Here is a 56,313-nt window from a genome sequence, read left to right as displayed (position 1 = left end):
TGATGGATGAAGCAGCGCGGCGGCTGTCCAAAAGCCGGAGCAATTACGCCACGGCGCAGGGGGCGACCACGGGCTTTGGCGGTGTGTTTACCTTGGCGGCGGATATTCCCGCCATCCTTGGCCTGTCGCTGAAGGTGATTCAAGAGATCGGCCTGTGCTATGGGTATAATCCGCTCGAGAAGGAGGAGCGTATCTTCGCCGTAAAGGTGATGCAGCTCGCTTCTTCCGAAACGATCGGCAAACGGGCGATTCTGGAAGAGCTGAACCTTGAGCTCGGCAGGGACGGCGGGAATTTCGGCGGCGAAGGCGCAGCCGTATCGAAAATCCAGGGCTGGCGCGAAGTAATCGCCGCTTACCGGGACAACTGGAGCTCGAAGAAGCTGCTGCAGATGATTCCCGTCGCCGGAATGTTATTTGGAGCGTATACTAACCGCGAGATGCTGAAGGGGGTGTCGGAAGCGGCCCGGATGCTGTACCGCAAACGGCGAATTCTCGCCAGACTGGCGGAGACCGGCGAAACACCGCTCTAACACCATAAGCCAGGTTCCTAACTGCTGACATAGGAACCTGGCTTATTTGTTTAGGCCTATGAACCGCATTATGGGCACTCGCATACCTTGTAGCATCAGTTGGCTATGAGGGGGGCGCTGTTGCGCTATGGGAATCCAGTTAACGGCAATCCATTATGTATATCTGGCGTTCATCGTGTTCATTATGGCGCTGCTCATCAAGCGGCGCGATACGACAATGATTTGTGTAACCGGCATTTTTGTTCTTGGGCTCCTGGCGACAGAGACGCTTGGCGGTTCGGTATCGGGAGTGTTTAACTCTTTTGTCTACGCCACAAAGGAGCTAATGGGAACGATTATGATCATTTCGATTATCGTGGCGATGAGCCAGGTCTTAAGATTTACTGGCATCAACGAGACGATGGTCTCCCCGCTGACCCGGTTTCTCCGCACGCCGGCAATGGCGTATTGGGGAATCGGCATCATAATGCTGCTTTCCTCCCTCTTTTTCTGGCCTTCGCCCGCGGTGGCTCTGGTGGGCGCCGTTCTGCTGCCGGCGGCGCTCCGGGTCGGCCTGCCCGCGCTCGGAGCCGCGATGGCCATGAATTTGTTCGGCCACGGCATCGCCCTCTCCGGCGATTACGTTATTCAGGGAGCGCCCAAGCTGACGGCGGACGCCGCGGGCCTTCCGGTCGCCAGCGTCATGGAAGCGAGCGTTCCGCTCGTTATCGTCATGGGAATCGTGACGACAACGGCAGCCTTCTGGATGATGCGCAGGGATCAGAAGAACGGAACCTGGCAAGACGGCCTGGTAAATACAGAGGGAACGGCAGATGTATTTGAGGATTCCTTAAGTCATCCCCTTCAGCCGGCTGCTCTTGCTCCGAAGGTGAAAAAGAGCCTTGCCATTGTCATCCCGCTGCTGTTTCTTGCTGATGTGGCGGCGATGTTCCTTCTGAACCTTCAAGGCGGCGACGCCACAGCCCTGATTGGCGGGACGGCGGTGCTCATCCTGATTGCCGTCACCTTGCTCGCCCACCGCAATCAGGGGCTTGAGCAAATGACCTCCTACCTCATCGAAGGCTTCGTCTTCGGCTTCAAGGTGTTCGGTCCCGTCATCCCGATTGCGGCTTTCTTCTACCTCGGCGACTCAGCTTTCACCGAGCTGTTCGGCAAGGTCCTCCCCGAAGCCTCGCATGGCATCGTCAACGACCTGGGTGTTGCGCTGGCCAACGCCGTGCCGCTTAACGGGATCTTCGGCGCCATTACACTGACCCTTGCCGGCGCCATTACCGGACTTGACGGCTCCGGCTTCTCCGGCATTTCGCTGGCTGGCTCCATTGCGCATTTGTTCGCTACAGCTATCGGCTCCGGGGCCGCCACGCTGACGGCGCTTGGCCAGGTAGCCGCTATTTGGGTGGGCGGCGGAACACTCATCCCCTGGGCGCTTATTCCGGCTGCAGCCATCTGCGGCGTTAGTCCGTTCGAGCTGGCGCGCCGCAATTTGAAGCCCGTGCTGATCGGCCTTGCGGTCACCACTATTGTCGCCATGTTTCTCGTGTGACTCCCCCATTTTTCGTCGTCAGACGACAGCGGCGTTCTTCCCGATGCGACGCATGGCGACGTGATTCTACAATTGATAGTTCTGTACAGAACCACTATGCTCCTCGTACCCTCATGTCTCGGATAGCCGCCTACAAGACGGGATAGCCGGACGAACCGCATAGCCGCTTCGCTCGGTCATTTTTTATCCGATATATCTACAAACGCACTCACAGAAGCTGGGCGGGGCAGGGCAGGGCCCAATCCCTATCTGGCATTGGCCGCCAAGCCTGTGCTATGATGATCTCCTGAATACGATAGCATCGGATAAAAGATGAAGAAGGAGTGGGGATCAATGCTTGCGATTTTGGGCTACACCGTTGAACAGATCCGGGACCCGTTCGGCATTATTGCAGGGACCCGTTACGAGTTTGTGATTAACCTTGAGATTGCGGAAGAGGACGAGCTTTATTCGGAGAACGGGGTCAGTGTCCGGGCAGTAGTCAAAGAGGCTGACGGAGAGGTGAGCGTCGTTACATATGATGTCATGGAAACGACGACGCATCGGATTCTTGAATTCGACCTTGAGGATGATGAGGAAGAAGAGCTGGCCGCTTTTTGCAAGGAGCATTTGCCCGAGGAATAACTCAAGGATTCATTAGCTCCATTTAAGTATGAGGCTCTGAGCTGGCGCCCGGAGCCTATTTGCATATCATAACTGCCAGAGCAGGTGTCTTGGGCAAATAAAGTCCTAGACGCCCATGCTGCTGTTTTTTTCATCTTCTTTAGTCCACAATAAATAATTTTGCTCCAGTGTACGTATATGATCTATGTGGATTTGCATCGTCAGCTACCTGATAGCTGACTCCAGGCGTAAGTTTAAATTTTCTTCCATCTGAAAGTTCAGTATACAATTCTCCTTCAAGTACTAACAAAACGTGGCCTCTGTTACACCAATGGTCTGCAATATAACCAGGAGTATATTCTACCATTCGCACTCTTATGTTCCCCATCTCAAATGTCCGCCAATACGCATAACCTTCAATTCCAGGATGTTGAGTAGCGCTTATCTCACTCCAGTCAATTGTACAAAATGGAACATCCGTTATCTTCATATGTATGGTCCCCCTTAACGATTTTTAATATCTTCCTGAATTATAATATATCCTTTTGGAATATAATATCCCCCTGTTACGCCCATGCTGCCCGTTAGCTCAACAATGGACTGCAATAAGTCCGGTTGCCAATATAGGCGGTGTCTATCAATGATATTGTTTACAAGTCTTAGACGGGTAGTGAACAGCGGGGTATAGTAAGAGATAATAATCCGCATAACGAGGTGCCTGCCGTGATTCAAACCGTACTCTCCACTCTGATCGAAGTCGTTGTCCCTTTATCGGTTCCAATTATTGGCGGTGCGCTAATAGAACGCTTTCAGCGCCTGGATACGAAGCCGCTGCTTACGTTGTACCTGTATTTTTTAAGCCCTGCCATCATTCTGGACACCCTGGCCCATGCGAAGATTTCGTTTGACGACATCTATTTGACGGCGGCGTTCACCCTGCTGAACGTGCTGCTTCTGTGGGGGACCGCAAGCGGCATCAGTAAAGTTATGAAATTCTCCGCGCCCGACCAGGCGGGATTGACGCTTGTTTCCGTCTTGACCAACAGCGCAAACTATGGGATTCCGCTGGTTCTGCTCGCCTTTGGACAGGCGGGTCTTGATAAAGCTTCTGTCTATATCATTGGGCAGATGCTTATCATCAATACGCTTGGCGTTTATTTTGCAGCACGATCCCATTTTTCCGTGAAAAACGCCGTCAAATCGGTACTCTCCCTTCCCGCGATCTATGCCGCCATACTGGCGATGCTGCTCAGGGGATTTGATCTGCATTTGCCTGCCGAAGTGGCTAAAGGAATCAACATGGCGGCAGGAGCCTACTCCCCGGTTGTGCTGGCAATTCTGGGCGCACAGATGATGAAGGTGGGGACGATGCCAAGCCCAAAGGGAGAACGGACGGCGTTCTGGATAGGCATAGCGGTGCGGATGCTGATCGGTCCCCTGCTGGCGCTGTTGGTTCTAAATCTGCTGGGAATTTCCGGGAAGCTCCATTCCGTTCTCTTTATTCTTGCCTCCATGCCGGTGGCGGTTAACGCGGTCATTCTGGCAGAACGCTTCAACGCTTCTCCGCTGTTTGTGTCCCGCTGTATTCTATGGACGACGCTCGCTTCCTTTCTGGTGCTGCCATTGCTCATCGCATTGGTGAGCGGATAAGGTAAATTCATCCGGGGTTTGACATGAAACCAAAAGGTTTTGTATAATCTGAAACGAAACCAAAAGGTGTTATTTCAAAAAGCAGCGAAAGAGGGATATCTCATGGAAGATAAACATCAGGGCGCCATGCCGGATATCGTGCAAACGGTCATTATTGATGCGCCGATTGAGCAGGTTTGGAATAAAGTAGCGACATTCGAAGGAATTGCCGCGTGGTTTATGCCAAATGACTTTCAGCCGGAAATCGGGCATGAATTTCATCTGCAATCTCCTTTTGGACCATCGCCGTGCAAGGTAACAGAGCTTGATCCGCCTCATAGATTGGCTTTCACCTGGGATACCGAGGGGTGGAAGGTTTCTTTTCAACTGAAAGAACTGGATGGAAAGACGGAATTTACGCTTATTCATGGCGGCTGGAAGCAGCCTGACGAGATCATCGGAAAAGCGGGCGAGAAAAGCTCAGTCATTCATGGCCGAATGGCGGGCGGCTGGGTATCGATCGTGCAGGAGCGGCTGACAAAGGCGGTTGAAGCCTAAATGGCGGCAGCGGAGAAGCATGATGTATTCCAGGCGATTGCCGATCGGACCCGCAGGCAGGTGCTTCGGCTGCTTTCCGAGAAAGAAAGGCCCATCTCTGAAATTACCGCTCATTTCTCGGTAAGCCGCACAGCCATTGCCAAGCATCTGCATATCCTGTCGGAAGCGAAGCTGGTCAGCGGCCGGAAGGTCGGAAGAGAGAAGCTGTACCGGCTGCAGCCCGAGCCACTGGGGGAACTTCAGGAATGGCTGTCCTACTATGAGCGGTTCTGGAGCAACAAGCTGTCCATCCTGAAGCATACCCTAGAAAAGGAGAACTAAACAAAACCGGTCAAACACATGATTTTGTGCATTGACCGGTTTTTTTGGCGGACAAACGGCTGTGGAGCTTTCTCATTCAAAAGGATAGACAACGCCCCACTGTCCTCTGACATTGCTCATGATTTCCATAACGTCCAGGGACAGCTGAAGCGTGCCGCTGCGGCCTGCCGCAATGAACTGCTCCATACCCTTGATTTCATACTGGAGGGCCTCGTCCGTATTCCCGGTTTCAATCGTTTCCGAAGTTCCGTCAAGATACTGGATAACGGCCTTGGAAGCGCGAGGGAAGTTGTCCACGGTGATAAATCCGTTCTCTCCTGCGACAACGCCTCTTTTCGGCATTTTGGCCCGCATCGTCAGGGAGACAACCGCCATCTCGTCGGCATCATTTTTCAGAATAATGCCCGATTGCTCATCAACGCCGGTCTCGAACGGCTTGAAGGTCGTAAGAACCTCTTGCGGCTGGGCTGACAGGAAGAACCGGGCAAATGACAGGGCGTAGGTGCCGATATCGAGCAGCGCTCCCCCTGCCAGATCCTTGCTGAAGAACCGGTTATTCACGTCGTATTCCTTATGGCTGCCGAAGGAGACCTGGATCATTTTGAGCGGGCCAATCTTGCCGGAGTCTACGATCTGCCGCAGCTTGTCATACAAAGGCATATGATAAATCGTCATCGCTTCCGCCACGACAAGGCCTTTTTCTTCAGCCAGAGCCGCGATTTCCCGAAGCTGGGCGATGCTGACGGTAATCGCTTTTTCCGCGAGTACATGCTTGCCATGCTTCAGACTCTCGATAATATATTCATAGTGATTGCTATGGGGTGTGGATACGTAGACCGTATCGATTTCGGGGTCCTGCAGCATTTCAGCATAATCCCCATAAGCTTTGGCTGCTCCGTATTGCTCGGCAAAGAGCTGTGCTTTATCCAGACTGCGCGATCCCACTGCGTACAGCGTGCCGCCGCATTTCTTAAGAGCCTCGGAGAATTCCTGGGCAATGCCGCCCGGTCCGATAATGGCCCACTTGATTTTACTCATGAAAATCCCTCCGTTTCGCATGGCTGGACTGGTTCAAAGCACATATGTGCGTTTTACTAAAAAAAGTGCTAAACATCCGCCTAGAGTATATAACCAGGCGATTAATCTGTCAAATCATGCGGATCAATCATCAGAACCTCATCTTGTAAGGATACGGCATAGCGTGTAGTTGTAATGCCGCTGTGGACCTTTTGCCTGTTTATTGTCGTGATGAATACGACGATGTTCAACGTATCGCTACCCAGCATTATCGGGGATCTTCATATTTCAGCCGACCTTGGGTCATGGGTTATCTCCAGCTATTCTATCGGATACGCGCTGTCGACGGTCATTTACAGCAGGCTCTCCGATCTCGTGCCGATCCGCAGGCTGCTCATCATTGGGCTCACGACGCTGGGCCTGTCTTCTGTGCTTGGCATTTTCGCGCATGATTTCCGCCTGCTGCTTACCCGGATTCTGCAATCGGCAGGAGCAGGCGTCATGGCGGGCCTTGGCCTTGTGCTGGCCAGCCGGTATATTCCGGCCTCACGCCGCGGCGCGGCGATTGCGATGATCTCGGCGGGCAGCGCCATGGCCTTCGGCCTTGGGCCGATCGTCGGCGGTCTCATTAGTGAGTATTTCGGCTGGAACGGCCTGTTCGCCGTTACTTGTCTGGTGCTGCTTGTAATGCCGGTTCTCCTCATTCTGCTTCCAAGAGAGCAGCCGCGCAAGGCGGCCTTCGACCTAACCGGAGCGATCCTTGTCGTCGTTAATGCGGCCACGCTGCTTGCCGCCATCACCGGGCGATCGGCGGTTTGGCTGGCGGTCAGCCTGGCCTCTTTCGGCGCGCACGCCTTGCATCTAAAGAGAACGAAGCAGCCCTTTATCAGCCCCAAATTGTTTGCCAATCCGGGTTACGGAAAGCTGGTCGTTATCGGCTTCTGTGCTCTCGTGCTGAATTTAGGGAATCTGTTCCTGATGCCGCTGGCGCTGGCCAATGTATTCGATCAATCGGCGCTGACCATCGGCCTTATAATTGCACCCGGAGCCATTCTGTCCGCGTTCCTGACCCGCTTCGTCGGGCATTGGATCGACAAATATGGCAACCTTCGCTTTTTGCTGCTGGGCCATGTCCTGCTCGCAGCCGTATTAACCCTGTTCAGCTCTTCGCTTGCATCGTCGCCGTTTGTTATCCTGTTCGGTTATGTAGTTTTCTCGCCTTCTTTTTCTGCGACGCTGGCGTCCCTCAACAATGAAGCCAGCATGCTGCTTCCCCGCGAAATGATGGGGTCGGGCATGGGGTTACTACAGCTGAGTGAACTCTCCCCCACTTAGCTTACGCCTGAAGTGGGGGCTTCTGTTGGCATCGATACAGGGTTGCACACGCTGCGAGCTTCATGATCTAAAGACTCAGTGCCTGTTGCACCCGAATGAGGGAAGCCAACGTCCAATACGTTCGTTTTGCCAATGAAGGGTCTTTTGCCTCCAAGGACAACCACATCTTTTCAGATGTGGCTTTTTGTATATTACGTAGCACGTATCGTGCGCCGATGTTATATGAGGCATTAAGGTCCGCGTGATACGTTTTGCCTGTTGCGAATACAGCAACATCACGCTTCGTGTTGCGTTGTACAAACCCACTGCCATCAAAGGCAAGCGCACTTGTATTCGCAGGGTTGACCATAGAAACTCGCATCCCCAAGAAATGCGCCATTTCGGTCACTTTTGTCTGGATGCGACGTTTGGCCCAAAACTGGAGTTTGGCACGAAACCGTTTGGCTCCCCACGTTCCTTTAGGCAGACGCATCTTGCCTAAATACTCCATGACAATGACCTCTGCGCGGTGCTTTTGGGCAAAGGCGATGATTTGATGCGCGGTATCGTGGACGATGTGCGTCTGTAAGCCGTTCATCCGCCGCCAGAAATTCGGTTTTACGCCTATACCAGATTGTCGCTGGGCTTGTTTCAGTTTGCCTGTGATTTGACGCATCCGGTCTTTTTCTTTGGCTTGGTTGATAAAGGTCCTCGCCAAGACAGTGCCGCCTGCGTCCATCACGGAACAGACTGCGGAATTCGTTAGCCCTAAATTCAACGGCACACACCCGCTGCTTGGAAAATTCCGTCTGAGTCAACTTCACATCCCCCTCATAGGCGATATGAAGGGCATAGCGTTTTCCTTTCCGAACCAATGTGGGGCTGCATTCTTTCATGCTCCATACGTTACGTTTGAATAGGTCTTGCCCCTTAAAGGTAATGGGGAGCCAGACCCAATCGCCTTGATGAAATACCTTGATGTTGGCTGCCCTTTCGGAGGTTCGAATGAACATATTGCCTTTGTACAAGCAAGGGAACGCCTGAGGCTGAGCTTGGAGTGTCGGCGGTTTCGTAAAGCGTTTCCCTTCTTGCTGGGCGTGTTGCCGCTTGGCTTGCCAAAACTCAAAACGGGAATGATGACTTTTCACCATGCCAAACGCCTCCGCAATGGCACTTCTGCGGAAGTACGAAGGAAACTTATAAAAGCGTTGATCAAACTCAGCATAGAACGGATTCGGATTATGCTTAGTACGGTGAATCAGCCGTTCTACCGCCGTCACCACCGCTTGGGTGGAAAACGATTCCAAGTCCATAAACTGCTCATGAATGACCGTAATCAAGAACGACAGCGCCTCTTGATACACATGGAGAGTCGCATCCAGCATGCGGTGGTGAGACGTAATCGGATGTTTGAGTGTTTTGATCACCTTCATGAGATACACCTCCATCGCATGTTTGATGGATCAAGCATAACACAGGAACGTATGTTTGGTAAAGCGGACGTGTCTAACCCCCACCTTCGCTGTTGGCTTAGAGGCGGGGGACTGCGACACTAAATCTGTTCAATTCTTCGGCGGTTCCGTCTCGGTTGCGGTGTGCGGGCTGCTTCTGCATGTTCAGCGGAATGCCGGGCCGGCGAGCGCATACCAGCATGTGTATTGGCTGCTGCTTACAGTCAGCTTGGTTTCGCTCGGGCTTGTACAGTGGTACCGGCGCGGGAGAGCACGCGCAGCCTCGGATGATGAACGATGGAATGTTACGTCAGTTTGAAATACATGGAGTTTTCCTTACATACTTCATATCGTCAATCTGGTCAATGAGGAATTTTGCTATATCTTCATTCGTCATCGTTCTACCCGGTACATCCGTTAAATTTTCCTTGATGATCCCCGTTTCCGAGCCCTCGACTACAAAGGGTAAACGCACAAGCGTCCATTCAATATCACTTTTCATCAGAAGAGTTAGTTCCTTCTTCTTATCCATGATCATCTTTCGGAGCAGAATTTCAAACAATTTTGCCGCCACCCGGTTGATCAATGACTTGCGGTCGCCATCTACGTTAATAGATCCGCCGGTAACGCCAATATACCTGCGGATGCCGTACTCGTTCATTACCGTAAGGACATTACTCGTTATTTCGCTGTACAGCGGCAGAGCTTTTACAGGTTGTCCGAATGCATTAATGACAACATTGCAGCCATCCAGAAGCGAGCGAATGGAGCTTACGTCACGGGCATCTCCGGCGATAATCTGTATTCTGTCATCATGGTAAGTCAATTTTTCCGGATTCCTGACAAGCATGCGAACGCTGTGGCCGCTTTCCAGCGCTTTTTTCGCGAGGTAACGGCCTGCTCTGCCAGTCCCCCCAATAATTGCAATCTGATAAGTTGTCTTCAAAGCAGTCTCCCCCATATATGTGAACAGTAAAAGCTCCTGAGATCAATCCGAACTTTTCGGCACAGCCCGTTCTAAGCTCATCGGTTCATTGAAACCGCTGTGAAAGATATTTCGCGGACCAGCCCCGGTATAAAAAACAACGGATAAAGGAGAAGGTACAGATTGGGGAATCCACCAAGCCAGGTCAAAGTCCTGTTTGATGACCCAGAACGCTATGGCCTGCAGCCCTGAGCAAGAGGTGAGGATGAGCGAAATCAGGACCAGCGGTCTCCATACCGGACTGGTTTTGCGATAATAATAGAGGCTGAGCAGGCCGGTCGCCGAGATCAATAGGTCAAGCGGCAAAAAAGATCAATTCCAGACTACCAGCAGATGATTGTTGTAGTCCTGATACGCATACTCGGGAGGAATCCAATGAAAGGCCGTGGCCAACCAATAGACAAGAAACGAGAGATCCGTAGTTAAAAATAGTCCCTTCAGCGTACCGCTCATCTTCATTTCTCCTTTTGCACCGTTATGTCTGTTGCAACCTCTTGACCCCTTGGAATATCCGTCTTCCCATGGCTTCCCTCTCTCAAATTCAAACCGACTACACCCGCAATAATCAGCACAATGCATACGGCCTTGAACGCCGTTATTTGTTCGCCGAACAGCGCCCAGCCGATCCCCACCACAAAAGCGGTCCCCACACCCGACCAAATGGCATAGGCCACACTCACGGGGATGCCTTTCAGCGCAAGATTCAGCATGGATAGGCTAACCAGATAACAGACAACGAGCAGGATGGAGGGAACTAACTTCGTAAATCCCGCAGAGAGCTTCATGAACGTAGTGCCCGCGACTTCCGCGGCTATTGCCATGAACAGCAAGAACCAATGCATGATTTTACCTCCTTTTGATTCCGTTTAACAAAATGTCCACCAGCTCGTCCAGCGCTTCCCTAAGGGTTAGCCCGCCCGGATTTGCGGAGGCTTGCTCCATCAACCGGTACAGTCCGCCGATGTACATCTGTATAAATAAAGAGGTATTGAACTTCTCTAGGAGCCCTTCAGCCTGACCTTCCTCGATCATTTGCATCACCCCGTCCCACTGCTCCTCCAAAAAGGGGTTCAAAATATCCCAGACCTCAGGGTAGTACCGCTGCAGCTCGTACAGGCGAGTGATATCAAAAAATTGAAAGTCCTGCGGCAGCAGCACAAGCAAGGCTTGTAATTTATCCATCGTGCCCAGCTTCCGGTCATTCAGAATAGCCTGTTCACGCTTTTTGACTTCATCAATGGCCTGCTCGACCAGTTCACGGATTAATTCTTCCTTGGAGGCATGACATTCGTATATCGTTTTCGTGCTGATCCCGCACTGCTTGGCCATTTCTGCCATCGTAAACCGAAAGCCTCTTTTAAAAATTTGCTGTTTGGCCTGAGCAAGTATTCTTTGCTTCATCATAACGAGACAATAAGCTCCCTTCTCACAGATAAAGAAAATGAGGAAAATATTTTTGTTTCTATATTTTATTTCTGGGCAGATCCTTTTGTCAACGCAAAGAAAAGGATTGCCTACGGAGGACAAGACGCTTATTCTGTTATGGGAAGGATTTACATTGCCCGGCTGCTCCAAAATGAAACATTAGGCCGACGTTCCACGTATTAAAGGTACAAATGAATCATGAGGGGAATGATATTCTCTTGGAAAATGGAATGAGTGTTATTTTATATGAAAAAATGCCGGATGGCTCGCTGAATGCGATCGAGGAGCGCGTGTGGAGCGCTATTATGGTCGCCTCGCTGGAGCATGTTAACTATTTGGTAGTCGGAGGCCGCGAATTTGAAACGGTGGAAGGCAGGCTGAATGTGGACGAAGGCAAGCTTGAGCTGCTGCTCGTTCCGATGCGTACCGAATGAAGAACAGACCATAATCAAGGGAGGCACCCGCTTTGGGTAGAGAAGAGAAAACTGGAAATGAATCGCTGGGGGAAAAAGGGGTTGACCTGAGCGGCAAGCCGGTCCGCGTGCTGTCGACCTCGCTGGGCATCGCCCTGCTGGCCAATGCGCTGTTTGTTCCGGGCGCCTCAGTGGCAAGCGGCAGCTCATCGGCTGACGAGCCGACGCTCGTGTCCTGGTCTACGGAAGAGGTTAAAGCCTATTTCGACAAAAATGTAGACTGGAACATCCCGTATCCCGAAGAGACGGAGGAAGCGGCTCAGACGACCGCTGCGCCGGGCGTCGCCACATCGAACGGGACAACGGTTATTAATAATTACGGCGGGTATAACTCCGGCTTCGGCTGGGACGATCTGCTGCTGTACCACATGTTGTTTAACAGCGGCTCCAGCTATTCGCCAAGCAGATGGTATGATCATCGCAGGGCCTATTATGGAGGCACACGGAACGTCTATAAACCGCGCACTTATGACAGCACCAAGTTTCAGAACAAGCCGGTGACCGGCTCGGTGGTCAAGCCGAGGACCTCGACCTCCACGACGGGCACCATTACGAGACGATCCACGTCTTCCAAGGCGGGCGGCATCGGCGGAACATCAAGCGGCCTGAGCTCGTCCAGCTCAAGCTCGAAATCGAGCCTCGGCGGGGGCTCCCGGTCCAGCTCGGGCAAGAGCAGCGGGTTCGGCGGATGACGGAGCCCGTATTTCAGTGGCTGGAGCATTCCGTGGAAGACCGGGCCTCCAAGGTGGAGGAACTGGGCCGCCTGGGCTTTACGTGGGCCGATCTGGAGGACGAGGAGTATTGGCTGGACGGAGTCGCCGTCATGCGGGAGAGCATATACCGGGAGCTTGAGGAGGCTTCCGCCCGGCTGTGGGCGATTCTCGATAAAGCGGCGCGCTATATCTACGGGAGACATGACCTGTACGCCCTGCTGGGCATCCCGGAGGTGCTGTGGGAGATGCTGGATACCTCGCCGCTTCCGCCGCCTGGGCTGATCAGCCGATACGCGAGATTCGACTTCGCTGTGGACGAGGGCGGCAGCATCAAGCTGCTGGAGCTGAACGCCGATACACCGACCGGCTATGTGGAGGCGTCGATCGCGACGCCGTGGGTATGCCGGCAGACGGACATTCCGACGGTGAATGGCAGGATGCCGGAGCTTGTAGCTGCGGCCTGGGGCGAGGAACGGCCGGATACCGCCGCCTGTGTGGACTACGGAACCCATCTGGAGGATTCCGGCACAATTGAAGCGCTGGTAAGGCACAGCGGCCTTGATATAGAGTACGCCGACTGCCTGGAGTTAACAATTGACGAAGGAACGGTCAAAGACGGGAAGGGGCGCGTTATTAACCGGATGTTCGCTCTCTATCCGAAGGAGTGGATGGCGGTGGATGAGGGCGGCGATGCCCTGGCCTATGCGGTGGAGACCGGACGCTTGACGCTGTTCAATCCGCCCCCCAGCATTTTGCTCCAGTCCAAAGGATTAATCGCCGTAGTCTGGGGTATGTATGAGCTGGGATTTTTGTTCAGCGGGGAAGAGCGGGAAGCAATCGCCAAATACGTTCTGCCTACCTATAACAAGCCTGTATTCTCGGGGGACTTCGTGTCCAAGTCGATGTTCGGGCGCGAGGGCGGTTCGGTGCGCATGTATGACGAGACCGGCCGCCTTGAGCTTGAGGATGAGGACGGATTCGACAGCAGCGTGCTGTTTCCTTCCGTGTACCAGAAGAGAGCGGAGCTCTCCCGGATTCAGACTTCGGCGGGCGAGCTTCACCTGCTGACCGGAATGTTCATGATCAATGGACAGCCCTGCGGACTGCTGGGCCGGGGCGGAGGCCCCATTACCGGAAATACGAGCCATTTTATTGCAATGGGAGTGAGATAATTTGCGCGAGAATGTATATAACACGCCGGGAACGCGCCGACGCGGATTGCGCGGAGGGCGGCCGCTGCGCTTGGTTTCCCTGCTGCTGATCGCGGCCGTGCTGGTTCTGGCTGGCTGTTCTAACAATCCGGACAGCATATTCTCCAGAGATTCCGGAGCGGCAACGACCAGTGATGTGGCACGGGTGCCGTGGGATTACCGGGTGGTTGAGGGGACGGTCGGTGACCTTATAGGCAGCGATATGACCATCCTGCCCAATAATGATATGCTGCCCAATGACGGCAATTACGCAACAGGGGACAAGATCTATACGCTCCAGTATATGGACGCCGAAATCACGACGGATGCCGATCAGAAGAACCAGGTCCGCCTGTCTTCCTGGTCTACGATCAAATCCTACAAGGATTTGAAATCGGCCACGGCAGACCTGAAGAACCTGAAGGTGTCGGTTACGACGGATGTCGATCTGATCGGTGTCTACAAGACGAAATACAAAGACAAGACAAGAAACTTTGCCGTAGTAGAGCTGCCTTCGGGCAACCGGATCAAGCAGCCGATCGACGATAAGCGCTACACCGCGATGGCGAAGAAAAAGACAGTGCCGGTTGTGTTGGAAGAGGTTCATGATTTCGCGGATTATGATTTGGCTTATGCAAAATTTCGGGGGTGGGCGAATTGACGGTCGTTGTCAATATTCTGGTTAGTGTAATTTTCATTATCGTGCTTCAACTTTTGGGCATGCTGATCTTTAGCTGGATAACCCCGTTCAAGGATATGGAAGAGCTCAAGAACGGCAATGTGGCCGTAGGACTGGCGCTTGGCGGTAAATTTCTGGCGACGGCCATTATTCTCGGAGTAGCGGCCTATACGAACTCGTCGATCTGGTTTATGGCGCTCTGGTTCGCAGTCGGCTATGTCTGTCTGGTGGCGTCTTATTGGATTTTCGAGCTGGTCACGACCGGCTTTAAAATCTCCGACCAGCTGAAGCAGGGCAATGTCGCCGTCGGCACGCTGCTGTGCATGGTCTTTATCGGAACTGCGTTTGCAGTCAGCAGTCTAATTATTTAACCATTTGAAGGCCCGCAGGGCTGTCCATAAAGCCGTCAAGCGGTGGGCAGCTATGCGGGCTTTTGCGAAAGTGCGAGGGGGCGACTGCCATTCACTTTTTGTTAAAGCTGTCAACGATCATGACCCAAGTCAGGAAAAGAACGATCGGCCTGAGTATTCTCTTGTTTGTCGCGTTCAGCGCCACGGTCGCCTATGTGCTTGAACCGGACACGTTCGGCAGTTGGTTCAATTCGTTCTATTGGGTGATGACGACGATGGCGACGGTCGGGTACGGCGATTTTTTCGCAAAGACGGTCATCGGCAAAGTCTTTACGATTTTTCTATACATTTTCGGCATCGGGCTGCTCAGCTTGGTCATTGGAAAGGTTATTGATTCTATTGCGGAAATCGGAAGGCAGAGGAGGGTGGGCAAGTTGCCGTTTTTGGGAGGGAATCATGTCATTCTCATTAACTGGAGTAAAAAGGCGCAGGCGGCGGTAGGCGAAATTCTCAGCTATACCCCGGACAGCCATATTGTCATTATCGACGAATCGGGCCAGCATCCGCTGGAGCAGATGAACCAGGTTCATTTCATCAGCGGCGATCCTTCCTCCGACGAAATTCTGGTGAAGGCGGGTCTCCCCAAGGCGAGAGCGGCCATTATCTTTGGGGATGTACGGATCGACGAGGCCGCGCTGGTGGACGGCAAATCGCTGCTGATCGCCTCCAGCATCGAGCGCATTTCGCCGAATGTACATACCACGGTGGAAATCATGCAGGAGAAGAACGTACAGAACTTCCGGCATGTTCAGGTCAACGAGTTCGTGCTGTCGCATGACGCCGTATCCCGGCTGGCGGTAAGAGCCGCGCTGCAGGAGGGGAATCCCGAGGTGATCGCGCAGCTCATCAGCCGCTCGCATGGCGACGACATCTATGAGGTGCCGGTCGACCGGTCATGGGAGACCTACGGGGATGCGTTTCAGGGCCTGCTGCGCCAAGGCGCAACTCTAATCGCCGACCGGCACGATCTGGGCATCAACCGTAAGCTGGACGATCCGATCCCGGCGGATGCGAGGCTGTATGTCGTCTCCGACGAGGCCACCTACCGAAAAATTGCAGGCAAAGGGTGACGGCCGGCAAGGATAACCCTGCTGTGGAGGAGAGTGCTGTGGCGACGATCAAACCACTGAGCGAAGTATCGCTGAAGACGGTTCTGGAATCTTGGAATGCGTGTATATGGAGCTGGAATTGACGGACGCCGCTCCGTCGGAAAGCAAACGGCGGTATACGGAAGATTTTTAAAGAGAATGTTCATTCTGGTGAAATCTTTACCCGAAAGAAGGGTAAATTAATACAAGATGTCTAATTTATTCAGAAAGAGGGATTTATAATGAGAGAAGGCATTCATCCGAAATACCAGCCGGTCATTTTCTATGACGCGAGCGCGGACTTTAAGTTCCTGAGTGCTTCTACCAAGTCTTCGAACGAGACCATGGAGTGGGAGGACGGCAATACATACCCGGTCATCCGGGTCGATTCAAGCTCCGCTTCCCATCCTTTCTACACGGGCAGACAGAAGAATATCGACACCGGCGGCCGTATCGACCGGTTTAACCAGCGGCTGAACTACAAGAAATAATGAACCTCCACAAAGGACCATTCGTACCAAGGCTCCCGCCTTTTGCGAATGGTCCTTCTTAGTGGCCGATTTTGGTGGCCGTTTTTACGATACTTTACGGAACAGCGATCTCCAGCCGAACACCTGCACCTTGACGAGCAGCTTGCTCAGCCAGTACGCCAGCACGTAGAGGAGCAGGAACAGCAGCACGAAGGGGCGGAATACGAGCCAAAGCACAACCCATATGAGAAAAAACTGCCACCTGCCGAGCCGCTTTCTTACTACAAACGGCATAAGCAGAACGCGGTAGAACCAGTATTTCTTTTGCAAGCTGTTTAAATACTCGCTGCGGATTTGCGCATCCGTGGGGTCGATCCGGACCGCGTTCTTCATGAACTCGATCTCTTTGCCGTAATCGCCCCTTCTATCCGCCGCCCAGGCCAGATACAGAAATGTCTGGTCGTCTTCGGGATCATAGAACAGCGCCATGCTCTCCGATGAGAGCGAACCCTCAAAGTCCCTCATGTTGGCGCGCAGATAGCTGTCCGCGGCCAAGTACAGGGAACGCTCCGGCGCAAGCCGAAGCGCGTGGTCCATCTCCTCTCTGGCTGCTTGGAAATCCCCTTTTTTATGAGCAAGGTTGAATTTAAGAAAAGGATAATAGTTTTCCAGCGGGTCAATCCGCTGCGCTTCCTCCGCCGCTTCCAGGAACAGTTTCTCCTTGCCTTGGGAGTAGAGCGTCATGGTCCGCACGAACCAGGCCATCGCATTCTCCGGATCATAGCGCAGCGCCTCGGCAGAACAGTGCATCGCCTCTTCATGGCGGCCCGCTCTCATATGAATTTGCGCCAGCAGACCGTATGCGTCGGCATTCTCCGGATCTTCGAGTATCCACTGCTGGGTTTCCTGGACCGCTTCCGCAAAGCGCCGCCAGTTCATCAGTTGGAAGGCCCGCTCATAGTGGGAGGCATCCGGGCCGTGCAAGCTCATGGACATCACCGCCTGTTCATTTGATTCGGTGGGTCTTTACGTATTCGAGCACCTGTTCATAGTCCTTGTTGATGTCGCTGAAGGTAGCGTAGTTCTTCGCTGTGGAGAACCAGTCCAGTGTCGTCGGCTTACGGCCTTCAATACTCGACTTGATGTCTTTGTCCGTAATCGGCTGGATGCTGCCGCTCTCAAGAGAACGCTCGATGGCATGCTCAACCGCATCCCTGACGATTTGCTCCAGATCGGCGCCTGAGAAATGCGTCGTCATCTCGGCCCAGCGTTTCAGGTTCAATTGTTCCTGCGGCTTGCCCTGAAGCTTCAGGCCGAGAATAAGCTCCCGCTCCGCCGGTTCGGGCGGCGGAACAAAGAACAGATGGTTGAAGCGCCCTGGCCGCCGCAGCGCCGAATCCAGGTACCAAGGGGTATTCGTCGCGCCGATGACGAGCACCTCATGGTTGAAGGATTGCAGTCCGTCGAGCTCGATCAATAGCTGATTGACCAGCATGCGGTTATGGTGCTGCTGCATGTGATGGCGGCTTCCGCCCAGCGCGTCGAGTTCGTCGATGAACATGACGCAGGGCTTCTCCTGGCGCGCTTTTTCAAAGAAATCATGCAGATTATGCTCGCTTTCACCAATGTACATAGAAAGAATGGCCTGCAGTTCGACATGCAGGAAGTTGGCGTTGATCTCTCCGGCGATCGCCCGGGCGAGGAACGTCTTGCCGCATCCGGGAGGGCCGTACAACAGGAGACTGCCTCCAGCCGACTTCCCGAAGGCCTGGAACATTTCCGGCTGCTGAAGCGGCAGAATAAAGTTCAGGCGGATTTTTTTCTTGAGCTCTTCCATCCCGCCTACATCCTGAAAGCTGACCTGCGATTGTTCGGTTTCGACTAGGCTGCTCTTATTACCGTCGAATGATATCACCTTCAGTTTCGGTCTGATCCGGTTCTTGTCCTGCTCGTCATGAGGCACGGCATTCACGCCCTTTCACCCAAAAAGCCTCTTCTTGATTCAGAAGATGCAACTTAACTAGTATTATAAGCAATCAAAAAAAGAGACGCAATTTGCTCCGATGGCAATTCAAATATTGGAAGAAATAGGATATAATTAGTCGAAGCAAAATATGAAAATAGGAGAAATGTTCATGCCGTGGATGAAGGGATATCCGTATTATTTGCTGCTCAGCGGAACAATCAGCCTTTATATGGGCATTTTCGCCTGCCGGTTCAGAAGACTGCCGGGCAGGCGCTATGCTTGGGTCCTTCTAATCTTGATCGCTTTTGGGCTAGTCTCAACCGCTGCAGAGATCATGGCTTCCTCATTCAATATTAAGCTGTTGATGCGAGACTTGCAGCAGCTTCCTCTATTGTTCATCCCTCTGTTCGCCTATGCTGCCGTCAGGGACTATGTCTCTCCCTTGCCCAGCAGATTTCCGGGGAAGCTGGCGCTTCTGTCCATTCCCCTCGTCCTGGATATTGCTCTTATCTTCACTGACCCTTACCATCATCTAATGCGCAGCTCGGTAGGGCTGGTCAATACAGGCGGAATCATCGGAATTATGATGCAGCCCACGCTGCTTAGCATGGCGCTGATTGCATATGATCAGGTCTTAAGCCTGTATGCGGCTTTTCTGCTCGCAGCGTCGCTTAAGGCCGTCCCGGGGCATAAGCTTAAGCCGAATGTGCTGCTGCTGCTCGGAATGCTGATTTCGGTGATTTCGGGCATTGCAATCCCCGCTCTGAAGATCACCTTCACGGGATTTACGGTCCTTACTCTGCTGCCGTCCGTTGCGGTCGTGTTCTTTACCATCTATCGCTACCCGCAGCTTTCGCCGGTGCCCTCTGTCTCTGATCACTTGCTTGGCAGCGCTGTAGAGGGAATGGTGCTGACAGACCGGAACGGCGTTATTCTCAGCATTAATGAGACGGGTGAGAAGCTGCTGACCCGAATGTTCGGTCCCGCTCCGTTCCGCTGGTTGGGCCTTAGTATCCTGCCTTTTTTGCAGCAGTATTCTAGTATTCTGGGTTGTTATGAGAATCAGTGTGGAGGGCGGATTGAACTGGAGCCTGCCGAAGAGGAGAATTTGTATTGCAGTATATCCTTGATACCGCTGGAAGGAAGTCCCGAAGAGGGTGCAATGCTGATGATGATCAGTGATTACAGCGACAAAAAACGCTATGAGCGCGAACTGGAGTACCAGGCTTCCATTGATGATTTGACGGGTCTGTACAACCGCAGGCATTTCCTGAATACTTTCAATTCCCGGGAGTACAGGGAGGGGGAAGGGATGGCCATGCTGCTGATGGACATTGACGATTTCAAGCAGGTTAATGATGCATACGGGCATTTGGCCGGCGATCAAGCGCTGGTATCGTTTTCCTGCAAAATCCGGAATTTCTGCAAAAATGGGGCCATCGCGGGAAGGTTGGGAGGAGAGGAATTTATGCTCTGCCTTTTTGCCCGGGATGAAGCGGAAGCATTGGACAAGGCGGAAGCCATCCGCAGAGCGGTGGTAGGGCATACCCTCATGCTGGAAGACGGGCGCAGCATCCATCTGACGGTCAGCATCGGGATGATTTATACGGAAGACCCGGACATGCCTTTTGAACAGCTGTACCGTGAGGCGGACGAAGCCTTATACCTATCCAAGACAAACGGCAAGAATAAAGTGACTGTGGGCGGCCATTCCTCGGTCTCCTGATACGTATTGTATATCGAATTCATTGACTGAGATTTCTCCCGTGCTGTGGGAGACCTCGATATTTTTTTACTTTATTTTGAAAAAAAGCTTTATTAATCCCTAATTTATGAGGTATAATTTGCCATAAGGAAGAAAATTTTGTAATTTGTGAAGGTGAGAAAATGTGGGTTCTATTAAAGGATATGTCTGATGAATCGTTAATACTATTTTTACTTGCAGATCTAGCTTACCTTACATTAATGATCCTATGCCTGAGGCAGAAGTAGCAGCCTGGTATGTCTCACCAATTAATTTCGATGATGGAAGTTTGCGGAATACCCCGTTCTTTTGGATGCGTGCAAGCGGCGGACTTATGCTACAATGGGTTTGCAGGTCCAAGCGGGAGGATGAACAATTATGAACCAGAATATAAACGAGCAGGAAATGATCAGGTTCATCGCAGGCAAAACAAAGGCTGATCCGAAGGCGATTACCCTTATTCTAAAGCATGAGCAGACCTTTATTAACAGCGCCAAGGCTAACGCCAAGGGTGAAGTTGACATCGACAGCGATGATCTGGTCGACTACGTGCTCAGCCGCCGCGATGTGAAGCTGGACGAGCTGATGGTGGAGAGTATTTTGGATGCGGAGATGGACTATTTGATGGATAAGGGATTGGCTGGATATTTGGATTAAGTTCCTGCAGCAGATCAGGGTATCTTGTCAATGGGGCTGTCCCCAAAGTGTTCGTATCATAGGGAAACAACCCGAAAATGACCTCGAAATCTACGGTTAAGTGGAGGACGAGGTCTTTTTTTTTGCTTTCCGGTCGCTAAACCCGCTGGATACGAGTACCGCGCAAGGTATCATCCCATTGCGGGTTTCGATTCTCCTTCGGCTGGCTCATGCTCAACCAGAGCATACTTCTCCCAGGCCCGGCTGCGCCAGCGGAAATACATAATGACCGCCCGCAGCCACTCGTCGGCCGCATTGGCCAGCCAGACCCCGGCAAGGCCAAGATGAAGCTGGAAGGCGAGCACATAGGCCAAGGGCAGACTCATGCATACCATGGAGATCAGCCCCATGTATACCGGAAAATGGGCGTCTCCTGATGCCCGCAGGGAATTGATGATAATCAGGTTGGTGGTCCGCCCTGTCTCTAAGAAGAAGCTGAGCAGCATCACCTGAGCCCCCATTAGAATGATGTTCTCGTTGTCCGTGAACAGCCCGAAGAGCGGGATGCGGAAGGCGATGGCAACTGCGTCAATGAGTACGGTGGCGAGCAGCGCCCATTTGACGCTTTGGAACACCCGCTTGTAAGCCTCCTGCGGCCGACGCGCGCCCACAAGGTGACCGACGATAATGGAGGTGCCCATAGCTGCCGCCATGCTGAACAGGTATACATAGCTTGAAATATTAAGCGCATATTGGCGGGTCGCTAGGGCTTCCGCGCCCAAATAGGTGATATACAGCGTGAACACGAGTTGGCATGCCTGGTAAATAATCGACTCGAAAGCGGAAGGGACGCCGATTTTCAGTATTTTCATGACATAGCTTTTGCTTAGGAAGATATAAGAAGACCACTTGATGCGCACTTCCATGATCCGGTACATCAGCAGGAAGAACAGGAACAGGCAGATCAGGCGGCTGAGCACGGTTGAAATGGCCGCGCCCTGCACGCCGAGCGCTGGGAAGCCGAAGTGGCCGAAGATCAGAATATAGTTGCCGATCACATGTAGAATGTTCATAAGCAGTGACAGCAGCATCGTCTGTTTAGTGAAGCCGTGGGTGCGGATCGTGGCCGCAAGGGCGTTAATCAGCGCCTGGAAAAAAATAAAACCGCCGACAATAACAATGTACGTCTTTCCATAGACAAAAATATCACCCTGTATGTTAAGGATGGACAGCAGGGTTCCTCCGAATACGAGGAAGATCATGCTCAGCAGAACACCTAAGCCGAGACTAAGCGTAATGGAGCTTGCGGTAACATCCGCCGCTTCGAGCAGCTTTCTGGAACCGAGATACTGGGAGATGACGATGGCCGCGCCGTTTCCGACTACGCTGAGCACGAGGATGGCGATTTGGATGATCTGGTTCGCCGCCCCTACGCCGGATACGGCATCGTCCGAAACGGAGCTGATCATAAACGTGTCTACCGTGCCCATCAGCATGAACAGGAACAGTTCGAGGAAGATCGGCCAGGTCAGCTTGATGAGACTGATTTTTTCATGGGAGGGGCTTTCATTTTCCGTCTTGTTCACAGCGGTGTCAGCAGCCATGAGGGTCACCTTCTTCTTGTAAAGTCAGGATTCTCCGTTGATTCCAAAGGACAATATTAGCACAGCTGTTAGTTAAAATCATCCCTTTTTCCCGCGTGACTAAAAGATTATGGATTTCTGAAATTTTCTGCGGTTTTGCACAGTAGTATCCTCCAGGTGACTACGCCACGGCAAAGTGCCTACTTCCTAAAAGGAAATGTACTGTCTACAATAGGCGTAGCAATAAATTATATAATCACGAAGGAGCTATGACCCTATGAAATTGCAATTGGCGCTTGATTTGGTAGACATTCCCGGAGCGAAAGAAGTGGTGGCGGAAGTTGCTGACTATATAGATATTGTTGAAATTGGAACTCCGATCGTGATTAATGAAGGACTGCACGCTGTAAAAGCGATCAAGGACGCTTTTCCGCAGCTTACGGTATTAGCCGACCTGAAGATTATGGACGCGGGCGGTTACGAAGTGATGAAAGCCTCTGAAGCGGGCGCGGATATTATTACCGTACTCGGTGTTTCCGACGACTCCACGATCAGAGGCGCGGTTGATGAAGCCAAGAAAAGCGGGAAGGAAGTTCTCGTAGACCTGATTAACGTCAAGGACATCAAAGGCAGAGCGGCAGAAGTGGACGCTCTCGGCGCTGACTACATCTGCGTTCATTCCGGCTACGATCATCAAGCCGAAGGCAAGAACTCCTTTGAAGATCTGCAGGCGATCAAGAGTGTGGTCAAGCAGGCCAAGACAGCCATCGCGGGCGGCATCAAGCTGGACACGCTGCCTGAAGTGATCGAGGCGAAACCGGATCTTGTCATCGTAGGCGGAGGCATTACCGGACAAGATGACAAAAAGGCAGCGGCTGCCGAAATGAAACGTCTTGTCAGCCAGTCTTAAGCCGCCGATGAACACCGTACAATACGCGGAGGAAATTATCAATGAGCTGCAGCGGTCCGTATCCCGGATTCCCGTGCAGGAAGCGGAGGAACTCGCCGAACGGATTTTTCGCGCAAACCGGATATTCCTTGCGGGAGCAGGAAGATCCGGTCTCATGGGGCGGGCGTTCGCTATGCGGCTGATGCATGCGGGCAAGGAAGCTTATGTGGTTGGAGAAACGGTGACTCCCGGTATCGCTGAGGGAGATTTGCTTATCCTCGGCTCCGGCTCGGGAGAGACGCAGAGCTTGATCACGATGGCGAATAAAGCCAAGGTACTCGGCGCGGGCGTAGCCGCGCTTACGATCAACCCGGAGTCGACGATTGGACGTCTGGCCGATGATACGGTGAAGCTGCCCGGAGCGGCGAAAGATCAGGCGGCAGGAAGCGGCTCAACGATTCAGCCGATGGCCTCGCTGTTTGAGCAGACGCTCCTTCTGTTCTATGATGCCGTTATATTGCGGCTAATGGATAGAACGGGGCAAACGACAACCCAAATGTTCGGCAAGCATGCCAATCTGGAGTAGCGGCGCAGCATGCGTTCAGATAATGGAGAAACCCACGTCTTTCACAGGGCGCAGGGTTTCTTTTCGTTTAAATTAGGGACTTAGTACCGTTGACTCACTATTTTATATAGAATAGGTTTGAATTAATAGATATTTTTGGGTAAGGAGATTGTAATATGGAACAAGTATGCATTGTATTTAACTTTAATGGAGTGTTGGTGAATACCAGATCACTAGCCGTTCAACTATTTAACCAGATCGCTGCAACTAAAGGCTTCCAGAGTATTCAACCTGACCAGGTGGAAGAACTTAGCCGCTTATCCATCCGAGACCGTTGTAAATTATTAGGGGTACCTTGGTACCAGATGCCCATCGTTGGAATGTTAATTAAAGCAGGTTACCAGGATGCTTTCCCTACGATGAAAGCCGTGAATGGAATTTCAAAGCTGCTTCATGATTTAAAGGCTCGGAATATTAAAATCGGTTTTATTACATCCAATTCCCAACATGCTACCCGCGAGTTTCTTCAAAACAATCAAATGGATTTCTTTGATTACGAGTATTTTTCATCTAATCCTTTTACGAAATTTAGAGACCTGGATCAGTTTTGCAAAAAATTTAACTTAAAAAAAGAGGACCTCATTTATGTTGGCGACGAACTGCGAGATATCAGGGCTGCTAATCGGTCAAGGATAAAAAGCATTGGTGTAACCTGGGGCTATGATTCATCCCCACTTCTGCAACAAGGGAAGCCGACTTTTATTGCTGCCAAGCCTGATGATATCTTGAGCTTCATTGAAGGAGAATAAAGGATGTCTTTCATTTTCTTTTTCAGCTTCATTATAGGTACAGTGCTTCTTGTCACTCGCTCTAAAGAAAACGAATCGATTCGATGGCTGGCGCTTTGTAATTACTGTGCCTCAATAGGCGCTTTATCAAATGTTCTTAGAAACAATACTATACCTGCATTTAAAAACAATGGAATCTATGAAACCGTGATTTTTTTCTTGCACGAACTCTCTATATATTTCCAGTTTTTGGGACAATCTATAGCACCGTATGCAGTTTTAATGTATGCAATAGTTTTTACAAAAGTAACCCATTCAAAAATTAAAAACAGATTAGCAATTGTATTATTTATACCCGTAATTCTAATGATTTTCAGGACAAAATTTTATCCTGAGCTAGATCTTGATTTTATGTTCTTGCTTATTTGGTCTACTCCTTACTATTGTGCAGCCACTTATCTAATTTTTAGATCATGGTTTTCAGAAAAAAACCAAGCAATTAAAAAAAGCAAGTTCAATGCACTTGTTATTGTTGTCCCGATCTATTTAGGTGTCTATATTTTCAATAATATACCTGCTGCTTTTAAAATAAAAAGTGAAACATTTCTCATGACTCTTCCAGTCATTTTTGGAGTAGGTTATTTGCTGTTTGTTATCTATATTTTTTTATCCGGGGTCTTTGGATTAAAAGTGAAAGTGGAGCAACAGGCTCTTGACCGATCTCTCCAAATCATGAGTTCCGGTACGGCTGTACTTAACCACACCATAAAAAACGAAATTCACAAAATCAAGTTTTTTTTCCTCATCGCTCAGGAGGCTGCCGAGAAGAACGATCTTATAGAAGCAAAGGAAGCTATTAAATCGGCATTGCCAGCCATTGAGCATATCGACCACATGATTGAGCGAATAAAATCCAAAACCGAAGAAATTGTTCTTAGAGAAGACCGTCACCATTTGAATGATATCCTATTATCCTCTGTTCAGGGGTTTCAAGGTGTTCTTAAAGCACAAAAAATACAAATCGAAGTCAGCCTTTTAGAAAATGTCGAAATGGAGTGTGACGATGTACTCTTAGGCGAGGTTATTAAAAACCTTCTTAATAATGCCATTGAAGCTATTAACCAAGGGGATCAGGGGCTTATTAAGGTGAAATTATACCGTATTAAAACAGAGATCGCGCTTGAGATTGAGGATAGTGGTATAGGCATTCCAAACGGAGAACTAGCCAGGATCATGGAGCCCTTTTTTTCCACCAAAAAAAATTCAAAAAATCATGGTTTAGGGCTGAGCTTCTGTTACAACGTTATGAAAGCCCATCAAGGGACAATTACATTTAACAGTGTTGAAGGTATAGGAACTTCCGTTGTCCTTCACTTCCCCAAAAAGAGAATTGTGACGTCTGCATAAACTCTCGAAAGGGATGATATATTATGGAGAATAAGATTAGAGTAATTTTAGTTGAGGATGAACCTTTCTGGCAAAAGAATATTTCAAAATACATTAATAAAGAAAATGATATCGAGGTCGTACGGATTATTGATAATGGGCCCGATGCTGTTGAAGCAACAAAGTCTCTTGAATTTGATGTCATATTGATGGATATAAATTTATCCAGGGCGAATTTAGACGGTCTAATGGCAATTAGAGTTCTAAGTCAAGCGGGCCATAAGGTCATAGCGTTAACTGCGATAAAAGAGCAAGAAGTCATAGCCCAGTCTTTTAAAAGCGGAGCCGTAAATTTTATAAATAAAAGTAGTCTCGTTGACATATTACGTGCAATTCGGGATGCGCATATGAACCAAATCTATATTCATCCTGACGGCTCTGAGGTTTTAAGGAAGGAATATTTGAAAGAAATCAGGCTGAGTAAAGTTCTTACTCCATCGGAACGGCAAGTATACGATCTAAGATCGAGAGGTCTTAATAAGACCCAGATTGCCGGACAGCTCCATAAGTCCATTAGCACAATTAAAAAACAAATTCGATTCGTAAAAGATAAGCTTAAGGAGCAAGGTATTAGTTTTTAGGGGGTCCATAAATTTGGACCTCCCTTTTTATGGGCAACTGGATAATAATAGAAAAGTGAAAGGGATTTTGCTTGGAAAATATATCAAATGCCATTCTAAATTATTCGGGTTTTCAACCGTCTAATCGACTTGGAGGCGGTCAACTTGAAAGAGCTGGAACAAATGATCGAACAAAAGAGGGTGGTGCTCTATCTATTTGCAAAAATGTATGGAGCTAAGGATCAACGGACGATTAATAAATCTGTAGAATTAGATAAGCTATTGAATACTTATTTGCGCCGGAAAATACACCAACAACATGGGCCGACTGCATGAATGGTTAAACCTTAAGGATTGTTCGCAGCCGCTTGCCCGCTCGAAAGTCCAAACCGCCATGTTTACGCCAGGTCCTCACGGAACTTGCTCTCTTTCGGGGCGGCATGCGTTTCTTTTTTGTAGTATGATATCTACAAGAGGAGGCTGGAAACATGGCGACGGAGATCAAGGACCGGATCAATCTTAAGGAAATTAACTGTGAAAAAGAGCTGACTCTGGCCGTCATCGGCGGAAAGTGGAAGCTGATTATTCTATGGCATCTCGGCCTGGACGGCACGAAACGGTTCAGCGAGCTGAAGAAGCTCATTCCCCATATCACGCAAAAGATGCTGACGAACCAGCTCCGGGAGCTGGAGGAGGATCGGCTTGTGCTGCGCAAAGTGTATGCGGAGGTCCCTCCGAGAGTAGAATACTCTTTGACGGAATATGGTCAAAGTCTGATGCCTGTCCTGCGCATGATGTACGACTGGGGCAAGAACTACGGGGAAAATGTCATTTGGAAAGACGGACGACCGGATGAGGAAGAGGCTTAAAGCACCGTCTGAGCAACCGTCTATTACGCATAAAGAAGCCTCCTTGCTTGGCAGTTCAGCCAAGGTTTGGAGGCTTCTTGCATGAGGCGCGAGGTGGATCAGGCCTGCTGTTCGAACAGCTTGGCAATCTCGATGATCACTTCGGTCGCTTTAACCATCGTATCGGCTGAAATATATTCGAACTTCCCGTGGAAGTTCTCCCCTCCAGCAAAAATATTGGGCGTCGGCAGTCCCATATAAGACAGTTGGGAGCCGTCGGTGCCGCCGCGAATCGGATGGACAATCGGCGTAATGCCAAGATTTGTCATTGCGTTATGGGCAATATCGACGATATGGCGTACGGGCTCGATTTTTTCGCGCATATTGTAATATTGGTCATTGAGCTCCAGTACGATGCTGTTTTCCCCGTAAGTCTGTCTGAATTCATCGATCAATGTCTGGATAAACGCCTTCCGTTCTTCGAACCGTTCCCGGTCAAAGTCCCGGATATTATAATTCAGCCGGCTGATTTCCACAGTACCCTGGAATGACGTTAGATGGTAGTAACCCTCCTTGCCTTCCGTGAACTCCGGCGATTCCCCAGCGGGCAGCCGTTCGTGAAAAGCCATGGCGATTTTGGCGGAGTTGATCATCTTTCCCTTGGCTGTTCCGGGATGGACGTTGACGCCGTGAAAGGTAATCCGTGCCGCCGCCGCATTGAAGCTCTCATACTCCAGTTCTCCGAGCGGTCCTCCGTCCATCGTGTAGGCGAACTTGGCGCCGAAGGCGGCCACATCGAATTTATGCGCGCCGCGTCCGATCTCCTCGTCAGGCGTAAAGGCGACCCGGATTTTGCCGTGCTTGATTTCCGGGTGCTGCTTCAAATAATGCATGGCTGTCATAATTTCGGCGATGCCGGCTTTGTCATCCGCGCCAAGCAGAGTAGTGCCGTTGGTCGTAATCAGAGTCTGCCCCTTATATCCGCTGAGCTCCGGAAAGTTTTTTGGAGAAAGGACGACATTCAGCGCTTGGTTCAGCACGATATCGCCGCCATCATAGGATTCCACAATCTGCGGACGCACGCCTGCGCCCGACATATCGGTAGCGGTATCCAAATGGGCGAGAAATCCGATGACGGGGACTTCTTTGCTGCTGCTTGGCGGAAGCGAAGCGAACACATAGCTGTGCTCATCGACCGTAATTTCCTCCATCCCTATTTCGGCCAGCTCTTCCGCCAACTTCCGCGCCAGCACCGACTGTCCCGGTGTTGAAGGGCAGATCTTACTGGTCTCATCGGACTGCGTATCCATGCGGGCATACGAAAAAAAGCGTTCCATAACCTCTTGCTTCATGCTGTTCATCCCCTCTGTATCTTCGTAGCACTCCTTATATTATCATGTCCGGAAGGGAAACCCTATTCAGGCCATTTCGTGCAGAGGGCTTCGGCAAGAATTTCATAGGACCTTAAACGGGCGGCATGATCGTAAATCTGTGAGGTTACAATCCATTCGTCCGCTTGCGTCTCCTCCAGGATCTGCTGCATCCGCTCCTGAATAGCTGCTTTATCGCCGATAATGGCATACTGCTGCCTGCCAAGGACAAGGGACTGCTCTTGTGGACTCCACAGTTCATCCATGCTGTCCACCGGAGGCTTTAGCTTGCTGGGACGGCCGCGGATGAGGCTGAGCGCCTGCTGTTGTGAGGAGGTCGCGAGCCGCCGGGCTTCACTGGCCGTGTCCGCCGCGACGGCGCTGAGTCCGACCATGGCATACGGCTTATCGAGCACCCCGGAGGGCCGGAAGCTGGTGCGGTATAGATGAAGGGCGGGCAGCAGATAATCCGGCGCGAAGTGGCTGGCAAAGGCGAAGGGAAGGCCGAGCTGGCCGGCCAGCCTTGCGCTGAAGCCGCTGGAGCCGAGCAGCCAGATCGGGATGTTCAGTCCCTCGCCGGGAACGGCCCTTACGCCCGGAGGCCGCGAATCCGCAGCGCCGGGATTGAAATAAGCCCGGAGCTCGGCCAGCTGCTCCGGGAAATCGCTGCCGTCGCTGCCCATGCCGCGGCGGATCGCCCGGGAAGCCGGCTGGTCCGAGCCGGGCGCACGGCCAAGGCCGAGATCGATCCGGCCCGGGAACAGGGATTCCAGCGTGCCGAACTGCTCGGCAATCATCAGCGGGGCATGGTTGGGCAGCATAATGCCCCCGGAGCCGACGCGGATGCTCTTCGTTCCGGCCGCCACATGCCCGATGGCGATCGACGTGGCCGAGCTGGCGATGCCGGGCATGTTATGATGCTCGGCCAGCCAATAGCGGCGGAACCCCCAGCGTTCGGCATGCTGCGCCAGATCGAGCGCGTTCCACAGCGCGTCCGCCGCCGTGCCTTCTTCCGTGATCGGAGCCAGGTCCAGCACGGATACGGGTATATCTTGAAGCTGCTTCATATACAAGCCTCCCATATAACACGGTATATATATCATAAAGCGGTCTTAACCACTGCTAACCAGTGCAGTACAGCGATTATAGCATAACTAATCACCATTTACCTACTTTAAGTAAGTTTGGGGAGCTATACTGAATTGCCGCTATCCGGCAGAAAGCTAGGTCGCCATGACCACTTACTTTTGTTACGATAGGGAGGAAGATTTTATAAATTTGGGGGAGGAATGACATTGAACAGATATTTGCTGATTACCGCAAGAACAGAACATTTTAATCCCGAAGATGTTGCGGGGCATTATGAGCATCTTGACCGGTTAAAGAAAGAGGGTTGTCTTGAAATGTACGGCCCCTTTGGCGACGCTACGGGCGGCGCTTATCTAATATCGGCTTCCTCGCTTGCCGAAGCGGAAGAAATCGGCAATGCGGACCCGCTCATTCGGAGAGGCTCTTCAACAGTAACGGTGAAAGAATGGCGCCTGCGTTAGGAGATAAAACGATCCCCCAATAGAAATTGAGGGATCGTTCGTCTATGTTGTCCCGCCTTGTATAAGCTCTACAGGAAAGATATTTTCCATCGGCACTGCATCGCCCTGCACCTGTGCCATGATGAGATCGACCGCTTTCTGGGCCATTTCCGCAATCGGCTGGGATACGGTTGTGAGATCGGGAGAGAACAGGTCCCGGAGCGAAACGCCGTCATAGCCGACAATCTTGATATCCTGAGGCACCCGGCGTCCTCTGGCCTGGCATACTTTAAGCGCATAGGCGGCAATGATATCACTGCTGGCAAAAATGCCGTCTACATCGGGATGCTCCTCGAGTAGCCGTTCTGTCAGGCGCTCATAATCCGGAAAATGGAATCCGTGCAGATCGGTATGCATTTCTATATGCTGCAGGCCGCGCAGCGCGGCAATCTCCTTAAAGGCGTCAAGCCGCTTGAGCGCCAGCAGGTCCGGATGGGGATGGCCGCTGATATGGGCGATTTTGCGGCAGCCCTTGTCGGCCAGCAGGTTCGTTGCCAGTTCCCCGCCTTTGTAGTTATCGGAGCAAATATAAGGAACCTCGGCGCTGATCCGCCGGTCGAACGTAACTACGGGCAGGTGAATCTGGCGGTAGTCCTCCACCTCCAAGGTATGGCTGCCCAGAATGATGCCATCGACACGGCTGGAGCGAAGCATATCGATATATTCCGCTTCCTTCTGCCTGTTCAGATGGGAATTGCACAGCAGCAGCCTGTACCCGTGCAGATAGGCGTGCTCCTCGATACTGCTGATTAATTCGCCGAAGAAGGGATGAGCCGCATGCGGAACAATCAGTCCGATAATATTCGACTTGGAGCGGCTGAGCGAGCGGGCCAGCTCATTGGGCCGGTAGTTGAGCTGCTCCATGGCGCTGTATACTTTTTTCTTCAACTCTTCGCTCAAGTATCCCCTGTTATTCAGCACACGGGATACGGTAGTAACCGAGACCCCGGCCTTTAAAGCGACGTCTTTAATGGTGGGCATGTAATCGCTCCTGTCCCGGGCTCCTAAAAGAGGGAGCGCGCTTTACCGCCGCAGGCGGCGGAGCGCGTCCCGTAGGAGCATGTTTTTAAATCTTGGGATGATATCACACTCCAGCCAGCAGCGTTTCTTTGCCGGAGTGCTCATCCGTATAATGAACCGTGAACACTCGTGTCGCAAGATCGGCGGACAGTGCGGCACGGAGCGGTCCATTCGTCCATATTAATTCTAATTTGGAGCCGCCCCCGTTGTCTACTACTGTCAAATTACCGTCAAAAGCGGCATAGCTGTTGCGGAATTTCATCAGCGCGAACAGCCGCTTCAGCACGGGACGCTCCAGATTTTCTTCGACTTCTTCCTTCGTATAGAAATGCCGGTTGATATTGCGTCCGACTTTCGTTTGCTCCAGCAGCTCGATATCGTTCTTGCCGGCCAGCAGTCCGACATAATAGACCTGCGGTATGCCTGGAGCAAAGAACTGGATGGCGCGGGCCAGCACATAGGCATCGTCATCGTCGCCCAGGGCCGAATAGTAGGTGCAGTTGAGCTGGTAGATGTCCAGGTTGTTATAAGCCATTGTATTGTAGACCCGTTTCACATTGGCGCCCTGGGAGAACAGGTTGTTCTTCGTTTCCTCGATTTCCTCGGGGGTCATCAGGTCGGCGGCGTCGACGACGCCAATGCCGTCATGCGTATCCAGCGTAGTGAACTGCTTGCGCGGGCAGATGTTCAGCCAGTGGGTCAGCCGTTCCGACTTCCCGCTGTACAGCGCATGCAGCACAAGCATCGGCAACGCGAAATCGTATACCCAATACCCCTTGTCCGCAAGCTTCAACTGGATGCTGTAATGCTCATGTATCTCCGGAAGCAGCTCCGCTCCGTATGGCTCCAGAATGGCCTTGACCTCATCAAGCATTTCCCAGGTGTCGGGTTCAATAAAGAAACAGCTTGTGCCCGGCTTTTTGGTAGCGTATGCAAAGGCGTCCAGGCGGATAATCGAGGCGCCTCGTTCGGCCAGTCCCTGAAGCTGTTCCTTCACGAACTTTTTCGTCGTTTCCGAATACAGATTAAGGTCGATTTGCTCCTCGTCGAAGGTGCACCAAATTTTCTCGGTTGTTCCATCGACAAAGGTTACATCAATGTACGGCGCCCGCGGCTTGCGCTTGTAAATAGCGTCAACGTCTTCCTGCGTCGGTTCGCCGCCCGGCCAGAAGTCCTTGTACCGGATGAACAGATCGCGATAGGGGGAAGTGTCCTTGTTCTGCTGAAAATCCTTGAAATAAGCCGAGCTGCGGGAAATATGGTTAATCATGAAGTCGTACATCAAATAGAAATCGTTTGCAATCTTGGCGACGTCATTCCAGGTTCCAAACTCAGGATCGACTTCCTCATAAGTAAGCGGAGCGAATCCGCGGTCGGCGGAGGAGGGGTAAAAGGGCAGAATGTGAACGCCTCCAACAATATCTTTGAAATGAGCGGAAAGCAGTTCGGCGGTCTCTTGCAGGTTCTTGCCAAGGCTGTCTGCGTACGTGATCAGCATAATCTCATTTTTAATGGTCAATTTGATCGGCTCCTGTTCTGCTTGAAATGGTTAATAAACGTGTGAGGGACTAGAAGATATATTCAGTATAAGAGCGGTTACATTGTATGTCAACCGGTTAGCATATTAAGCTTCACAAAAAATAAAAGCGGCCATTTAAAAATTCGAACTTTCTTCCGACATATAGAAGGAGGTATAAATTAGGCCGCGAATTAATAGTAATGTCGATATTTCCCGTTTGCTGCTGAGAGCATGGTGATGGGCATTGAGGAGTGGGTTATGCATATGGGAACAAGGACAGCTTATTCCAAAAAAAGGCGAATGTGGAGCGTATTATGGCTGCTTCTGCTCTTCGTGTTAATCTGCCAGCCTGCAGAGGTTAAGGCCGTTGAAGCTAACACTTCCCAGCAGAATGTACTGATCCTGCATTCCTATCATAAAGGATTCTCTTGGACGGACGACCAGAACAACGGCATTGAAGAGCGGCTCAAGAGCTCGAAGGTTCCTCCCGTCATTTATACGGAATACCTGGACTGGAAAAGGTATCCGAGCGAGGAAAATCTGCAGCGCTTTTACGAATTGATCAAAGGCAAATACGCAAAATTACATATCGACGCTATTATAACGACGGATGACCGCGCGTTCGATTTTGCAGCCAAGAACCGAAAAGAGCTGTTAAGCGACGTGCCCATTATTTTTAGCGGCATAAATGAGGTTGGCTACGATCAAATCAAGGACCATAAGAATATCACTGGCGTCATCGAGAATATCGACCCTTCCGAAACGATCAAAATGGCGCTTTACATTAATCCCTCCATCCGAGATGTCTATCTGGTGTACGATAACTCAGAGAGCGGCTTGTCTACTGCCCAATTAGTAATTAAGAAACTGAATTCGATGAACCTTGGCTTGAAGCTCCACAGCATGAACCAAATGTCAGAAGAAGAAATCAACCGGACGGTATCATCGCTTTCTTCCGACAGCATCCTGCTGGCGACAACCTTTTATAGTGACGTTACCGGCAAAGTTACTGAGCTTGACCGGTTTTCGAGCGAACTTTCGGCCGTCAGTACGGTCCCGCTTTACTATATGTATGAATACGGACTCAATCACGGCGCATTCGGCGGAAACCTGCTCAGCGGGAGGCTCCTTGGGGAGAAAGCCGCGAATGTAGCGCTGCGCGTCCTTCACGGAGAAAGTCCAGACAGCATCCCCGTCTCTTACGCCGGAACGAGCCGCAATGTGTTCGACTACAACCAATTAGAGCACTTCCATATTAAAGTGAAGGACCTTCCTCCGGGCAGCGAGGTGATTAACAAGCCGTTCTCTTTTTACGAGACGTATCGAAGCCTGGTGCTTATCCTTATCGCGGTGTTCTCCGTGCTGATTGTATTCATCGCCGTGCTGCTGTTCCACGTCTCGGTGGTCAGAAGAATCCGGAAACAGCTGGTGGAAAGCAACGAGAGATTCAGTCTGGCGGCGTATGGCGCCGATGCGGTAATCTGGGATCTTGACATGACGACGATGACCTATTACTTCTCGGACAGATGGTACGAGCTGCTAGGCTATGAAATCGGGGAGCTTGACGAGTTCTATGTCGGCTGGAAAGGGATTATTCATCCCGATGATCTCGAACAGGAGGACCGGCAGCGGAGAGAGCATCTGTCAGGACGGTCTGCATACTATTACAGCGAATACCGTATACGGACCAAATCGGGGGAATATAAGTGGTTCCAGGCCAGAGGCAAGGTGCTGCGGAACGGGCAGGGCGGATATGTCCGGTTTGCCGGCTCGATGACAGATGTTACAGACCTCAAAGGATACGAGAGCAAGCTTCAGATGAGCTACCAGGAGCTGGAGTCGACCTATGAGGAATTGACCGCCTTGCAGGATGAACTGTTGGAGCAGTACAACAAGGTGGTCGAGAACCAGACGCTGCTTCAGGCCAGCGAGGAGAAGCACCGGCTTCTTGCTTATAACGACGAGCTTAGCGGACTGCCGAACCGCTTGTCCCTAACGGAGGAACTGAAGGAGTATATCGAAGAGAATGAGGGCGGGCAGGCCGCGCTGTACTTTTTGGACATCGACAATTTCAAATATATTAACGATACAATGGGTCATACCCTTGGCGACCGGCTGCTTATGCTGGCCGGAGAGAGGCTGCTGGGGATGGCCCAAGGCCAGAGCAGGCATTACCGGTTCGGCGGAGACGAATTCGTTATTCTGCTGAAAAATATGGAGCGGCCGGAGCAGACGGTTTTCTACGCCGAGGCGCTGATTCAGAGCTTCAAAGAGCCGTTCCAGCTCGGCGACAGCACCGTGCATGTCTCCATCAGCGTCGGCATTGCCCAGTATCCGCGGGACGGCAAGAACGCCGAGGAGCTGCTGAAGAATGCTGATATTGCCATGTACAAGGCCAAACAGGCGGGCAAAGGAACGTACGTCCTGTATGGACAGAATATGCAGCAGTATTTTGACGAACGGATGATCATTGAGAAGCATTTAAGAGGAGCAATCGATAACAACGAGCTATCCCTGCATTACCAGCCCAAGGTGAAGCTGCAGACGGGGGATCTTTGGGGATTCGAGGCGCTCATTCGGTGGAACAGCCCGGTTCTGGGATTTGTCTCGCCCCTGTCCTTTATTCGGATTGCCGAGGACTGCCGCCTGATTGTGCCGATCGGGGAATGGGTTCTGCGGAGAGCATGCCTTTTTCTTGCAGGACTTCACCGTCAAGGCATGGGTCCCTATCATATTTCGGTCAATATTTCGGTGATCCAGCTGCTGCTTGAGAATTTTACGGATACCGTGCTGAAGGTTTTGCGTGAAACGGGGCTTGACCCCCGGTATTTGGAACTGGAGATTACAGAGTCCATTTTTATGGAATCTTTTGAGGAAATCAGCGCCAAGCTGGAGTTCTTGAAGAAATGGGGAATCGGGATTGCCCTTGATGATTTCGGAACAGGCTACTCTTCCCTCAGCTATTTGAAGCAGCTGCCAATCACAACGCTCAAAATCGACAAGTCGTTTATCGACAGCATTCTTGAAGAGAAGAGCAGTATGCCGCTGGCAGGCTCCATAGTCGCTATCGGCCATGATATGGGACTAAGCGTCACCGCGGAAGGAGTCGAAACGGAGGAACAGCTGGATTTCCTGAAGAGGATGAGCTGCGACAAGGTCCAGGGCTACTATATCAGCCGGCCGATTCCCGAGAGTCAGGTGCAGTCCTGGATTCAGGAGTATAAACAAGGGGAATTGGCTGCCGAAGAACCCAAGAGAAAATCCAAATAATTAAAGGAAATCTCGATACATTTTGCACATCGGATTAAACTGGCAAACGGCTATAATCGATACTATAATGAAAATGAAATCGAATTCAATTCAGAGAGAGGAAAGTAAACATGCTCAAAAAGCTACTGACCACCGGGTCGCTCCTCATGCTGGCGCTGTTTCTGTTCAGCAGTGCGGTTTTTGCCTCACAGGTGGCGGCCTCACAGGTGGCGGACAACCTCACCAAGGATCAGCAAAAAGCACTAAAAATTATCGACATAGCTAATAAAAAAATCGACAACAAGATTGAAAAAGCAGTCGCTGAGGCGGATAAGCTTCAAGAAGATTATTTACGGGATATTAAGCGGATCGAGCTGGGTAAGGCTGCGGCGAAGCTGAGCGCCAAGCTGGATCAGGAGGACGCCGAAGCAGCCGCCGAGGTTGCGGAAATACAGGCCGCTTCCAATGAGCTTATCAATCAATTATTTACCCCTGAAAGCAGAGATTCGGCAGTAGTTGAGGAGAAAATAAACAAGCTGAACGAAAAGGTCTCTCTTAATGACGATTTGATTTCCGCACGTACTAAAGTTTATACCTATGAGCTTGACAAGCTGATTACGGATTTGTATAACGACACCTTGGAAATTGCAGACGCAGCCATCTCCGAGGCCGCCCAATTGGGAGTTGTTGCCGAGCGTTCCTGGAAGCTGGTTAAGATCGCGGATCGCGAGGTTTGGATTGATCCTATCGTCGTATCGTTATAAGGGGGGCTGAAAATTATGAAGGGCCTGAACTTGGGAAGTGAAGGACACAGCATCGCACAAGAACATGAAGGATCCTCTGACTATTTCCTATTGGCTAAGGGTGACGGCTCGGAAGTAATTTTTCAGACTATTCAGCAAGACAAACTATTCTATGTTTATCCCGGCGAAGAGGCCGACACGATGGAATTCTTCTACATACTTGAAGGAAAATGCAGCTATAAGGCTGAAGGCGAGAATATCGTCCTCAGTCAAGGCGATTATTTCTACACCCATTATCTGCAGGAAGCGGTGTATTTCAGCACCTTGACTGAGCTGAAGCTGCTGTGGTATACAACCAAGCCTGCGTTTCATCTCATCAGCCACCGGATCAGGAAACTGGAGAATATTATTAAACGAGTAGAAGAAAAGGATAATTATACGTTCAAGCACAGCGGCAGAGTGCAGAAATACTGCTTGATGATTGCCAGGATGATTAAAATGCCAAAGGACAAGCTGGAAGATTTATATTTTGCGGCTGCATTTCACGATATCGGCAAGATCCATACCCCGGAAGAAATTCTGAATAAGACGGGGCGCTTGACGGAAGAGGAATTCGAGATTGTGAAACGCCATTGTTATGACGGCTACCTCATGGTTAAGGATTTATATTACAACAATATCTGCCTAATCATCCTGCAGCATCATGAGCGATTGGACGGTTCCGGCTATCCTTACGGGATTAAGGAAGAAGAAATCCTGCTGGAGGCCAAAATTATCGGCATTGCCGATACCTTTGATGCCATGACCTCCGACCGGCCATACCGCAAAGGGCTTTCCCCCGAGATTGCCATGGACGAGCTTAAGCGGCTGTCGGGGATCCACTATGACGCCGAATTGGTCAGGCTGTTTGAACAGGTGCTAATCGCAGACGGGATACTGAAGCCCGAAGAGAAATGATCTTCCATATAAGGAGGGTCATTTTTTCATTTCTATCGCATAATCGGCAAACTCCGGCGGCAGACTCTATATCCATATATAAGTCCGGCACCGGCTGCATTATTCCTCCTGCTCCATGATTCCCTCCAGCTTCTTCCGGTCCAGCAGCGTGACCGTATCTCCTTTGAACGCAATCCAGCCATTATCGCGCAGCAGCCCCATCTCCCGGGACAGGGAAGGACGTGCGGCATTTAGATGCTCGGCCCATTCCTTGCGGGTGAAAGGCAGCCGGATCGTGTCCGTACCCTGCCGGTCCGCCCGACGCAGCAAATCATGCACAACCCGGCGGCGCAGCGAACCGGCCGACAGAATTTCAAGCTTGCGGTTGACCATGACGAGCCGCTCGGACAGATTCTCCATATACCGGGACAGCATGTCGGTGTCGGCCGCGAACAGCCTCAGCAGCTCCTGCTTGCCGATGAACATCACGGTGCTGCGCCCCGCAGAAATAATGGTGGCCGGGTATACATTCTCCCGCCGGAACAGCACCGCTTCCCCGAAGGTCTGCCCCTCTTTCAGTCTAGCAATGGTTATGCCGCCTCCGCCGGGATGAATTTTGTGAACATCCACCACTCCGGAGAGCACAATCCCCAGCCGGTCAGCAGTCTCGCCTTCGCTGATAATCATCTCCGACTTGCTGCAGTCCCGAACGGTAAAGCGCATCGTCTCCAGCATGGCGTCAAGCTCCTCTATACTCTTCCCACGGAAAAACAGACAGGTCTGCAGTACGCCAGGCTCCGGCTTCATGGAATTCCCCCAATTTTTAAAATAATTTTAGATAAACGGTAACATCCGTTACCGAATGTTCGTCGTCAGTCTACTACAATCGGTAGTAACAAGTAAAGACACAGACGGCAGACGGATGAAATTAAATAAAAGGAGCGATTATTCAATGAGCAGTATGTTTTGTTTTCAGTGCCAAGAGGCGGCCAAAGGAACGGGGTGTACGATTCAAGGGGTCTGCGGCAAGACGAGTGATGTCGCCAATCTGCAGGATCTTCTGCTGTACACGGTGAAGGGAATTTCCATTTATTCGGTAAAGGCCCGTGAGCTTGGAGTGACCGACAGCGCATCGGAACAGTTCATTATTAAGAGCCTGTTCGCGACGATCACCAACGCCAATTTTGACCGTGACGGATTTATTGCCAGAGTCAGAGAAGGGATTGTCATTCGTGACGGCTGGAAAAAGCGGCTGGCCGGCTCGCTTGCGGACGTTCCGCTCGCAGGCCATGATGCTGGGCTCTGGACGCCGGGTACGGATGAAGTGCTGGAAGCCAAGGCGGCGGCTGTCGGCGTGCTTGCAACCGGGAACGAAGACGTTCGCTCCCTGCGCGAGCTGCTCACCTACGGCCTGAAAGGCATGGCCGCTTATATGGAGCATGCCGCGGTGCTTGGCTATGATGAAGCAGGCGCGCAAGCTTTCCTTGAACGCGGACTTGCCGCCACGTTAAACGATGAGCTGACGGCGGACGAGCTGGTCGGTCTCGTTATGGAATGCGGCAAATATGGCGTTGACGTTATGGCGCTGCTGGACCGTGCCAATACAGAGACGTATGGCAACCCGGAAATTACGAAGGTGAACATCGGAGTCGGCGACCGCCCGGGCATTCTCATCAGCGGGCATGACCTGAAGGACATGGAAGAGCTGCTGAAGCAGACGGAGGGAACGGGAGTCGACGTATACACGCACAGCGAAATGCTGCCCGCCCATTACTATCCTGCTTTCAAAAAATACAGCCATTTTGTCGGCAACTACGGCAACGCCTGGTGGAAGCAAAATGAGGAATTCGCCAGCTTCAACGGCCCGATCCTGATGACGACCAACTGTGTCGTGCCGCCGAAGGACAGCTACAAGGACCGGCTGTACACGACAGGCAACACAGGTTATCCCGGCATCAAGCATATCGCGGACGGCAAAGACGGCGCTCCGAAGGACTTCTCGGCCATCATCGAGCAGGCGAAGACCTGCGCGTCTCCGACCGGAATCGAGAGCGGCGAAATTGTCGGCGGCTTTGCCCATGCGGCCGTGATGGGAGTAGCCGACCAGGTGGTCGATGCGGTGAAGACCGGTGCGATCAAGCGCTTCTTCGTAATGGCCGGCTGCGACGGACGGATGAAGAGCCGGAACTACTATACCGATTTTGCCCAGGCGCTTCCAAGCGATACGGTGATTCTGACAGCAGGCTGCGCCAAATACAAGTACAACAAGCTCGATCTTGGCGACATCGGCGGCATTCCGCGCGTGCTAGACGCGGGTCAATGCAATGACTCCTACTCGCTGGCTGTGATCGCGCTGAAGCTGAAGGAAGTATTCGGCCTGGAGGACATCAACGACCTGCCGATTTCGTACAATATTGCGTGGTATGAGCAAAAAGCGGTGATCGTGCTGCTGGCGCTGCTCTACCTGGGCGTCAAAAACATCCACCTCGGTCCGACGCTCCCGGCCTTCCTGTCCCCGAATGTGGCGAAGGTATTGGTCGACACGTTCGGCATCGGCGGCATTACGACGGTGGACGAAGACATGGAGCGTTTCCTGTCTGTCGTATAAACGTCAAAGCTATAAGAGAGAGCACACCAGATTCAACAATAAACAGGCCAGCCGAAATTCGGGCTGGCCTGTTCCTGTTCTGTAAATTCCGTCTCTAGAAGAGACGAGATGGATTCCACATGATAATTTGGCCGATTGGGGCATGCCCATTCAGACCGCCGGCCTGTGATTATCGGCTTAATGCATTGAAGATATTGGCTTCGCCTGAGCCGAACAGGGGATCTTGCCCCGGCTTCCCTAGATCGTTGGCCGTCTGCTTGATGAGCGCTTGTACCTGGGCCGGCGTATATTCCGGGTGCGCGGCCTTGATGACGCCTGCAATGCCCGCAACCTTTGGAGCTGCCATCGAAGTGCCGTGCAGCAGCGCATAGCCCGTCAGGTTCGAGGTGAAGTAAGGAGCCAGATAGGTCGGCCATGTGCTGAGCGTGCGGAAATGGAAATCCCGCTCATCGAGATTTCGGCTGGCGTCATAGACTGGACCGTTGTCCCCGCCGGGAGCCGCCACGTCGATCGTGCTGCCGTAGTTGGAATAGAACGCGATCTTGTCCGGAGACCATTGATTCGACGAAGAGACGTTGATGACGCCAGGAAGCGTACCCGGCACTTCTCTTACGGCGCTTTTGAAGGTCAGGCCGAGGTAGCCGTACGTTTGGTTCATATAATCGACCACAGCATGCGAGTCGTTAAGATTCAGCGAATCGTTGCCGGCGGCTGCCACGACCGTAACGTTTCGGCCTACGGCATACTGCAGTGCGCGCTTCCAGAGGAGAAAATCCGCCACATCGTTGTACTTGAGGCCGTTATAGGTGTATCTGGCAATGCCGTCGTACCCCCCGAGCGACAGATTGATGACGTCAACCTTGTCATTGGCAGCCTGTACGACGGCTGCGGCGATCCATGAGGTCGGCGCGCCGCCCTCTGCTGCAAATACACGGTACGACCGGATGCCGAGGCCGGGACCTACGCCTTTAACCTTGCCGTCTGCGGCTATAGAGCCTGCCACATGCGTGCCGTGTCCTTCGCGGTCCTTGATGTCGTTCGGATCGCCTGTTTCGCTGGCGTCAACACCTGCCGGGACAAAGTTCATGCCCCCGAGGAAATTCGCCTTCAGGTCAGGGTGTTCAGCGTCGATTCCCGTATCGATGACGCCTACAACCGCCTTGTGCGTGACCGTTCCGTCAGGGTTCGTCGTGCCGCCCGTTTCCAGCTTGTAGGAGGCCCCGTTATTCGTAATCCGCTGGATGTCCCATTGATAAGGCCAATACGTCTCGGCGTCCTGCGGAATATCGGTCACCGGAAGGCCGTCGGCAGCTGCGGTATCTTCATCCAGCTTGTACTTGAGTTCGGGGTTGGCCGCTTGTATGCCGGAAATCCCGCTCAGATTCGAAAGAAAATCCGGTCTTTCGGATTCCGCTTCGAGTCCGCCCAATTCCGGGATGGCCCGAAGCACTTTACCGCCCGCATTCGTCACCATAGTTTCATAGTCTGCCGGAAGTGCAGATTTAAACGCAATCACATACTTTTGTTTCTGAGGCGCCTGGTTGGCCGGTTTGGCATACCCGGACCCCGCTAACAGGCTGGTGGCAACCAGCATTGAACTTACGACAGCAGCGACCTTTGTTATCAAATTCCGTTCCTCCCTATAATGGTATAAATCGGATCATAGCCGATTTTTCCTGTAGTATATCAGCTTCGGGATAAATAGCTTGTCCGAATTTGTCGATGACAAAAGAATTATTTTCCTCAATTTACCAATGTGGGGAAGACCCTTTAAACAGAGGGGCTTAAACCGTACAACAGGCGGAAAAAGACCCGGTCATCCAACCGTCGATACGCTAACTCTGGCCGAGCCTATGCTCAATGAAGGAATTTCTTCGACTGAGGCCTGGGCTGCCGGATATACATCCGAATGCGGGGGCTGGCCTCGCTCTTCACTCCGGCAGTCGGTACACCGCAAACGGCTCGCTGTGGATGAAAGGACGGCTTACAGCTTCGAGTTTCTCCTGCGTCTCGGAGCTCAGAGCAAGAGAGACGCTTTTCAGGCTCTCTTCAAGCTGCTCCGCCCGGGTAGCGCCGACAATGACGGTGGACACGGCCGGACGGCTCATGAGCCAAGCCAGGGACAGAGCGGCAGGCGTTGTCTCCAGCTCCGCCGCGAGCGCGGCTGTCTCCTGCCCCAGCGATATACGTTCGCCGGTAAGGAACCGGGCGAAGTTCGGATCGGTATCGGCTCTGGAGCCTGCGGGAGCCTCATCTCCCGCGCTGTATTTGCCGGTCAGGATGCCTCCGGCAAGCGGAAAATACGGGATGATGCCGACGCCCTGATCCAAGCAGAGCGGGACGAGCTCCCGCTCCGGCGTGCGGTCGGCCAGCGAGTAGCTGCACTGGAGCGAAACGTAGCGCTCATAGCCCATCCGTTCGCTGATGCCGAGCGCCTTCATCAGCTCCCACGCGGCATAATTCGAGGCGCCGATATAGCGCACCTTGCCGGAGGATACCATGTCATCCAGCGTCCGCAGCGTCTCTTCAAGCGGAGTATGCGGATCGAAGGTATGGATCTGGTACAGGTCGACATAGTCCGTCTTGAGGCGGCGGAGACTGTCCTCCAGTTCCCGCATCAGATGGAATCTGGATGAACCGCTGCCGCCTGGGCCTGGACTTCTCACCAGCCCGGCCTTTGTCGCCAAGACGGCTTCATGCCTCCTGCCCGCCAGCGCCTCTCCGATAATCCGCTCCGATTCCGTTCCGGCATAAATATTGGCGGTATCGATGAAGTTGATCCCGTTGTCCAGCGCGGTGTGCAGCACCGCCATGGAAGCGGCCTGGTCCGCCCGCTTGCCGAAGGCGTTCGTGCCCAGCCCCAGCTTCGATACCTGTAGTCCGCTTCCCCCGAGACGTTCATATTTCATGCTTCCACTCTCCTCAATTATTAATATTGCCGCGCCATGCAGCGCTTCGTAGACCGCGGGCTGGGTCATGTTCATTTCCTGTCCGGCCCGGGTGAAGCTGCGGCTTTCCGCAATTTTGACAAAGAGCTCAATTCGCCCCTTGTTCATAACATATTTGATATGTTCCTTATAATAATTATTCATTTTATTTATGCTAGAAAATATTGTATCATCAAAAAAGACTGAATTACAAGGAGGGACCCTATGCCTCGGCAAAAATCTGCGGTTCTTTTATTAACTTTTCTCATACTGGTCTGGGGCATTAACTGGCCGTTATCCAAAATAGCGCTGAACTACGCGCCCCCGCTGCTATTCTCGGGCATCCGTACCGTAATCGGAGGTGTGCTGCTGATCCTGATTGCGCTGCCCAAAGCCCGGCTGCTCCGGTTTAAGACACTGTGGCCGGTATATTTGAGCTCCGCCCTGTTAAGCATAGCGCTGTATTACGGCGTACAAACGATTGGGCTGCAGTACATACCGGCGGGACTGTTCTCGGCGATCGTATTTCTGCAGCCGGTGCTGCTCGGGATTTTCTCCTGGATGTGGCTAGGGGAAGAGATGCATGGGCAAAAAATAGGGGGGCTCGTGCTCGGTTTTCTGGGCGTGGCTTGCTTGAGCGCGGGCGGCCTGACCGGCAGCATCTCGCTTCTCGGTATCCTTCTCGCGCTGGCCACCGCCCTGTGCTGGGCACTTGGCACGGTGTATATGAAGCGAAATGCGGTGCGGGTCGATATGCTGTGGATGACTGCCATGCAGATCACACTCGGGGGGCTGATTCTGCTGGCCGCCGGCAGCGCAGCAGAGCCGTGGAAAGCCATCAGATGGAATACCGCTTTTGTTGCCAACACGTTGTTCATTTCCATATTTGTGATTGCACTCGGCTGGTTGGTGTATTTCAAGCTGATTAACGAGGGAGAAGCCGGAAAAGTTGCCTCCTATACTTTTTTGGTCCCGCTTGTCTCCATCGGCGCAAGCGTCCTCTTCCTAAATGAGCAGATAACGGTTAATCTGGTGATAGGCTTGGTTCTGGTTGTAATCAGCATCTTGCTGGTCAATGTCCGGATACGGCGCCGGACGGCGTCTGTAGTTGCAGATATGAGAGTCTTGGAGGAGGGAAACTATGATTTTTAAAATGAACGAACAGACGGCCCGTGACAACTACAAGCTGCTGATCGGCAGCGTGGTCCCAAGACCCATTGCTTTTGTTACCTCGGTGAGTGCGGAGGGGGTCGTCAATGCGGCTCCATTCAGCTATTTTAACATTGTGAACAATGATCCGCCGATGCTCATGTTCTCTTGCGGACGGCATGCGGACGGCACGCTGAAGGATACGGCGCGCAATATTCTGGCGAATCAGGAGTTTGTCGTGCATGTCACGGACGAGGACAACATCGAGGCGATCAATCATACGTCCATCAGTGCACCCGCTCATATTAGCGAGCTTACGCTTGCGGGACTGACGGCCGTTCCCGGTACCACGGTGGCTGTGCCGCGGGTGCAGGAAAGTCCGGTTGCGATGGAATGCCGCCTTGCGCAGTATGTAGAGCTGGGAAAATTTGATGCCATTATCGGCGAGGTGCTGAGCTTCTATGTGCGGGACGACCTCATTCATAACGGCCGGATCGACATCAGCAAGCTGAAGCCGGTCAGCCGCCTGGCCGGATCGTCGTACAGCGCGATTGGCCGGATATTCGATTTGGATCGGCCGGTTTACGAGGATCAATAACGGCGCAGCTTATGCCTCCTCATATAAAAAAAGGGACGCTCCCAAGCTTAAAGCTTGTGGGAGAGTCCCTTTTTTGCAATGCGCACGGCGCGTTCCAGACGGGCGCGGGCGCGCTGTGGAGCGGCGGAGCAGACGGCGTGATCGGCGCGCTCCACTTCATCGAGCAGCCGGTTCAGGTGCGAGAAGACGGCGCCGAGATCGCGGATGGCGGTCAGCGGGCAGTTTCCTTGAAGCTCGGAGAAGCTGGCGAGCTGAAGCTCACGGGCGCGGCGCAGAGCTTCCGGAAGCGAGCTGCGGCATTCCGTATCCGACAAAGTGTTGGCCCCGAAGATGGCGATGCAGTCGGCCGTTGCGGTCAGCGTCTTCTGCATCCAGTCGGCGGAGGCATAATGCGGCGGCAGAAGCCGTATTTCAGCTGCGATTTCTTTCACATAGCCATGCATGGTTTGTAAATGGGAGATCGACTTCTTCATGACGGACAAATCATTAATGCAGGGAACATGGGATAGGGTAAAGAGCATCTCGCTTAGTTTCTGCGCGCTGTCCTTAAGCAGCTGTCCGGACCGCTTCAAAGCTTCGGCTTGGCTGTTCTCATCCCGTCCCGGCGCGAGTCCGTTCAGTCCGTCGGCGAGCAGCAAGGTTCCTGCGAAGGCCGTACTCTTAACGTTGACGAAGCCTTTAGGCGGTACGATGATTACATTGAAGAGCAGAGCGAAGGCCACGCCAATCAGCGTTTCCGTGGCTCTAAACATTACATAATGATCCTGTAAGAAGGTCAGTGCCAGCACCGAAGTGACGCCCACCTGCGTAATGGCCTGGAAGTTGATCCGGCAGGCGGTCGCCACGCCAAGGCCAATCAGCAGAATCAGCAGGATCGACAGCGGCCCGACATTGAAGAAGTGGCCGATCATCAGACTGACGGTTCCGCCGAGAACAATACCGAGCAGCCGGTAGATGCCCTTTTCCAGCGAAGCCTTGACGCTGCCCTGGGTAATCAGAATCGCAGCCAGTGGTGCGAAATAGGAGAACTCGCCGCCGTACATCGCGTGAACAGCCATCCAGGAAAGCGAGGCTGCCAGCGTAACCCGTATCATATATAGCGAAAAACCAAATTTTTCAAGGCGCTCCTGCAGCCCCTCGTTCATGTGCTCGTCATCTCTTTTCGAAAAATTTTAAAAAAAATATAAGGTTTTCAGTTACTTTCATTATATCACCCTTGAGGTAAAGGTTCAGCGGGCAGTTATTACAACATTACGAACAACGTGGGACATTACATAAAAAAGAAAGAATGCCGGGGAGCGAAAAACCGGGTATGATAGGCTTATTGGACAATGGTCGAATTCTGCGGAAAAGCAGGGAATACTCCATTTATATGCGGGGAGGTCGTCAGTCATAGCTATTCAGGAACCAACCATTATTTCTTTTGAGAACGTCACCAAACGATACGACGATGAAGAGCCGGTGCTCAAAGGGGTCAGCTTTGATATTGAACGGGGCAAGTTCTACACACTGCTCGGGCCCTCAGGCTGTGGCAAGACAACCATTCTGCGCCTGATCGCCGGCTTTGCCGAACCGACGGAAGGTTCCATTTATATGAACGGCAAGGTCATCAACCGCATTCCAGCCAATGAGCGCCAGGTCAATACAGTGTTTCAGGATTACGCGCTGTTTCCGCACTTGGACGTGTTCGAGAATGTGGCGTTTGGGCTGCGGATCAAGAAGCTGAAGAAGCAGGCAATCGAGCAAAAGGTTCAGGAAGCGCTGCGCTTCGTCAACCTGGCCGGATACGAGCGGCGTGCCGTGAGCGAAATGTCGGGCGGCCAGCGTCAGCGCGTAGCGATTGCCCGCGCCATCGTCAACGAGCCGCAGGTGCTGCTATTGGACGAGCCTCTGTCCGCGCTTGATTTGAAGCTGCGCACGGAGATGCAGTATATTTTGCGCGAAATGCAGCAGCGGCTGGGCATCACGTTCATCTTCGTCACCCATGACCAGGAGGAGGCGCTGGCGATGTCGGACTGGATTTTTGTCATGAACAAGGGAAAAATCGAGCAAAGTGGTACACCAAACGATATTTACGATGAGCCGATCAACCGGTTTGTGGCCGATTTTATCGGAGAATCAAATATCGTGCCCGGCGTGATGATTGAGGACTATCTCGCGGAGTTTAACGGTCGCAGATTTGAATGTGTGGATGCGGGTCTGCGGCCGAATGAGCCGATCGAGATCGTCATCCGCCCCGAAGATCTGGAGATTGTTCCTCTGGAGCAGGGCAAGCTGCGGGTGCGCGTAGACAGCCAGCTCTTCCGGGGCGTGCATTATGAGATCAGCTGCTACGACGAATCCGGGCAGGAATGGCTCGTTCACTCGACGCGCAAAGCCGAAGTCGGGAGCGAGATCGGCCTGCCGGCCGGGCATTTTCAGCGGATTTTTCATGGCGCTCACCTATTCGCTGGATGATTTTGCGGTAACGTTCTTCGTAACGGGCAACGGCTACTCGACGCTGTCTGTTGAAATCTATTCGCGGGCGCGGCAGGGCGTGTCGCTGTCGATTAACGCGCTGTCCACGCTGATCTTCCTGTTCACGGTGCTGCTGGTTGTGGGCTACTACTTCCTGACGGCCAAAAAAGCCAAGAAGCCCTCAGCGGAACTGACGGCCGAAGCGGGGGTGCCTAGATGAAGCAGCTCGTGAACGCTTTTTTGGCGGTAATGATTGTAGCGTTCGCCTTGATGTACCTTGGAGCATGGATGAACAAAAGCGAAGGCTACTCCGGCGGCAATACGTTGACCATCTATAACTGGGGCGACTATATCGATCCCGATCTGCTAACCCAGTTCCAGAAGGAGACGGGCATTACGGTCATTTACCAGACCTTCGATTCGAACGAGGCGATGCTGACGAAGATCGAGCAGGGAGGCACGAACTTCGACCTTGTGGTCCCTTCCGATTACGCCATCGCCAAAATGAAAGAGGAAAACCTGCTCCTGCCCCTCGACCACAGCAAGCTGCCGAATTTGTCCCATATCGACCCCAGGTTCATGAACCTGTCGTTTGACGAAGGCAACCGCTACTCGGTTCCTTATTTCTGGGGAACGGTCGGCATCATCTATAATCCCGAACTGACTCAAGGGCTAACCTTTAAGAGCTGGAACGACTTGTGGGACAGTAAGCTAAAAAATAATATCCTGCTGCTGGACGGGGCGCGGGAGGTTATGGGCATGGCGCTCAACAGCCTGCATTATTCCCTGAACGACACCAGCGAGGAGCATTTGCAAGAGGCACTCAAGAAGCTGAATGCCCTGTCACCTAATGTCAAAGCGATTGTCGGTGATGAAATCAAGATGCTGCTGGCGAATGAGGAGGCCGCCGTCGGCCTCGTCTGGTCAGGAGACGCCGCAGAGATTATGGACGAGAACGACAAGCTGAATTACGTCGTGCCGGAGGAAGGCTCGAACGTGTGGGCGGACAATCTCGTCATTCCGCGTTCGGCGGCTAATGTGGAGGGGGCGTACAAGTTCATTAACTTCATGCTTCGGCCGGAGGTGGCGGCGCAGAATGCTGAATATGTCGGCTACTCCACGCCGAACAAGGACGCGCTTGCGCTGCTGCCGGAGAATATTTCCGGGGATGAACGCTTTTACCCGCCTAAAGCAATCACTGACAAGCTTGAGGTGTACGACAATCTCGGCAAGCGCATGCTTGCGCACTACAATGAGCTGTTTCTGAAGTTCAAGATGAATAACGATTAGGCGCTTATGATCAAAAGCCTCCGGGACGCGGGTGACGCGTATTCCGGGGGCTTATTTTAAAGATGTACCCCTTACTTGATCCCCAGTCTCACGTGGTAGCTGAACATCGTTTCCAGAGTCCGGCCGTTAAAATAGCGTTCCACCGTCTCCCGGTAATCGGCAATCTCTTCATCCAGCTCGCCTCCGCCGAGCCGCAGCACGGTCTGAAGACTGCCCTGGCTAAGCGTAAGGCCGACATACCGCTCCGCGCTGCAGTGCTCTATGTTGTGGAAGGCGATCTCACGGGCGAAGGAGAATTTCCCGCTCGCTTTGATGCGGCTAAGATGGCTTTCCTTGTTCCATTTTACGGCCCTGTCCTCTGCCGGTACCCGGCGGCCGATGATGACATCGGCCTGTTCGATCAGTTCATTGTAGCGGGTCTCGATATTCGGTTCGAGCACCGGCGGCCAGTCGCAGTCGTAAGCAGCGAAGATTCCGCCCGGTCTCAGTACCCGCGCGGCTTCCTTCAGCGTACTCCCGGGCTCCATCCAATGGAAGGACTGGGAGCAGGTCACAATATCGGCAGAGGCGGAAGGCAGTTCCAGAGCATTGGAATAGCCGGAGACAAACGATATGCTTGCCGGACTGCCCAGCGCGTTCCATTTCTCCAGAGCCTTACCGCGCATATCATCGCCGGGCTCAACACCGATGACGGCATCGGCGGCCGTCCGCCACAAGAAGGTGGACAGCCCGGTTCCGCAGCCGAGATCCACGACGAGGGCGGGTCTTTTTCCCAAATAGCCCGTAAGCAGTTCGGTCACTACCCTGGGCGCCTGGGGCCGGTAACGGTCATACTCATTTTGAAAGCCGGTAAAGCGTATGATATTGGAATGGTGATTTCCTTCGGGTATCATGAACGCACACTCCGTTTCCAAAGTATTTTGATGGATATTATATCAGTTTATGCGTAGGGCGGAGTTAATGACGCGGTGTTTGAAGGGGCGGAGGGTGAAAAATAGTTGATGAAAACAGCTACGAATTTAGCTCCATCCGGCGATTAAAGGAAGCGCTGAAGCGAAAAGGCTACAGTGGCAAAACTCAGCTTGCTTATATTGGACACGCGGAGCGTTCCTTGGCGCAGTCGCCGGTTTCGCTGCAATTCGTCCTCGCGGACCATGTATATACTTATGTGCTGAAGTTGATTGAAGCTAAACGCTCTCATTCTTATATCAACCTGACATTAAGCGCTCTGCGGTTCTGGCTGCTGGAGGTGGCACGAAGACGCGATCTTCCTTACCCATGGACTTGGCCTAAAAAGGAAAAGAAGCTTCCCGTCGTACTCTCTCCTCAGGAGGTGTTATCCATTTTCAAGCCACCACAAATTTGAAGCACCGCGTGATGCTCACTTTGTTTTATTCAGGCGGGCGCTGCAGCAGTATATTCATGCAGAACAACGGCAGATTACTTGTTTCCAGGCGGTGAGTCCAAGAATACTCCCGTTACGGAACGGTCCGTCCAATACATGGTCATGAAGTCTAAACGGCTTGCCGGCATCCGCAGCCCGCTTGACCGTATTACGGAAATTACTAAAGGGGTGGGCTGGATTAAACGGGCAACAGAACTTAATCGAATGGAAGAGAACAGGAGAGTTGCGCAGGCTATGAATCAAATCAACCTCTACAGTAATTGGTTCGTCTAATCCCATTTTTTCGAAGGTTATGAGAAATTTCGTAATATCATCCATAGCGGGATGTTTATGAAATTCGTAGAATTAGAGTTATGAGAAATTGGGGCAATACCTAAAACATTAAAGAACAAAGAGGTGACAATTTGCCACACGTACGAATTAGATGTACTGGCCTTATCATTAAAGATAATTGTGTTTTGCTTGTTGAATATGATGACAATGGCATTCATTACAATTTACCAGGCGGAGGCTTAGAGCCAGATGAAACCATTGTTGAAGGTGTTGTTCGTGAAGTATTTGAAGAGACCATGGCAGAAGTCGAAGTAGGACAGCTCGCATTAGTATATGAATTTGCTCCTCATAAGCAATCTGGCGACTATGGAATTAATGAACTACACGGAATTCATTTAATTTTTGAATGTACTTTAAAGAACAATTCAATTCCTCAATTGCCTGATATCCCTGATAAATATCAAACTGCAGTTAAATGGATTCCTATTGAAGAGTTAGAAGAAGTATTTTTAATTCCAAATATAAATAAGCAAATTAAGGACTATGTAAGAAACAAAAGAAACATTGAACTAATTGAAGACTACAGACTAGACAGATTAAAGATCTTGTAAAAGAACTGCGTAAGCATCTCGAAGAAGGCCCCAACATCCTATAACACCATATTCACGCTTCGGGCCATTCGGCCCTCGGTCCGACAGAAGTTAGAAGAGGATTCGAGGAGGCATATCGGTAGCAGGGAAGTATATTCAGCCGGACACACCCGCACCACCTTAAGTCCCTTTGGGACGGCGTCGTGAGTACAACAACGTTATAGGAAATCAGCGCAATATGTTAAAAACATTGAAAAAGGAAATACGAATGACAAAGAAAAAATCAAATACCCCAAGACATAAAAGACTTAATCGTGATGGTAGATTGCAAGCAGCAAAAAGCTGGTTAGTTAAATACAACGGAAGTAATAAAGTAAGAGGATACAGTAAGCATTTTGCGGTTGACTTGTTATGTGCTGCTCAAGAGTTAAAGATGCTAGGAATATTAGTTGATGAGAAATATATAAAACAATTGGAAATTGATAAGGAAAGACGAATTAAAAATAATCAACAAAAGAAAGAGAGAAAGCAATTAGAAGAATATGGACAAGACGAAAATGATTTTTTGAATATTGGGTTCACTGAAAATGGTGTACCATATGGAATATATTTCGATGACAATGATCTAGTAGAAGATGAAGAATAAATAAGAGTTTTTATAGCAATTCGAAGAAGGCGCTGACATCCTATAACAACATATTCACGCGGCGGGCCTGACGGACCTTGGTCTGCAAGAGGCTTTTCAGGGAAGCGGAATCAGCAGACAACCCTGCATTTGCTAAGTCCGTCTTACCCGGGCTAGCGCCCCTTTAGCTAGTGAGGGGTTCGTGAATACAACAATGCTAAGCGAAATTCCTGAAAGACGACGTAAAAAACTAAAAAAGTAACAGGGGGTGTAGTCTTGAAACATTATACTCCACAACAAAGAGAACACATTAAAGAATGTATAATCAACAACATCACTAAGATCGATGAAGTTTTATCTGTTATAAGTATTGGATCCGGAGCTGTTGGATTTACCGACGAATTATCAGACATTGATCTATATATTGTAATTAAGGATGATTGTGACAAACCTAATTTTATGCTTAGAATTAGAGAACAAATTCATGAAAGCTTTGAAGTATGGCAATCGTTGGAGATGATAAACCGTTCCTTACATGTATTTTTGCTCGCTAATTATTTGGAAATCGATATTGGATATGACCATTTGAGAAACGTTTCAGCTCGAAGGAAGTTGTGGAAGATTGAGGTAGATAAGATTGGGGATATTGATAATAGAATGCATGCATCTTGGAATATAACCTCCCAATTTCATGGGAAGACATCGAATATTGATGTCAAATCACGCTCCGAAGAAATCTCTACTGATGTATGGCATTATCTTATGCATTGTGCAATTGCAATTAAAAGAGGTAAATTTTGGCGTGCTTTAGGTGAAATGGAATTAGCCCGTAATATGGCGGTTGAACTCTGTGGTTATAGAACTAACTTAGAAACAAAGAGATATAGAAGTGTTGATGATCTTCAACCCATCGACTTACTTAAATTGAATAAAAGTGTTACTGCTAACCCATAATGACCGGAGGTTGACGGTGTAAGCTGTCCTGCTATTGACGGCCATGCTGTCCGCAGTAGGATAGAAAAGCAGGGAGAATCATGACAATTCTCCCTGGATCACGCGCTTTACCATATGGTCGTCCACAATCCGGTGCTTGTTCTGTGCGCCGTAGATCAACGCGTGGGTACAGAGCTTGTTCACCAGCCGGGCGGCTCCGCTGGAAAAACGGTAGATTTCATCCATCGCCGCCTCCGTAAACAGTTCATGCTCGGCACCTGCTGCACTCAGATGCCTCTTCATATAGGCCCCCACTTCCGCCCGGTCCATATGCGGAAGATAACACTGCATATCAATTCGCTGGCGGATCGCCGCATAGGCTTGCAGCCCCAGCCGGTCCCACAGTTCGCTTTGCCCCACCAGAATCAGGGCCATCGGACTCTGTGAATCCATTTTCAGATTTAGTAGAAATCGCAGTTCCTCCAGCATCTCCCGGTCCAGCAGATGGGCTTCATCGACCACGACCACGGGCTGTAGCCGGTGAATCCCACGCATGAGTTCAATCTCCCGGTGTAACTGCCGTTTTGCATCCCCCCGGTAAAATTTCGACTCACAGCCGAGCTGCTCCAGCAGCCCTTTGTAGAAGTGGCGCGGGGTCAGTTTCGAATCGGACAGGTAGAGTAGCTTAAAGCGCGCCTCGTCCAGTTCCTTGGCTAACCGCCGGATCGTAGTCGTTTTCCCGGTCCCGCAGTCCCCTGTGAGCACGGCAAACCACTGGCGTTCCGCGACATAGGCCAGACGCCCGAGCATTTCTTCCTGCGACGCAGACGCATATAACTCGTCTACCGCAAGATCTCTGGAGAACGGAGCACGGTGCAACTCGTAGAAGGACTCAAACATGGCCATCCTCCGCCTGCACTCTGCGGTACGTCACCGCAGGTGCTTCCCGCTGTTTGCGCTGCTGGTGTCGCTGCTCTGCCGCCTCCAGCAGTCTCGACGTGTCGGTCATAGATGCGCCCAGGTGCTCCGGCAACGCCGGACGGGTTCCCGCCCGCTGACCGATTTCCATCTCGCGCACCCGCCACGGCGCTCGTCCCTCATACTCAATCGTCAGTTCCGTGGGGTCTGCCGGGTCATAAACCACCTCGACCGTACAGCCAATGACCGTCAGGCCCACTTCGTACTTTCGGTTCATGAAGCTAATGCAGCCCGACTTGTCGACCTTCCGCTTTTCACTATGCAAGAACGCGTCCGCCAAGGTATCCGGGTCCATGAACCGCAGTGCTTTCTTGTCACTCCGAAACGCCGTTTCCGGGCTTTGCTTGTCCGGCAGGGCGGAGTGGGGCTTGTGCTGGTAGCACTCCGAGAGCCATACCTCGAAGCGCTCATTCAACTGCTCGAGTGTCTTCGGCTTCTCCAAGGCGACTTCGCTCAGAAACGAATCGACGATTTGGTTAAACCGTTCGACCTTGCCTTTGGATTCAGGCGAGTAGGGCTTCGCATAGAGCAGCCGGGTTCCGAGCTTGGAACATATCCGGGTCATGGCTTGGGTACGGTACTGCTTGCCGTTGTCAAAATAGACCGCTTCTGGTACCCCATACTTCTGGATCGCTTGGCGAAACGCCGATTCGACCAGCCGCTGGTCCATGACCGGCACAAACTCCCCATGCAGAATAAACCTTGTAGCGTCGTCAATGAACACGACCAGATACACCTGTTTCATCGTCCCGCTTTCGCCAAGGGGCAAATACGGTCCGTATTTGAGGTCTGACTGCCACAGCTGGTTCCGGTGGCGCTGCTGGAAGCGTCTGGCGGCAACCCCGGATTCGGCGTACATCCGCAGATGGCGCGAGCTGTAGCCACAGGCAGTCAGTCTCTCCTGCAGGGTACTACGCTTAATTTGGCCCGGCGAAATCCGCCCTTCCCATTCTAAAATCTGAATGAGCTGTGCGACGCTGCGGCCGGGGACCTCCCGGCGCAAGAGAATCGCTTGCTCGAGCACGGCGGTAGGAAGAATCTCTTCGGAGGGCTGCCGCCCTTTGCCTTTGGGCTTCAGGCCGGTAAATCCTTCGCTCCGGTAACTCGCCAAATACCGGCGCAAGGTACGTTCGGAGAGTCCGGTTTGCTTACAAATCTGCGCTTTCATCTCCCGGGCTTTGGCCGGGTCCAGCCCTTCGGCAAGCAGGGGAGCGAGAAGCTGCATCCGCTCTGCGGCGAGGGCTTCGGCTTTCTTTTGGTCTTTCATGGGTCGGTAAACTCCTTCCTGAAATGAACTCAAGGAGAGTCTACCGTAGAGCCGGGGCGGACAGATAGGCAAAACGGGTATGTACCCACAAATGAGCGTTTGCGACGGGGCGGACAAGTCTGGCCAGCCAGCCGGGTCCTTGCTGACGAAAGGCGGGGGCGGAGGTCATACGCAGGTGATCCGAAGCTTCGGGGGACCCGGGAGCGAGGCCGGACATCCGAGCCTCCAGCGCCTGCAGAACGAGGATGAAGTAGATAGAGAGCACGCGAAACCAGACCTTCCAACGCCGTAACGTAGAGGTTTCCGCGCAGGCGGTCACGGACGCCTCCGGCTCCGTGACCGCCTGTTCGATACAACGGGAATCGTACCGTTTATAGGGAATGAGTAGATCCGGGAGCTCATGGTGAATCCTGCGGCATCCCGCACACCGGAGTCTGCGAATCACCAGTTGGCGCAGCTCACCACCCCCACCCCGGACCTTCCGCTCCCGGCTACCGATAATCTCCAGGTTCTCTGTGCAGCACGGGCAGGGCACCTCCTCCGCACCCCTGACGAAAAACACCAGGGATCTTTTCAACCAGCGCATACTCTGTTACAATGACCATGTCTAATGATGAAGGATATTTCCGGTGCGGCCTGTGCTAGCAGGCATACACGCGATGGAAGTATCCTTTTTCCTTTGCTAGAATACGGTCATTATATCTGGCAACTTCCGGACAGGCAATCCCGCCAGCTTCGCGGCGTTATGCTTTAGCAGAAACAATAAAAGTCTTCCAAAAGAAATCAATTTTGATGAAATGAAAAGGGCATTACTTGAAACAATAATATTAGTCTATGATGAACTGGACTATTATGCGGCGACTTATAATTTTGGGGTTAATATTAAGAAACACGAAATAATTGAATATGTTAATGAAGTTTTTCAACTGAGTTAAAGTGCCTTTAGCTGATTCGAAGAAGTCAGGAACTTCGCTTAACACCGCATTCCCGCAGCGGGCCTGACGGCCCTTGGTCGCCAGATGTTTTTCGGGGAAGTGGATCCAGGCAACACACCCGAACCACCTAACCACATCGCGGCCAGTCGGGAGCCGGCTTTGCCTTTGGCTCCATACTACCTTTAAGTTGGTGGGACGTCGGGAATACAACAACGTTATAAGAAATCCCCGCAAAACTATTGAAAAGAGGAAACCATTCATGAAGATCCTTATTTCTCAGCCAAATCATGAAGCAAATCTTGAGCAGCTCCAAGTAGAAATAGCTTTAGATTATGATTTTGATACAATACTATTTCCGGAAGGTTACATTACTAATGAAGGTAGTGTAACAAAGGTATGTGAGGTAGCAAAACATTATAAAAAAATGA

61 protein-coding genes and 2 pseudogenes (2 of these 63 cut by a window edge) are annotated in these 56,313 nt (G+C 51.7%); 40 read left to right on the top strand and 23 right to left on the bottom strand.

The genetic code is table 11. The annotated features are described in order from the left end of the window. From PDUR_RS25755 to PDUR_RS25745, 3 genes are all read left to right on the top strand, one after another. Window positions 1–530, top strand: the 3' portion of a protein-coding gene (locus PDUR_RS25755; RefSeq protein WP_042208748.1) for an EcsC family protein. It extends 319 nt beyond the left edge of the window; only the last 530 of its 849 coding nucleotides appear in the window; its start codon lies off the left edge, out of view; it ends in the stop codon at window positions 528–530. A 127-nt stretch (window positions 531–657) separates the two neighbouring features. After that, on the top strand, window positions 658–2,073 hold the full coding sequence (locus PDUR_RS25750) for a hypothetical protein (RefSeq protein ID WP_042208747.1): 1,416 nt from the start codon (window positions 658–660) through the stop codon (window positions 2,071–2,073). A gap of 333 nt (window positions 2,074–2,406) precedes the next feature. Beyond that, on the top strand, window positions 2,407–2,697 hold the full coding sequence (locus PDUR_RS25745) for a DUF6509 family protein (RefSeq protein WP_042208746.1): 291 nt from the start codon (window positions 2,407–2,409) through the stop codon (window positions 2,695–2,697). 139 nt (window positions 2,698–2,836) lie between these two features. Here the strand turns inward: PDUR_RS25745 and PDUR_RS25740 are convergent, their stop codons facing one another. After that, complete coding sequence (locus tag PDUR_RS25740; RefSeq protein WP_042208745.1) at window positions 2,837–3,166, bottom strand: DHCW motif cupin fold protein; 330 nt, start codon at window positions 3,164–3,166, stop codon at window positions 2,837–2,839. A gap of 233 nt (window positions 3,167–3,399) precedes the next feature. Between PDUR_RS25740 and PDUR_RS25730 the strand changes: the two genes are divergently transcribed. The 3 genes from PDUR_RS25730 (at window position 3,400) to PDUR_RS25720 (ending at window position 5,184) form a co-directional block, all read left to right on the top strand. Next, window positions 3,400–4,326 carry an AEC family transporter gene (locus PDUR_RS25730; RefSeq protein ID WP_042208743.1) on the top strand — a complete coding sequence of 309 codons (927 nt, stop codon included), beginning with the start codon at window positions 3,400–3,402 and terminating at the stop codon, window positions 4,324–4,326. A 102-nt stretch (window positions 4,327–4,428) separates the two neighbouring features. Next, window positions 4,429–4,863 (top strand): SRPBCC family protein, encoded by a 435-nt coding sequence (locus PDUR_RS25725; RefSeq protein WP_042208742.1) that lies wholly within the window; start codon window positions 4,429–4,431, stop codon window positions 4,861–4,863. Beyond that, window positions 4,864–5,184, top strand: a complete 321-nt coding sequence (locus PDUR_RS25720; protein ID WP_042208741.1) for an ArsR/SmtB family transcription factor — start codon at window positions 4,864–4,866, stop codon at window positions 5,182–5,184. Window positions 5,185–5,256: 72 nt separating this feature from the next. Here PDUR_RS25720 and PDUR_RS25715 read toward each other — a convergent pair whose 3' ends face one another. After that, on the bottom strand, window positions 5,257–6,222 hold the full coding sequence (locus tag PDUR_RS25715; RefSeq protein ID WP_042208740.1) for a Gfo/Idh/MocA family protein: 966 nt from the start codon (window positions 6,220–6,222) through the stop codon (window positions 5,257–5,259). A gap of 174 nt (window positions 6,223–6,396) precedes the next feature. Between PDUR_RS25715 and PDUR_RS25710 the strand changes: the two genes are divergently transcribed. Then, complete coding sequence (locus PDUR_RS25710) at window positions 6,397–7,536, top strand: MFS transporter (RefSeq protein ID WP_052410406.1); 1,140 nt, start codon at window positions 6,397–6,399, stop codon at window positions 7,534–7,536. A gap of 67 nt (window positions 7,537–7,603) precedes the next feature. Here PDUR_RS25710 and PDUR_RS29970 read toward each other — a convergent pair whose 3' ends face one another. After that, window positions 7,604–8,113 (bottom strand): IS200/IS605 family accessory protein TnpB-related protein, encoded by a 510-nt coding sequence (locus PDUR_RS29970; protein WP_233277599.1) that lies wholly within the window; start codon window positions 8,111–8,113, stop codon window positions 7,604–7,606. Next, window positions 7,995–8,948: a hypothetical protein gene (locus tag PDUR_RS25705; RefSeq protein ID WP_233277606.1), complete on the bottom strand. Its 954-nt coding sequence runs from the start codon at window positions 8,946–8,948 to the stop codon at window positions 7,995–7,997. The genes PDUR_RS29970 and PDUR_RS25705 overlap by 119 nt, the downstream gene beginning before the upstream one ends. A gap of 55 nt (window positions 8,949–9,003) precedes the next feature. Here PDUR_RS25705 and PDUR_RS25700 point away from each other — a divergent pair, with 55 nt between their 5' ends. Beyond that, complete coding sequence (locus PDUR_RS25700) at window positions 9,004–9,285, top strand: hypothetical protein (protein ID WP_042208739.1); 282 nt, start codon at window positions 9,004–9,006, stop codon at window positions 9,283–9,285. On the opposite strand, the gene PDUR_RS25695 is transcribed toward PDUR_RS25700, so the two are convergent. The 4 genes and pseudogenes from PDUR_RS25695 to PDUR_RS25680 all read right to left on the bottom strand — a co-directional run bounded on the left by PDUR_RS25695 (window position 9,277) and on the right by PDUR_RS25680 (window position 11,355). Next, window positions 9,277–9,912 carry an NAD(P)-dependent oxidoreductase gene (locus tag PDUR_RS25695; protein WP_233277437.1) on the bottom strand — a complete coding sequence of 212 codons (636 nt, stop codon included), beginning with the start codon at window positions 9,910–9,912 and terminating at the stop codon, window positions 9,277–9,279. The genes PDUR_RS25700 and PDUR_RS25695 overlap by 9 nt on opposite strands. 77 nt (window positions 9,913–9,989) lie before the next feature. Then, window positions 9,990–10,404 (bottom strand): annotated as a pseudogene (locus PDUR_RS25690) (DUF5360 family protein). Window positions 10,405–10,406: 2 nt separating this feature from the next. After that, window positions 10,407–10,793, bottom strand: coding sequence for a DMT family transporter (locus PDUR_RS25685; RefSeq protein WP_042208736.1), 387 nt, complete (start codon window positions 10,791–10,793; stop codon window positions 10,407–10,409). A gap of 4 nt (window positions 10,794–10,797) precedes the next feature. Next, entirely contained in the window at window positions 10,798–11,355 is a 558-nt protein-coding gene (locus PDUR_RS25680) for a TetR/AcrR family transcriptional regulator (protein WP_052410405.1), read from the bottom strand. A gap of 239 nt (window positions 11,356–11,594) precedes the next feature. On the opposite strand from PDUR_RS25680, the gene PDUR_RS25670 reads away from it, so the two are divergent. The 7 genes from PDUR_RS25670 to PDUR_RS25640 all read left to right on the top strand — a co-directional run bounded on the left by PDUR_RS25670 (window position 11,595) and on the right by PDUR_RS25640 (window position 16,420). Beyond that, window positions 11,595–11,810 (top strand): hypothetical protein, encoded by a 216-nt coding sequence (locus PDUR_RS25670; protein ID WP_156130630.1) that lies wholly within the window; start codon window positions 11,595–11,597, stop codon window positions 11,808–11,810. A gap of 32 nt (window positions 11,811–11,842) precedes the next feature. Further along, window positions 11,843–12,541 carry a hypothetical protein gene (locus tag PDUR_RS25665; RefSeq protein WP_179945172.1) on the top strand — a complete coding sequence of 233 codons (699 nt, stop codon included), beginning with the start codon at window positions 11,843–11,845 and terminating at the stop codon, window positions 12,539–12,541. After that, window positions 12,538–13,734 (top strand): glutathionylspermidine synthase family protein, encoded by a 1,197-nt coding sequence (locus PDUR_RS25660; RefSeq protein ID WP_042208734.1) that lies wholly within the window; start codon window positions 12,538–12,540, stop codon window positions 13,732–13,734. Before PDUR_RS25665 ends, PDUR_RS25660 begins: the two co-directional genes overlap by 4 nt. A gap of 1 nt (window position 13,735) precedes the next feature. Then, a complete protein-coding gene (locus PDUR_RS25655; protein ID WP_042208733.1) occupies window positions 13,736–14,413 on the top strand; it encodes a hypothetical protein in 678 nt (225 codons plus the stop codon). Next, complete coding sequence (locus PDUR_RS25650) at window positions 14,410–14,802, top strand: DUF350 domain-containing protein (RefSeq protein ID WP_042208732.1); 393 nt, start codon at window positions 14,410–14,412, stop codon at window positions 14,800–14,802. Before PDUR_RS25655 ends, PDUR_RS25650 begins: the two co-directional genes overlap by 4 nt. A gap of 119 nt (window positions 14,803–14,921) precedes the next feature. Continuing rightward, complete coding sequence (locus PDUR_RS25645) at window positions 14,922–15,911, top strand: potassium channel family protein (protein ID WP_233277436.1); 990 nt, start codon at window positions 14,922–14,924, stop codon at window positions 15,909–15,911. Between the two features lie 260 nt (window positions 15,912–16,171). After that, window positions 16,172–16,420 (top strand): type B 50S ribosomal protein L31, encoded by a 249-nt coding sequence (locus tag PDUR_RS25640; protein WP_025336995.1) that lies wholly within the window; start codon window positions 16,172–16,174, stop codon window positions 16,418–16,420. A gap of 84 nt (window positions 16,421–16,504) precedes the next feature. Here the strand turns inward: PDUR_RS25640 and PDUR_RS25635 are convergent, their stop codons facing one another. Together PDUR_RS25635 and PDUR_RS25630 are read right to left on the bottom strand one after the other, a co-directional pair. Beyond that, entirely contained in the window at window positions 16,505–17,389 is an 885-nt protein-coding gene (locus PDUR_RS25635) for a tetratricopeptide repeat protein (RefSeq protein WP_052410404.1), read from the bottom strand. A 16-nt stretch (window positions 17,390–17,405) separates the two neighbouring features. Then, the gene (locus PDUR_RS25630) at window positions 17,406–18,362 is read right to left on the bottom strand and encodes an ATP-binding protein (protein ID WP_042209722.1); all 957 of its coding nucleotides are present in this window, start codon (window positions 18,360–18,362) and stop codon (window positions 17,406–17,408) included. A gap of 172 nt (window positions 18,363–18,534) precedes the next feature. Between PDUR_RS25630 and PDUR_RS25625 the strand changes: the two genes are divergently transcribed. Further along, window positions 18,535–20,091 (top strand): sensor domain-containing diguanylate cyclase, encoded by a 1,557-nt coding sequence (locus tag PDUR_RS25625; protein WP_042208729.1) that lies wholly within the window; start codon window positions 18,535–18,537, stop codon window positions 20,089–20,091. A 396-nt stretch (window positions 20,092–20,487) separates the two neighbouring features. Continuing rightward, window positions 20,488–20,766 carry a hypothetical protein gene (locus tag PDUR_RS25620; RefSeq protein ID WP_042208728.1) on the top strand — a complete coding sequence of 93 codons (279 nt, stop codon included), beginning with the start codon at window positions 20,488–20,490 and terminating at the stop codon, window positions 20,764–20,766. Between the two features lie 170 nt (window positions 20,767–20,936). On the opposite strand, the gene PDUR_RS25615 is transcribed toward PDUR_RS25620, so the two are convergent. Further along, window positions 20,937–22,349: an MATE family efflux transporter gene (locus PDUR_RS25615; RefSeq protein WP_042208727.1), complete on the bottom strand. Its 1,413-nt coding sequence runs from the start codon at window positions 22,347–22,349 to the stop codon at window positions 20,937–20,939. A gap of 256 nt (window positions 22,350–22,605) precedes the next feature. Here PDUR_RS25615 and hxlA point away from each other — a divergent pair, with 256 nt between their 5' ends. The 7 genes from hxlA (at window position 22,606) to PDUR_RS25585 (ending at window position 27,445) form a co-directional block, all read left to right on the top strand. Then, window positions 22,606–23,238, top strand: coding sequence for a 3-hexulose-6-phosphate synthase (gene hxlA / locus PDUR_RS25610; RefSeq protein WP_042208726.1), 633 nt, complete (start codon window positions 22,606–22,608; stop codon window positions 23,236–23,238). A gap of 7 nt (window positions 23,239–23,245) precedes the next feature. Beyond that, complete coding sequence (gene hxlB / locus PDUR_RS25605; RefSeq protein ID WP_042209721.1) at window positions 23,246–23,803, top strand: 6-phospho-3-hexuloisomerase; 558 nt, start codon at window positions 23,246–23,248, stop codon at window positions 23,801–23,803. A 155-nt stretch (window positions 23,804–23,958) separates the two neighbouring features. Further along, window positions 23,959–24,591 carry an HAD hydrolase-like protein gene (locus PDUR_RS25600; RefSeq protein WP_042208725.1) on the top strand — a complete coding sequence of 211 codons (633 nt, stop codon included), beginning with the start codon at window positions 23,959–23,961 and terminating at the stop codon, window positions 24,589–24,591. A gap of 3 nt (window positions 24,592–24,594) precedes the next feature. Next, window positions 24,595–25,977, top strand: a complete 1,383-nt coding sequence (locus tag PDUR_RS25595) for a sensor histidine kinase (RefSeq protein WP_042208724.1) — start codon at window positions 24,595–24,597, stop codon at window positions 25,975–25,977. Window positions 25,978–26,000: 23 nt separating this feature from the next. Next, window positions 26,001–26,597, top strand: a complete 597-nt coding sequence (locus PDUR_RS25590) for a response regulator transcription factor (protein WP_042208723.1) — start codon at window positions 26,001–26,003, stop codon at window positions 26,595–26,597. Window positions 26,598–26,741: 144 nt separating this feature from the next. Then, window positions 26,742–26,912 carry an aspartyl-phosphate phosphatase Spo0E family protein gene (locus PDUR_RS28390; protein WP_081949684.1) on the top strand — a complete coding sequence of 57 codons (171 nt, stop codon included), beginning with the start codon at window positions 26,742–26,744 and terminating at the stop codon, window positions 26,910–26,912. Window positions 26,913–27,064: 152 nt separating this feature from the next. Continuing rightward, complete coding sequence (locus PDUR_RS25585) at window positions 27,065–27,445, top strand: winged helix-turn-helix transcriptional regulator (protein WP_025691543.1); 381 nt, start codon at window positions 27,065–27,067, stop codon at window positions 27,443–27,445. Window positions 27,446–27,543: 98 nt separating this feature from the next. Here PDUR_RS25585 and pepT read toward each other — a convergent pair whose 3' ends face one another. Then, window positions 27,544–28,776 carry a peptidase T gene (pepT, locus tag PDUR_RS25580; protein WP_042208722.1) on the bottom strand — a complete coding sequence of 411 codons (1,233 nt, stop codon included), beginning with the start codon at window positions 28,774–28,776 and terminating at the stop codon, window positions 27,544–27,546. Window positions 28,777–28,838: 62 nt separating this feature from the next. Continuing rightward, window positions 28,839–29,861: an LLM class flavin-dependent oxidoreductase gene (locus PDUR_RS25575; RefSeq protein WP_156130628.1), complete on the bottom strand. Its 1,023-nt coding sequence runs from the start codon at window positions 29,859–29,861 to the stop codon at window positions 28,839–28,841. 228 nt (window positions 29,862–30,089) lie between these two features. Between PDUR_RS25575 and PDUR_RS25570 the strand changes: the two genes are divergently transcribed. Then, the gene (locus PDUR_RS25570; protein ID WP_081949682.1) at window positions 30,090–30,344 is read left to right on the top strand and encodes a YciI family protein; all 255 of its coding nucleotides are present in this window, start codon (window positions 30,090–30,092) and stop codon (window positions 30,342–30,344) included. A 42-nt stretch (window positions 30,345–30,386) separates the two neighbouring features. Here PDUR_RS25570 and PDUR_RS25565 read toward each other — a convergent pair whose 3' ends face one another. After that, window positions 30,387–31,364 (bottom strand): LacI family DNA-binding transcriptional regulator, encoded by a 978-nt coding sequence (locus PDUR_RS25565; protein ID WP_042208719.1) that lies wholly within the window; start codon window positions 31,362–31,364, stop codon window positions 30,387–30,389. A 103-nt stretch (window positions 31,365–31,467) separates the two neighbouring features. Beyond that, entirely contained in the window at window positions 31,468–32,922 is a 1,455-nt protein-coding gene (gtfA, locus tag PDUR_RS25560; protein WP_042208718.1) for a sucrose phosphorylase, read from the bottom strand. 264 nt (window positions 32,923–33,186) lie between these two features. Here gtfA and PDUR_RS27580 point away from each other — a divergent pair, with 264 nt between their 5' ends. The 3 genes from PDUR_RS27580 (at window position 33,187) to PDUR_RS25540 (ending at window position 37,871) form a co-directional block, all read left to right on the top strand. Further along, a complete protein-coding gene (locus PDUR_RS27580) occupies window positions 33,187–36,192 on the top strand; it encodes an ABC transporter substrate binding protein (RefSeq protein ID WP_052410403.1) in 3,006 nt (1,001 codons plus the stop codon). Window positions 36,193–36,302: 110 nt separating this feature from the next. Further along, window positions 36,303–36,935 carry a hypothetical protein gene (locus PDUR_RS25545; protein WP_042208717.1) on the top strand — a complete coding sequence of 211 codons (633 nt, stop codon included), beginning with the start codon at window positions 36,303–36,305 and terminating at the stop codon, window positions 36,933–36,935. 15 nt (window positions 36,936–36,950) lie between these two features. Continuing rightward, a complete protein-coding gene (locus PDUR_RS25540; protein ID WP_042208716.1) occupies window positions 36,951–37,871 on the top strand; it encodes an HD domain-containing phosphohydrolase in 921 nt (306 codons plus the stop codon). Window positions 37,872–37,970: 99 nt separating this feature from the next. Here the strand turns inward: PDUR_RS25540 and PDUR_RS25535 are convergent, their stop codons facing one another. Further along, window positions 37,971–38,657, bottom strand: coding sequence for a Crp/Fnr family transcriptional regulator (locus PDUR_RS25535; RefSeq protein WP_042208715.1), 687 nt, complete (start codon window positions 38,655–38,657; stop codon window positions 37,971–37,973). 145 nt (window positions 38,658–38,802) lie between these two features. Between PDUR_RS25535 and hcp the strand changes: the two genes are divergently transcribed. Beyond that, on the top strand, window positions 38,803–40,458 hold the full coding sequence (gene hcp, locus PDUR_RS25530) for a hydroxylamine reductase (RefSeq protein ID WP_042208714.1): 1,656 nt from the start codon (window positions 38,803–38,805) through the stop codon (window positions 40,456–40,458). A gap of 169 nt (window positions 40,459–40,627) precedes the next feature. Here hcp and PDUR_RS25525 read toward each other — a convergent pair whose 3' ends face one another. Next, window positions 40,628–42,085, bottom strand: a complete 1,458-nt coding sequence (locus PDUR_RS25525; protein WP_042208713.1) for a S8 family serine peptidase — start codon at window positions 42,083–42,085, stop codon at window positions 40,628–40,630. 304 nt (window positions 42,086–42,389) lie between these two features. Then, complete coding sequence (locus PDUR_RS25520; protein ID WP_081949678.1) at window positions 42,390–43,550, bottom strand: aldo/keto reductase; 1,161 nt, start codon at window positions 43,548–43,550, stop codon at window positions 42,390–42,392. Between the two features lie 60 nt (window positions 43,551–43,610). On the opposite strand from PDUR_RS25520, the gene PDUR_RS25515 reads away from it, so the two are divergent. Beyond that, window positions 43,611–44,537, top strand: coding sequence for a DMT family transporter (locus PDUR_RS25515; RefSeq protein ID WP_042208712.1), 927 nt, complete (start codon window positions 43,611–43,613; stop codon window positions 44,535–44,537). After that, window positions 44,527–45,132 (top strand): flavin reductase family protein, encoded by a 606-nt coding sequence (locus PDUR_RS25510; RefSeq protein WP_042208711.1) that lies wholly within the window; start codon window positions 44,527–44,529, stop codon window positions 45,130–45,132. Before PDUR_RS25515 ends, PDUR_RS25510 begins: the two co-directional genes overlap by 11 nt. A gap of 47 nt (window positions 45,133–45,179) precedes the next feature. Here the strand turns inward: PDUR_RS25510 and PDUR_RS27575 are convergent, their stop codons facing one another. Beyond that, window positions 45,180–46,277, bottom strand: coding sequence for an FUSC family protein (locus PDUR_RS27575; RefSeq protein WP_052410402.1), 1,098 nt, complete (start codon window positions 46,275–46,277; stop codon window positions 45,180–45,182). A 253-nt stretch (window positions 46,278–46,530) separates the two neighbouring features. Here PDUR_RS27575 and PDUR_RS25500 point away from each other — a divergent pair, with 253 nt between their 5' ends. The 3 genes and pseudogenes from PDUR_RS25500 (at window position 46,531) to PDUR_RS25490 (ending at window position 48,879) form a co-directional block, all read left to right on the top strand. Beyond that, a complete protein-coding gene (locus tag PDUR_RS25500; RefSeq protein ID WP_042208710.1) occupies window positions 46,531–47,589 on the top strand; it encodes an ABC transporter ATP-binding protein in 1,059 nt (352 codons plus the stop codon). Continuing rightward, a pseudogene (locus PDUR_RS25495) lies at window positions 47,537–47,809 on the top strand (ABC transporter permease); the annotation flags it as partial. The gene PDUR_RS25500 and the pseudogene PDUR_RS25495, both read left to right, overlap by 53 nt. Further along, window positions 47,806–48,879, top strand: a complete 1,074-nt coding sequence (locus tag PDUR_RS25490; protein ID WP_042208708.1) for an ABC transporter substrate-binding protein — start codon at window positions 47,806–47,808, stop codon at window positions 48,877–48,879. The pseudogene PDUR_RS25495 and the gene PDUR_RS25490, both read left to right, overlap by 4 nt. A gap of 71 nt (window positions 48,880–48,950) precedes the next feature. On the opposite strand, the gene PDUR_RS25485 is transcribed toward PDUR_RS25490, so the two are convergent. Beyond that, a complete protein-coding gene (locus tag PDUR_RS25485; RefSeq protein ID WP_042208707.1) occupies window positions 48,951–49,772 on the bottom strand; it encodes a class I SAM-dependent methyltransferase in 822 nt (273 codons plus the stop codon). 218 nt (window positions 49,773–49,990) lie between these two features. On the opposite strand from PDUR_RS25485, the gene PDUR_RS25480 reads away from it, so the two are divergent. The 5 genes from PDUR_RS25480 to PDUR_RS25465 all read left to right on the top strand — a co-directional run bounded on the left by PDUR_RS25480 (window position 49,991) and on the right by PDUR_RS25465 (window position 52,726). Further along, window positions 49,991–50,245 carry a site-specific integrase gene (locus PDUR_RS25480; RefSeq protein WP_042208706.1) on the top strand — a complete coding sequence of 85 codons (255 nt, stop codon included), beginning with the start codon at window positions 49,991–49,993 and terminating at the stop codon, window positions 50,243–50,245. Between the two features lie 78 nt (window positions 50,246–50,323). After that, complete coding sequence (locus PDUR_RS29000; RefSeq protein WP_156130626.1) at window positions 50,324–50,557, top strand: hypothetical protein; 234 nt, start codon at window positions 50,324–50,326, stop codon at window positions 50,555–50,557. 131 nt (window positions 50,558–50,688) lie between these two features. Beyond that, window positions 50,689–51,168: an NUDIX domain-containing protein gene (locus PDUR_RS25475; RefSeq protein ID WP_042208705.1), complete on the top strand. Its 480-nt coding sequence runs from the start codon at window positions 50,689–50,691 to the stop codon at window positions 51,166–51,168. 217 nt (window positions 51,169–51,385) lie between these two features. Continuing rightward, the gene (locus tag PDUR_RS25470; protein WP_052410401.1) at window positions 51,386–51,793 is read left to right on the top strand and encodes a hypothetical protein; all 408 of its coding nucleotides are present in this window, start codon (window positions 51,386–51,388) and stop codon (window positions 51,791–51,793) included. Between the two features lie 255 nt (window positions 51,794–52,048). After that, window positions 52,049–52,726 carry a hypothetical protein gene (locus PDUR_RS25465; protein ID WP_042208704.1) on the top strand — a complete coding sequence of 226 codons (678 nt, stop codon included), beginning with the start codon at window positions 52,049–52,051 and terminating at the stop codon, window positions 52,724–52,726. A gap of 78 nt (window positions 52,727–52,804) precedes the next feature. Here the strand turns inward: PDUR_RS25465 and PDUR_RS25460 are convergent, their stop codons facing one another. Genes PDUR_RS25460 through PDUR_RS25450 form a run of 3 tightly spaced genes read right to left on the bottom strand, consistent with a single transcriptional unit; the run spans window position 52,805 to window position 55,527 of the window. Next, window positions 52,805–53,605, bottom strand: a complete 801-nt coding sequence (locus PDUR_RS25460) for an ExeA family protein (RefSeq protein ID WP_042205200.1) — start codon at window positions 53,603–53,605, stop codon at window positions 52,805–52,807. Then, window positions 53,598–54,950 carry a DDE-type integrase/transposase/recombinase gene (locus tag PDUR_RS25455; RefSeq protein WP_042205201.1) on the bottom strand — a complete coding sequence of 451 codons (1,353 nt, stop codon included), beginning with the start codon at window positions 54,948–54,950 and terminating at the stop codon, window positions 53,598–53,600. Before PDUR_RS25455 ends, PDUR_RS25460 begins: the two co-directional genes overlap by 8 nt. A 40-nt stretch (window positions 54,951–54,990) precedes the next feature. Then, window positions 54,991–55,527 (bottom strand): DUF6431 domain-containing protein, encoded by a 537-nt coding sequence (locus tag PDUR_RS25450; protein ID WP_052410173.1) that lies wholly within the window; start codon window positions 55,525–55,527, stop codon window positions 54,991–54,993. A gap of 617 nt (window positions 55,528–56,144) precedes the next feature. Here PDUR_RS25450 and PDUR_RS25440 point away from each other — a divergent pair. Beyond that, window positions 56,145–56,313 carry the 5' end (the start) of a hypothetical protein gene (locus PDUR_RS25440; RefSeq protein WP_042208702.1) on the top strand. 497 nt of this gene lie beyond the right edge of the window, so only the first 169 of its 666 coding nucleotides appear in the window; it begins with the start codon at window positions 56,145–56,147; its stop codon lies beyond the right edge, outside the window.

Source organism: Paenibacillus durus (genome assembly GCF_000756615.1).
GTDB classification, from domain to species: domain Bacteria; phylum Bacillota; class Bacilli; order Paenibacillales; family Paenibacillaceae; genus Paenibacillus_AQ; species Paenibacillus_AQ durus.
This window is presented reverse-complemented; position numbering and strand designations above follow the sequence as displayed.

Coding starts and splice junctions, on each gene's coding strand:
- PDUR_RS25515 (WP_042208712.1), top strand. CDS start 43,611: ATGCCTCGGCAAAAATCTGCGGTTCTTTTATTAACTTTTCTCATACTG.
- PDUR_RS29970 (WP_233277599.1), bottom strand. CDS start 8,113: ATGAACGGCTTACAGACGCACATCGTCCACGATACCGCGCATCAAATC.
- PDUR_RS25600 (WP_042208725.1), top strand. CDS start 23,959: ATGGAACAAGTATGCATTGTATTTAACTTTAATGGAGTGTTGGTGAAT.
- PDUR_RS25660 (WP_042208734.1), top strand. CDS start 12,538: ATGACGGAGCCCGTATTTCAGTGGCTGGAGCATTCCGTGGAAGACCGG.
- PDUR_RS25460 (WP_042205200.1), bottom strand. CDS start 53,605: ATGTTTGAGTCCTTCTACGAGTTGCACCGTGCTCCGTTCTCCAGAGAT.
- PDUR_RS25645 (WP_233277436.1), top strand. CDS start 14,922: ATGACCCAAGTCAGGAAAAGAACGATCGGCCTGAGTATTCTCTTGTTT.
- PDUR_RS25710 (WP_052410406.1), top strand. CDS start 6,397: ATGCCGCTGTGGACCTTTTGCCTGTTTATTGTCGTGATGAATACGACG.
- PDUR_RS25545 (WP_042208717.1), top strand. CDS start 36,303: ATGCTCAAAAAGCTACTGACCACCGGGTCGCTCCTCATGCTGGCGCTG.
- PDUR_RS25510 (WP_042208711.1), top strand. CDS start 44,527: ATGATTTTTAAAATGAACGAACAGACGGCCCGTGACAACTACAAGCTG.
- PDUR_RS25470 (WP_052410401.1), top strand. CDS start 51,386: ATGTTAAAAACATTGAAAAAGGAAATACGAATGACAAAGAAAAAATCA.
- PDUR_RS25590 (WP_042208723.1), top strand. CDS start 26,001: ATGGAGAATAAGATTAGAGTAATTTTAGTTGAGGATGAACCTTTCTGG.
- PDUR_RS25595 (WP_042208724.1), top strand. CDS start 24,595: ATGTCTTTCATTTTCTTTTTCAGCTTCATTATAGGTACAGTGCTTCTT.
- PDUR_RS25565 (WP_042208719.1), bottom strand. CDS start 31,364: ATGCCCACCATTAAAGACGTCGCTTTAAAGGCCGGGGTCTCGGTTACT.
- PDUR_RS25620 (WP_042208728.1), top strand. CDS start 20,488: ATGAACCAGAATATAAACGAGCAGGAAATGATCAGGTTCATCGCAGGC.
- PDUR_RS25635 (WP_052410404.1), bottom strand. CDS start 17,389: ATGAGCTTGCACGGCCCGGATGCCTCCCACTATGAGCGGGCCTTCCAA.
- PDUR_RS25705 (WP_233277606.1), bottom strand. CDS start 8,948: ATGAAGGTGATCAAAACACTCAAACATCCGATTACGTCTCACCACCGC.
- pepT (WP_042208722.1), bottom strand. CDS start 28,776: ATGAAGCAAGAGGTTATGGAACGCTTTTTTTCGTATGCCCGCATGGAT.
- PDUR_RS25540 (WP_042208716.1), top strand. CDS start 36,951: ATGAAGGGCCTGAACTTGGGAAGTGAAGGACACAGCATCGCACAAGAA.
- PDUR_RS25750 (WP_042208747.1), top strand. CDS start 658: ATGGGAATCCAGTTAACGGCAATCCATTATGTATATCTGGCGTTCATC.
- PDUR_RS25680 (WP_052410405.1), bottom strand. CDS start 11,355: ATGATGAAGCAAAGAATACTTGCTCAGGCCAAACAGCAAATTTTTAAA.
- PDUR_RS25455 (WP_042205201.1), bottom strand. CDS start 54,950: ATGAAAGACCAAAAGAAAGCCGAAGCCCTCGCCGCAGAGCGGATGCAG.
- hcp (WP_042208714.1), top strand. CDS start 38,803: ATGAGCAGTATGTTTTGTTTTCAGTGCCAAGAGGCGGCCAAAGGAACG.
- PDUR_RS25535 (WP_042208715.1), bottom strand. CDS start 38,657: ATGAAGCCGGAGCCTGGCGTACTGCAGACCTGTCTGTTTTTCCGTGGG.
- PDUR_RS25640 (WP_025336995.1), top strand. CDS start 16,172: ATGAGAGAAGGCATTCATCCGAAATACCAGCCGGTCATTTTCTATGAC.
- PDUR_RS27575 (WP_052410402.1), bottom strand. CDS start 46,277: ATGAACGAGGGGCTGCAGGAGCGCCTTGAAAAATTTGGTTTTTCGCTA.
- PDUR_RS25720 (WP_042208741.1), top strand. CDS start 4,864: ATGGCGGCAGCGGAGAAGCATGATGTATTCCAGGCGATTGCCGATCGG.
- PDUR_RS25740 (WP_042208745.1), bottom strand. CDS start 3,166: ATGAAGATAACGGATGTTCCATTTTGTACAATTGACTGGAGTGAGATA.
- PDUR_RS25490 (WP_042208708.1), top strand. CDS start 47,806: ATGAAGCAGCTCGTGAACGCTTTTTTGGCGGTAATGATTGTAGCGTTC.
- PDUR_RS25725 (WP_042208742.1), top strand. CDS start 4,429: ATGGAAGATAAACATCAGGGCGCCATGCCGGATATCGTGCAAACGGTC.
- PDUR_RS25685 (WP_042208736.1), bottom strand. CDS start 10,793: ATGCATTGGTTCTTGCTGTTCATGGCAATAGCCGCGGAAGTCGCGGGC.
- PDUR_RS25520 (WP_081949678.1), bottom strand. CDS start 43,550: ATGAATAATTATTATAAGGAACATATCAAATATGTTATGAACAAGGGG.
- PDUR_RS25615 (WP_042208727.1), bottom strand. CDS start 22,349: ATGGCTGCTGACACCGCTGTGAACAAGACGGAAAATGAAAGCCCCTCC.
- hxlA (WP_042208726.1), top strand. CDS start 22,606: ATGAAATTGCAATTGGCGCTTGATTTGGTAGACATTCCCGGAGCGAAA.
- PDUR_RS25585 (WP_025691543.1), top strand. CDS start 27,065: ATGGCGACGGAGATCAAGGACCGGATCAATCTTAAGGAAATTAACTGT.
- PDUR_RS25715 (WP_042208740.1), bottom strand. CDS start 6,222: ATGAGTAAAATCAAGTGGGCCATTATCGGACCGGGCGGCATTGCCCAG.
- hxlB (WP_042209721.1), top strand. CDS start 23,246: ATGAACACCGTACAATACGCGGAGGAAATTATCAATGAGCTGCAGCGG.
- PDUR_RS25625 (WP_042208729.1), top strand. CDS start 18,535: ATGCCGTGGATGAAGGGATATCCGTATTATTTGCTGCTCAGCGGAACA.
- PDUR_RS25745 (WP_042208746.1), top strand. CDS start 2,407: ATGCTTGCGATTTTGGGCTACACCGTTGAACAGATCCGGGACCCGTTC.
- PDUR_RS25575 (WP_156130628.1), bottom strand. CDS start 29,861: ATGAAGCAGCTTCAAGATATACCCGTATCCGTGCTGGACCTGGCTCCG.
- PDUR_RS27580 (WP_052410403.1), top strand. CDS start 33,187: ATGGGAACAAGGACAGCTTATTCCAAAAAAAGGCGAATGTGGAGCGTA.
- PDUR_RS25485 (WP_042208707.1), bottom strand. CDS start 49,772: ATGATACCCGAAGGAAATCACCATTCCAATATCATACGCTTTACCGGC.